The following is a 57,671-nucleotide window of genomic DNA, read 5'->3' on the forward strand; positions in this document are numbered from 1 at the left end:
CGACGTTTTCGGCAACGGTCATATGGGGAAACAGGGCATAGTTCTGGAAAAGCATGCCGACATTGCGGCGGTGAACCGGGGTGCGCGTGGTCGGCTTGCCGCCGACCACGATTTCACCCGAGGTGGGATCGACAAGCCCCGCAATCATGCGAAGGCAGGTCGTTTTCCCGCAGCCGCTCGGGCCGAGAAGCGCCAGGATTTCCCCTGCCTTGACGGTAAGCGAAACATCATCGACGGCAACGACCTGACCGCTGTAATGCTTGGTCAGTCTTTCCAGGCGGACTTCTACGGATTTCATCAGCGTTCCTCAGCCGTTAAAGGTCTGGTTGTATTTTTCGAGCCATTGGGCGCGGCGCGGAATGATGTATTTCCAGTCCGGCGTGAAGAGGTTGAGCGATTCCATCTTCGCTTCCGGGTAGGCAAGGAACTTCGCCGTATCTGCACCGAACTCGATGCCCTTGACGGAGGGGGCGCTCAGCGTCGCTTCCGAGAGCATCTTCTGCACGCCCGGATCGAGGATGCGGTTGATATAGGCAAGCGCGAGATCGCGGTGCGGCCCGCCCTTGACGAGCGCGATGGAATTGATGCCGGTGAATGCGCCTTCCTTCGGGAAGGTCATGTCCAGCGGCACGCCCTTCTTGGTGTGCGGATAAACCGCCTTGGAATATTCGATACCGCCGAAATCCGCCTGACCCTGCGCCACCATCATCGTCTGCGCTTCCGCATCATAGATCGACAGCACGTTCGGCTTCAACTCGGCGAGTTTCGCCCAGCCGGCATCCGTATCATATTGCGCTTCTTTCAGCGGCTTGCCGGTCGCAAGGGCGGCCGCCACCATCAGCATCAGAACGCTCTGGGTGTTCTTCGGTGTGTTGAGAAGCATGCGGCGGGCATATTTCTTGTCGAACATCTGTTCGTAGCTTTCGAACGGCTTGCCCGTCGTCGGATTATAGAAAAGGCCGGCAATCGAAATCGCGAAACCGACGCCGAAATTGTCTTCGAAAAGATAGCGCGAATAGACATTCTTGAGGTTGGGGATTTCATCCGCCGGCAATTGCTCGATCAGGCCTTCCTCCTTGGCCTGCGGAACACCGACATCGTCCATCGACATCACGCTATATTGCGGATTTTCGCGGGTGGCGCGCAGCGTGGCGATATTGGCGAGCGTCGCGCCTTCGGTCGTCAGCACCCGGCACTTATATTCCTTTTCGAAAGCCGGGATCACTTCCTTCTTGATCAGCCCGCCCTGCGCCGAATTATAGACGCCGACATACATGGTGCGGTCCTGTGCGGAAGCCGCGGTGTAGAAATAGGGTGTGGCGAGCGCGCCTGCGGTGACTGTCAGGAAACTGCGCCGTTTCATGATGATGGTCTTGTCTGTCATTTCCGGTACCCCTCTTGTTGTTGATTTACATAGCCATTGCCCGGCGCAGACCCACCAGCCTGTCGAGGACGAGCACGACGGTCACCGCCAGAAGGATGATGATGGTGGACATGGTCGCGACCGAAGGATCAAAAACCGTGCCGATCTGGCGATAGAGAACGATGGGCACGGGCAGGTTCGCAGAATCGGCCAGCCACATCGAAACGGGATAATTGTCGAAAGAAACCATGAAGCAGAAGATCGAGCCGGAGGCGACGCCGGGCGCGATCTGCGGAAAGATCACCCGCGTGAAGGTTTTCCAGCGGGTGGCGCCGAGCGTGCGCGCCGCTTCCTCAAGGCTGACATTAACGAGCTGGAGGCTCGTCAGCACCGTGCGGATCACATAGGGCGACGTCACCACGGTATGGGCGATCAGAAGCTTCAGCTTGGTATCCATCCAGCCATAGCCGGAGAAAAGCTGCAGCAATGCTAGGCCGGTCACCAGCACGGGAAAGATCAGCGGCGAAAGCAGCAGCCCCTTCATCAGCGAGCGGCCGATGAATTTTCCACGGGAGAGAGCGAAGGCGGCGGGAACACCGAGCGCCAGCGAAAGAATGGTGGTCGCGACCGCCAGCGCCGCGCTGAAGGTGAGGCCGGCGGTGAATTCCTCGTTCTGCATCACCGCCGCATACCAGCGGAAGGTGAAACCCTGCGGCGGAAAGGTGACGAAATAACTGTCGGAGAACGAGATGGCGACGACGAGGATGATAGGTGCCAGGATGAAGACCATCATGGCGGCGGTAATCGCGTAGAGGATGATGGCGGACGTGCCGGTCAGCTTGTTGTTCATGACGCGCTTGCCTTGATACGACGCCCGCCGAGCAGCCGCATCGAGACGGCGTTGATCAGAATGACGATGAAAACGAGGATGGTGGCGATGGTGGCGCCGAACGGCCAGTCATAGACCGCGAGAACCTGCTGTTCGACCATGTTGCCGAGCATCTGCGAGCCGGGACCGCCGATCAAAGCGGGAATGACGTAGGATGCCGAGGCCAGAGAGAAGACCAGCGTGAAACCCGCGACCAGACCGGGAAGACTGAGCGGGAAGGTGATCCTCAGGAACACTTTCCAGGCGGGCGCGCCCAAAGTTCTGGCGGCCTGTTGCAAATTCGGATCGATCTTTCCGAGAGCCGAGGACAGCGGCAGCACCATCATCGGGAAGAAAATGTGCAGGGAGCCGATAATGACGGCGGCATCCGAAAACAGCAGCGTCATCGGACTGTCTATGATGCCCAGATTCATCAGCACGTAGTTCAAAAGGCCGGTCGGACCGTTACCGAGAATGAGCTGCCAGCCGTAAGCACGTACCACCACGCTGACGGCAAGCGGCGCAATCACGATTAGTGTAATGATACGGGTCGTGACGATATTGCCGCGCACGAGAACGGTCGCGACCGGATAGGCCAGTATCGCCGCAAGAACCGAGGTGATCAGGCTGATGCGGATCGTCGCCCAGAGCACCTTCTGGTAAAGATCGACCTCGAAAAACCTGACATAATGAGCAAGCGTGAAGGGGGAGCCGATCAGCCCCTGCGAATTCTGGGTCATGACGCTGAAGCTCATCAGCCGAACCGCAGGCCAGAAGAAAAAGATCAGCAGAAAGATCAGCAGCGGCAGGATGAGGATGCCGGGCGAAAACAGCCGACGCTCGAGGGCTTTCCAGCCGGAAACTCCACGGCGTGGCGGGGCATGTGGTTCCATGATCGCAATATCCGACATCTATACTCCCGTCGCGTTGAATACGGCACGAGGCATCGCGTTGACCCGAACGACGTGATCGTCCAAGCCTATGACTAGAATTTGCTGGGTGTGCTCCCTGTCGAGGTATCCGGTCTTTCGCCGGCACCTGTCGCATGTTTCTGCTTGCTCGCGTCGGTTACCTCTTTGGGTAATATTGCCCGACGCGTCGTTCCCTTAGTTGTTGTTGCAAGCTTAGGGGCTAAGCCGACGCCCTGCATAATAGTTTATTGCTCTTAGGTCATCGCATACGAGTATGGACCGAAGCAGCCGTTTGAAGCCGATGCATCAAAATCCCGTATGACCTCACATCGAAGTCGTATTGGGGAAACGGCCGAAAATTCCCGTAACCTCTTTGTCATGCACTGGCGTCGCGACGATGCCTGCCTTCACCGTCACAATCGGAAATAATCCATGCCCACCATCGCCCAACGCCTTAACAACGTCACCGTGTCGGCTTCGCTCGCCATGACCCAGAAAGCCCGCGATCTCGCCGCTCAGGGCATCAAGGTCATCAGCCTGTCTTCCGGCGAACCGGATTTCCCGACGCCTGCCCACGCTGTCGAGGCGGCGCATGCGGCAGCCCTTGCCGGCGACACGAAATATCCGCCAGCCGACGGAACGCCGGCGCTACGGGCCGCGATCCAGCGGAAGTTCAAGCGCGACAATAATCTGGATTACGATCCGAGCCAGATTCTGGTGGCGGGCGGCGGCAAGCAGATCATCTTCAACGCCATCATGGCCACTTGCGATCCGGGCGATGAGGTCGTCATTCCCGCGCCGTCGTGGATCAGCTATGCCGATATCGTGAAGTTCGCGGGCGCCGTGCCGGTGCCGGTGATTTGCCCGGAGAATAACGGTTTCCGCCTGCGGGCCGAAGATCTCGAAGCCGCCATTACCCCGAAGACCAAATGGCTGCTTTTCAACTTCCCCAATAATCCCACGGGCGCCGCCTGCTCGCGCGCGGAAATGAAGGAAATCGCCGAGGTCATGCTGCGGCATCCGCATGTCTGGATCATGACCGACGACATGTATGAGCACCTGATCTATGACGACTTCGAATTCTGCACCATCGCCGAAGTCGAGCCGCGACTCTATGACCGTGTTCTGACCGTCAACGGCGCATCGAAGGCCTATGCCATGACCGGCTGGCGCCTTGGTTTCTGCGGCGGCCCGAAGGATCTCATCAAGGCCATCAGCAACGTCAACACCCAAAACAGCGGCGGCGTCGCGACCATCGTGCAGGCCGCCGCCGTCGCGGTTCTCGACGGCCCGCAGAATCTGCTGAAGGAGCGCGCCGATATCTACAAGACGCGCCGCGATTTCGTACTCGGCAAGCTGGCCGAGATTGACGGCCTTCGCTGCCACAAGCCCGAGGGCGCCTTCTACATCTTCCCGAACATTGCCGCGCTGATCGGCAAGACGACGAAGGGCGGCACGAAGATCGAAAACGATACCGATTTCGTCATGGCGCTGCTCGCCGAACATCACGTTGCCACGGTGCAGGGCGCGGCCTATGGCCTCAGCCCCTTCTTCCGGCTTTCTTATGCCACCAGCATGGAAAACCTTGCCGAAGGCTGCGCCCGCATCGCCGAATTCTGCAATGGAATGAAATAGGGAGAACAGCATGTTGGGAGGAAGTGGCCGTGTCATCATGGTTTCCGGCGCATCGCGGGGCCTTGGCCTTGCGATCGCCAAAAGGCTTCACGAAGCCGGTTTCACCGTCGCGGCGGGAGCGCGAAATCCGGCCGCCGTTACGGTGACGGACCGGCTTTCGGCTGATCGCTACGATGCGGAAGAGGCTGGCTCGGCAGAGGCCTGGGTTGAGGCCGTTGCCGCCAGATATGGCCGGATCGACGGGCTGGTGAATTGCGCCGGCATCAACCCCAAAGTCCGGGTCATGGATGCGGGTGAAGAAAGCCTCGACCAGATGTGGCGCATCAACGTCAAGGGTCCGCTGAGGGTCACCCGCGCCGCCATTCCTCATCTCGTAAAAACCGGACAGGGCAGGGTCATCAATGTCGCCTCGCTGGCGGGTCGCCGCGTCGGCTCGAATGTCGGTTATGCCATGACGAAATTCGCCGTCGTCGCCCTTACCCACGGCATCCGCCAGGAATTATGGGACAGCGGCGTGCGCGCCACCGCCCTCTGCCCCGGCTATATCGCAACCGATATGACATCAGGCGAAACGGAAGTCAGCCGCGAAGACATGACCCAGCCGGACGATCTTGCCGAAATGGTGGAAACCCTGCTTCGCCTGCCGAACAACCTTTCGGTGGCCGAATTGCTGGTGAACTGCCGCAAGGAAGCCATGCTTTGATCTTTTCCACGCGCGGCACCGAGAAACGGTGCTGCGCTTGGCTTTAAAACCGGCCTGACCCTTTTATTTCAAGGTCTCCGCCAGTTGCAGCAATATTTCCTTCACGGCAAGCGCCGGCTCGGAGAGCGGTGTATTGTCCGATACGCAGAAGGACAGCGTTTCCTCGATCATTGGGCTCGCGATCTGCCTGACGACGATTTCCTCATTGGATTCCGCCACGATACGGTCGGCGATGGCTTTGGGCGTTATGGTCGCGCCAAGCCCGGCATCCACGCCGCGCGCGATGGTCCTTACCGATTCCAACTCCGCCATCACGATCAGATCCTTGCGGCTGCGGGTGAAGGCAAGATTGATGGCGCGGCGCACGAAATTATAGGTCGGTGGCAGAAGAAAGGGCAGATATGCCAGATCAGCGACTGTGATCGGCGCATCGCCGGGCTCCACGCCGAAGCTGCGATGCACGACCAGCACGAATTCCTCACGCAATAACGGCGTGAACTTGACACCCCGGATCGGCCCGGTGCCGTGAATCAGGCCCATTTCCAGACGGCCGTTCATGATCATCTGACTATAGGGCTGGCTGACGCTTTCCGTGATATGCAGGAGAATGCCGGGATGAAGCCGCTTGGTTTCCTCCATCAGACGCAGCGCCAATGTGGCTGCGCTGCTGAAGGGCGCCAGCCCGACTGATACCTTGCCGGAGAGTACCGCACCTGCCTCCAGAGCCTCTGCCTGTGCCTGCTCCATCTGTCGCAAAATCACCTGGGCATGCCTGTAGACGACCTTGCCGGCATCGGTCATGACCACGCCCTGCTGGCTTCGGGTCAACAACTTCTGACGGAAATGTTCCTCGATGCTCGCCAGCTGCTGGCTCAGCGCCGGCTGGGCGATATGCAACACATCGGCCGCTCTTGTTATGCTACCCATGTCGACAATCGTGATAAACGATTTCAGGCGCCTGATATCCATCTGCTGCTGCTTATCCCATTACTGCTTGCAGGGATAAGATGCGCAATTTGCCGATAATGTCCATCTTGCATTTCCCCGCCTGGCCCCGTCCGCATTGCGGCGCGGCGGCACTGACCATCCTGTGCGATCTGAGCGGTCTCACCGATAATGTTCGTGATGTGGTCGATGAACCGCCGGGCAATAAACCAGCCGGCCAAGGCCAAAAGCACCGCTGCCGTCATGATCTATGCGGTGCGCATGATTGCGCACCGCTGAATCGGAAAGCCCGGAACCCTTATTCCTGCAGGCGAAGAGCATTCCAGAAGCCCCGCAACTGGCCGGTCAATTGTGTGTAGATACCATAACGCCGCCGGTAATGCCGGACTTGGCCTTCATTCGGTTCGTAGGCACTCGCCACGCGCGTCATCGCCGCAACCGCTTCCTCATAACCGGGATGGAGACCGACCGCCACGGCCGCACCGATCGCCGCACCAAGCGCGCCCGTCTCGCGGGCTTCGGCGACACGCAGGGGAATTTCCAGCACATCCGCCATGATCTGCGGCCAATGCTGGCTGCGGGAACCGCCGCCGGACATCACGGCACTTTCGACCGGCAGGCCGGCTTCACGCAGGACGCCGATATGACGACGATGTTCGAAACAGACGCCTTCGAACAGGGCACGCAACATATGGCCTTCGCCATGCCACCCCGCCAGACCGTAGAAGCCGCCCCGGAATTCCGCGCCCAGCCGTGAACCGAAGATGAAGGGGTGAAAGAACGGATCGTCGGCGCGCGGTGTAACCGAGCCGACCAGTTCGTTGCACCGGTCGAAGGCCTGATCGCCATGGTCGCCGCGAATGCGATGCACGTACCATTCGAGATTGGCGGCGGATGTGGCGCTGGATTCGATATTGACATAGCGGTCCCGGCCGAATGTCGTCACCATGAAGACGTCGGGGCTGATGACCGGTTTGTCGGCGAAAACCTGGTTGATGCTCCAGGTGCCGGCAATGATGGAAGCCTCTCCGGCATTGATGACGCCCGACCCCATGGCGCTGGAGACGACATCGAAATACCCGCCAATGACGGGCGTGCCTTCGGAGAGCCCGGTCGCTCCTGAAGCCTCGCTTGTGACGCGGCCGACGATGTCAGCCGATTCCACGAGGCGCGGGAAAAAGGCAGCGGCATCATCAAGCCCATAAAGCGACAGGAGTTCCCGGTCGAGCTTCGCTTCAGGCAAGGCAAGCAATCCCGCACCGCTGAGGTCGGAAATGTCATTGGCAAGGCAGCCGGTCAGACGGAAATTGACGAAATCCTTGCAGAACAGCACCGTGCCGGTCTGTGCATATATGTCAGGCGCATGCCGTTTTACCCAGGCAAGCAGGCTGGGCGTTTGCGCAGGCCATGGCCGCTGCAGGCAGCGGGCCTGCAATAAATCTCCGCTTTTCCGGTCAAGCTCGGCCGCAATATCGGCGGCACGACTATCAAGCGACTGGATACCGAGCAGCGGCTGTTGCCCCTTGTCCAGCAGGTAAAGACCATTGCCATGACCGGCGCAGCCCACCGCCACAATGCTGCGGGGATCGACCGAAGATTTTACCAGAAGCTGGCGGATCGCCTCGCAACCATTGCGCCATAATTCCTCAAGATCACGCTCGACATAACCGGGCTGCGGAAATGTCGAATGACCGTCGATGGCATGTTGTGCGACCTGCCGGCCCGCCGTGTCGAACAGCACGGCCTTGATGACCGTGTTGCCGACATCCAAACCCAATATATGATTTTTCTCAGCCACGATTATAGATGTCCCATGCTTCCTCACCGCTCGCACCCTCATGGATGATGCCCATCAGGGCCGCAACAACAGCCTTCGGATTGTCATGCTGATAGATGTTGCGACCATAAACCAGTCCATTCGCCCCTTGAGCCATCAAGGCCGCCGATTTTGCCAGCACGTTGCGCAAGTCCTCTCGCCCCCCGCCCCGCACCAGCACCGGGCAGCGCGCCGCTTCGATCACCCGGTGAAAATCCTGTGGGTTGCTGGTGGGATCGGCCTTGATGATATCGGCGCCCATTTCCGAGGCAAGACGCACCAGCGTAACGATCTTTTCGGCGTCGCCATCCACTTGATAACCGCCCCTGATATCATTCGGCAGCATCACCAGCGGCTCGATCATCAGCGGCATGCCGAACCGGTGGCAATCGGCGCGCACACGGCTAATATTTTCGACACATTGGCGAAACAGTTCCGGCTCATCCGGCAGCATGAACAGGTTCACGACAACGCAGGCGGCATCCATTTCCAGCGCGCCGATGATCGGATCGTGATAATTCTGAAGCTGCGACCACATGGTTCTGTGGCGCGTGGAATTATAGGGGTTACCCATATCGATGCGCATGACGAGGGCCGGCTTGTCCCGCTCCGGCCTCTGCTGCAACAGATCTGCCTGCCCGTAGACCATCTGGATTGCGTCGGGACCTGCCTCCACCAGCTTTTCGACGGTCTGCGGCATATCCTCAAGCCCGATGAGAAAACTCGGCTCGTTGCAAACCCCGTGATCGATGGCCACATCAAGGCATCCGCCATTGCGGAACAACCGGTTCATGCGCGCCTTTTTCGAAATCCGCATCATCATGCATTCTCCTTGCATCTGTGTTGAAGCATTGCCGGACTGACCCCATAAAAGGTCTCCAGCTCATGAATAAGCCGCTGCCGCTCGCCCGCCGCATGGCTCGATGACCAGCCCAGTTCGCGTGCCGTGACGCCGAGGACTGCGTCGATCAGATCGGCGTTGATGCGGCCGGTTATGGCAAGCGTGGTTCGCCGCAGAATGAGATCGGTCAGGTGCCGGACATGTTCGGAACGGATCAGCCAGATAACTTCCGCAGCTGTGACGGGCAGTTTTTCGCAAAGTGGCGTGTCATCCGGGCGGCCCCGGCAAAAGCCCATCACTTCAAGCGCGCGTGAACCATAGGCCGACGCCAGATGTTCGGCCCGGTCCCCGCCGATCGAAAACTCCTCCGATAGTAAGGCCGGCAGGCGTCCGGCACCGGTCGGAAAATTCCTGCCACCGCCGATTGGGCGACCTATCGTGCCGGTCAGCCGCTTGCGTCCGAGAAAGGCCAGAACCTCGTCGGTCACCTGTTCGCCAAAAGCCCTGAAGGTTGTCCACTTGCCACCGATCATGCAAAGCTGCGGCGGATCGCCGGCGACGCGGTGAATGAAATGGCTGCGCGATATTCTTCCGGTAAAGGCGGCATCGCTGCGCGGCAGCGGGCGTATGCCGCTGAAACTGAAGACGATGTCGGAATGGTCGATAGCGATATCCGGAAAAACCTGTCGGATCGCATCGAGAATATAGTCGCGCTCCTCCGGCTCGCATCGCACCCTCTCAGGACGATCCACTTTGATATCGGTCGAACCCGCGAGAACACGGCCGAGATAGGGAAAGAGGATACAGACGCGATTATCGGCATTCTCGAAAAAAATCATATGCCCGTTCAGGGCTTTGAGAAGCGCCTCATTCGCCAGGATCAAATGTGATCCCTTGGTGCCGGAAACGGTAGGCTTTGCCTTTTCCGCAGTCGGAGCCTCCGCCAACGCACCGATCGTCTCGTCGATCCAAGCACCCGTCGCATTGACGATGATCCGGGGCCGGACAGGCAGGGTTTCCTCCGTTTCCTCCACCCGAAGACGATAGTCATCCCCGGTGCGAACCAGCTCCACATAGTTGAGCGCAAGGCTTTGCGGTGCATCGGTCGAGGTATCGATGAGGAGTTCCAGCGCAAGCCGTTCAGGCTGGCTTATCCATGCATCGTAATAGGTCGCTGAATATCTGATATCAGGTGTCAGGCCCGGCCAATGCTGCAGCGTCTTGCCGGCGCTGCGAAACTCATGGCGGGGGAGAATGCGGTTTTTACGGGTTACAAAGTCATAAAGCGTGAGACCCGCCTTGATGGCTAGCGCCCCCCGGCTTGCGGGTTTGCTGCCGGAGCCGAAAAATGTCGCCGCTGCATTGAACAGCCCGCTGAAAGTCGAGAATATCGGAATCGTCGTTGGCAGCGGATGAACCATGTGCGGCGCGAGCGTCAGCAGCGCATCGCGCTCCCGCAGCGATTCCGCCACGAGGCCGAATTCGCCGTTTTCGAGATAACGAAGGCCGCCATGGATCATGCGTGAGGGCGCGGCGCTGCAGCCGGAGGAAAAATCATTGCGCTCGACCAGCAGTACCCGCAACCCCTGCAATGCGAGATCGCGATAGGCGGCGATGCCGTTGATGCCGCCGCCGATGACGACGGCATCGAAATCACCATCTTGCCGGATGCGACGCAGAGCGTCCTCGCGAAAACTGGGCATAGAAATACCGTTCGCTGGCTGATGACCAGCGTCCCAATGTTGTTGACCGTTTAAAGCGACAGGAAAGACGGGCGGCGAAAATTATGTGTTATTCGCCGGAAGACCCGTCCCGACTACGTGTTCAGCTATCAAGCCCCACAAGATGTTCGGCGACGCCGGCGCTGATGAGGGCCACTTCACTGTCCGTGAGGCGCAGGCGGGCTGCCGCGGCATTTTCAACCGCCTGAGCCGGGTCACGTGCACCGCACAGCGAAAATGTGATGCCTGGCTGAGCAATCGTCCAGGCAATCACCACCTGTGCCACCGAGGCACCGTGCCCAGCCGCCACCGGTTCCAGCACACCCATCAACTGCGCGATCTTCTGACGGTTCGACTGGCTGAAACGGGGATTGCCATGGCGTTGATCATCCTCTGCAAATACCCGCTCAGGTCCGACCTTGCCCGATAACAGACCGAGCGCCAGCGACGAATAGCTGAGCACGGAAACGGCGTTCTTTCGGCAAAGCGGCAGGAGCGTCGTCTCGATATCCCGCTTCACCATGGAATATTCTTCCTGAATGGCATCGAGCGCACCGTTGGCGATATAGGCCTCCAGATCGTCGGGCGAGACATTGCTTGCTCCGATCGAGCGTATCTTCCCCTCCTCCTTAAGCCGCACCAGGGCATCAACCGTCTCGGCAATTGGGGTCGTCGCGTCCTGCCAATGGGTGACGTAGTGGTCGATATAATCGGTTCCGAGCCGCTTCAGGCTCTCTTCAACCTCATGCCGGATCGACGCCGCGCCGAGATAACGGTGAACAGGCTTGCCATCCTGATGGAAGAAATAAGCGCCCTCATTCACATGCCAGACGAGCCCGCATTTGGTGACAAGCACCACCTTGTCGCGCCGACCGGCAATCGCCTTGCCGACGATGGTTTCCGCAAGCCCCATGCCATAGGCCGGTGCGGTATCGATGAGGGAAATGCCGGCATCGATGGACGCTTGAATGGCGGCGATGGATTGCCGCTCATCAGTACCGCCCCACATCCAGCCGCCGATGGCCCAGGTGCCGAGCCCCACAACTGAAGCGTTGATGCTGCTGCCGCCAATCGTCCGGGTCAATATGGAATTGTCCGTCACGAAATTTCCCCTTCTTCCTGATCCAGTAAATAGCCGGCGATAGCCTCGTCCACGACGAGCGAGGTCAGATATCGGCCGGCAAGCGTGGCTGCCACCGGTCCTGCCTTGATGGCGCCTGCCGCCACACCAATGATGTTCGGGCACCGGGCGAGCTGCCCGGGGTCCAGCGCCACCACGCGCGAGTTAAGATCGATGCGCGCCAGCTGCCCGTCCGCCATGGTGAGGTGGGCGAGGAATTCCCCGGCAATGCCCGCATCCACCAGCGCCTGCCCGCCACGGGCCACATCCGGCAGAAGATCGTAATAACCGGAACCCGGCGCCTCCACCGAACCGATACCGACCAGCGCCACCTGCGCCTGCCGCGCCAGATCAAACACTTCGCGGATTGATGCGACATTCATCAGGAGATCGCGCTGTTCCTCGTCCTCGGCAAACAACGGCGCATGCAGAAGCGACGCGCTGCCGCCAAGCTTTTCCGCCAGCTGCGTGGCAAGATGATTGACATCCGTATAATGCTTGCCCTGCACACCGCCGGTCAGCGGCACTACCCGCACATCGAAACGGCGCTCCGCCTCCAGATTGTCGACAACCGCACTTACCGCCTTGCCACCGGTAATCGCGATCACGTCGCCATCCCGAATCGTCTCCAGCAAGTGATTGGCGGCCACCCGCCCGACCATCTGCAGCGCGGTTTCGGGATTGTCGGAAACGGTCGGCGTCACCACCGATTGCCTGAGACCGAAACGGCGGGTGATCTCGTTTTCAAGGTCCACCAACCGCTGATAGGGGCTGGCGATGGTGATCTTCACCATGCCGGCCTTGCGGCCCGCAGCAATCATGCGGTTTACCTTGGTATGGGAAAGATTGAGCCGCTCGGCGATCTCCGACTGTTTTACACCCTCGATGAAATGCAGCACCAGGACGGAATATACCTGTCTCTGTTGATCGAAGTCGTCCTTGATATCCAGCATGATCGTCTTTCTCCAGTTACCTTCGGGCGTTCAATGCGCGCTCGATGGGCGCTCAGCGGCGACGCCTGACCAGATAGTGGTCGAACAGAACCGCCGTCAGCAATATGCTGCCCCTGATGATGTCCTGCCAGTAGACAGACACATTGAGCAAGGCAAGCGAGCTTGAAACGACCGACAAAAGGATCGCCCCGAGGATTGCGCCAAGAATGGTGCCGGAGCCGCCCGAAAGGCTGGCGCCGCCGATGACCGCCGCGGCAATCACGTTGAGTTCCATGCCGATGCCGAAGCTCGGCTGGGCAGACCCGAAGCGAGCCATGTAGATCACACCTGCAACGCCGGCCAGCATCGAACACAATGTGGTGGTGGCGAATACCACCCGGCCGACGCGGATGCCGGAATAGGCCGCCGCCTTGGGATTGCTGCCCGTATAGAACACCTTGCGGAAGGCGGTCGTGCGTCGCAGCAATAGATCGAACGAGACGACCACCACCGCGAAGATGATCAGCACCAGCGGAATGCCGCCGAGCGCACCCTGGCCGATGAACTTAAACTCCGGCGGCAGGGAAAAGAGGCCGAGCGGACGACCGCCCGTTGCCAGCAGGCAGACGCCGCGAGCAATCACCATGACGCCCAGCGACACGATGAAATGATGCAGGCCGATCACCGTCGTCAGGAAGCCCATGGCCATGCCGACCAATGTCGTCAGACAGATCGCCAGCCCGGCGGCCACCCAGGGATCGACACCGTTGAGGAACAGCCAGCCGGCCGCAACCATGGCAAGTGCCGTGACGGAACCGACCGAGAGATCGATGCCACCGGAGATCAACAGGATCGTCATGCCAACCACGACGATGCTTTCGATGGCGAAAACCATGGCCATGGCCCGCAGATTGTCCACGGTCAAAAAATACGGCGATATGAACGACATCACCGCAAAAAGCGCGAGGATGATGACGATCAGCCCGGTTTCCCGCGCTTTCAGCGCCGGCTCCCACCATGCAGTACGGCGAACCGCCGTCTCGGCAAGGCTTGAAGGTGTTTCTGATGTTGCCATTTTCCCGCTCCCTCAGGCCCCGGCCGGGCTATGCACAATATTGATCGATGCAAGCTGCATGATCTTCTCCTCCGTCATGTCCTCTCCCTCCACCTCACCGGCAATGCGCCCTTCGCGCACGACCAGCACGCGATCACTGACACCGATGAGTTCCGGCAGTTCTGAGGATATGACCACCACTCCGACGCCTTCGCGCGCCAGTTCCCGTATCTGGCGGTGGATTTCAGCCTTTGCGCCCACATCCACCCCCCGCGTCGGTTCATCCAGAAAGATCACCTCGGGTTCCACCGACAGCATCTTCGCCAGAGCCACCTTCTGCTGGTTGCCTCCGCTCAAGGTCGAGACCGCGTCGCCGACGCTGTTCGCCCGCAATTTCAGCCGCTTGCCCAGTTCATCGGCGCGCTTCATTTCCCTGCGCCGCTCGATGAAGCCCATGCCGTTCGATATCCTGCCGACATCGAGCGCCGAGACATTTTCGGCAATGGACATATTGAGGAACAGCCCGTCGCCCTTGCGATCCTCGGAGAGATAGACCAGCCCCTCGCGGATGCTGTCGCGATAATCCTTTAGCCTCAGCGGCCGGCCACGCAGCGTAACTTCGCCTCTGGGTTTCCCTTCCAGCCGGCAGACCGCCCGTGCGATCTCGCTTCGGCCCGCGCCGATCAGACCGGCAAGACCGAGGATTTCACCGCGACGCAGATCGAAATCGACATCGAAAACCCGCTTTCCTTCGTTCAATCCCCGAACAGAAAGAATGACATCATCCGACTTTTCATCTTCCGAAAGTTTCGGCGGATAAAGCTTGTCGAGAACCCGCCCGACCATGCTGTTGACAACCTCTTCCGGGGAAATCTCCGCGATATTCGCCGTCTTGATGTGGCAGCCATCGCGCATCACCGTGATGCGGTCGCAATGTTCAAAAATCTCCGCCATCCGATGCGAGATATAGATGATCGCAATCCCGCGTTCCGCCAGCCGATGCATGATCCGGAAAAGCGTCTGGGCTTCGGTTTCGGTCAAGGCCGCCGTCGGCTCATCCAGGATCAGGATACGGCAATCCAGCGTCAGCGCCTTGGCGATTTCGACTATCTGCTGTTGCGAGATCGACAGATCGCCGGCGCGGCTGGCGGGGTCGATATCGCCAATTTCCCGCAGGATGGCTGCGGCCCGCTTGCCGAGATCGCGATAATTCATGAACAAGGAACGGCTTTGGCCGGTCTCCGACATGAACATATTTTCGGCAACCGAAATTTCCGGGCAAAGGGCAATCTCTTGATGGACAAAACCGATGCCGAGCCGGTTCGCCGCATTGGGCGAAGATATCCGCACCGGTTTGCCGTCCAGCAGGATCTCGCCGCCATCCGGCTGCAGAATGCCATCGATAATATGCATGAGCGTCGACTTGCCGGCACCGTTTTCACCCGCCAGCGCGTGGATTTCACCACGCTGCAATTCGAGTGCGGCACTGCGCAACGCCCGCACGGGGCCGAACGCCTTATGAATATTCGTCATGCTGAGGATGACCTCGCCCATAACGTCCTCCCGAAGCTGCTTCCATTTAACCGGCGAGGCTCAAACCCCGCCGGTTCAAGGGCGACGCGTCAGCGCCCCTTCATATAGTCGTTGAGATCAAAGGAAGCGGCGTTCGCCTTGGTGATCACGGCAAAACCATTGTCCATCGACGGAACCTGCATCGGGTTGAAGCCCGACACCTTATAGTCGTTGAACGGGTCGATCAGATCCGAATGGGCACCCAGAAAGGTGTTCATGAAGCCCATGAAGCCCTGAACGCCCTGATTGGGATTGATGGACATGTAGATATTGCCCTGCTTGATATGCTCGAGCGTCGCAGGCGTGATGTCCGCGTGCAGGATCAGGACCTTCTTCTTTGCCTCCAGAACAGCGGCCGTCGCGCCTTCGGCCGAACCGGCCTCGGGAATCCACAGGGCGCCCAGATTTGGGTTGGCCTGTAACAATGCACCGGTCGCCTGATAGGCGAGGTTCGAATCCTGATTGGTCGCCTGGCGGCCGACCAGTTTCATCTGCGGATAGGTGCGCCCCATATAATCGATGAGGGCGGTGACGCGCAGATCGTGGTTGCTCTGGCCCGGATTTTCCAGAACCGCATATTCGCCTTTTTCGCCGATCTTCTTGACGATTTCGTCAGCCGCAAATTTCGCCTCGGCAACATTGTCCGAGGTAATATAGGCGGTGCGCTTCGACTTCGGAGAATCGGCCGCGAAGGTCGTTACCGACACACCGGAGGCAATGGCCTTGTTGATCGGTTCGATGAAGGGATCGGCCTGCATCGGATGCAGCAAAATGCCTTTCGGCTTTTTCACCAGTTCCTGCTCGAAGGACGCGATCTGCTTGGTGATGTCATATTCGGGCGTGCCGGTGAAAACCGCCTCACAGCCAAGCGCCTTGGCCGCCTGCTTGAACCCTTCAAAGACCGGCACCCAATAGGGGTGACTGGAAACCATGACGTTCATCACATAGGTCTCACCCGGTTCGCAGGCAAATTTGCTCGCGGCGGCGGCCGGTGAAGCTACGCCAGCGGAAATCGCCACGGCAAAAACACCCGCGGCGACGGTCGATTTCAGAAAAGCCAACATATTCCCCTCCCAAGGACAATGAGCTAGTCCGCAATAAATTTTGAACGGTGTAATTTATTGCATGAGCATTGGAATATCCGGAAACCGAGTGGGCGTCAATGCGATTTGAATTTTATTTTGTACTGTGAAATTTATTGCGAACTACATGAATGTCATCGGACGAAGCTGGGGGTAAGGTCCGAACGGGCAATCGGCCGCTTGGGAATTTTAACGCTTTGAGACGTCATGAAAGCCTCTCGCGGATCAGGTGGGGGGAGATTGCCCTGAAGCGGGCCAGAAACAAAAAAAGGGTTTCTGATCACTCAGAAACCCTTTTTTATGAATTCGGATGGTGGGCGTGACAGGGATTGAACCTGTGACCCCTACGATGTCAACGTAGTGCTCTCCCGCTGAGCTACACGCCCTCCGTTGGCGGCGGATAGACCACAAAACCTGTTCGTGCGTCAACTGCTTTTTTTCGGTTTTGTGAAGGTTTTTTATGAGGCCTTACGCCACAAGGAGTTTGTTGACCTCATCCACCAGATCACGCAAGTGGAATGGCTTGGAAAGCACCTTGGCGTCCTTCGGGGCCTTCGAATCGGCGTTCAGCGCGACCGCGGCAAAGCCGGTGATGAACATGACTTTCAGGTCCGGGTCGAGTTCGGTCGCGCGTCGCGCAAGTTCTATGCCGTCCATCTCTGGCATGACGATATCGGTCAGCAGCAGCGAAAAAGGCTCTTCGCGAAGCCGGTCGTAAGCGCTTGCGCCATTGTCGAAGGAAGAAACCTTGTAACCGGCTTTTTCCAGCGCCTTGACGAGGAAGCGGCGCATATCGTTGTCGTCTTCAGCAAGAAGAATTTTTTGATTCATGGTTAAGTGACCGTAACTGCTCAATGTTTGGAATACCCTAGCCCGATTATAGGATTTTCACGGTAAATATCCTGTGAACACGTGAATCGGTATAGCGCTGCTTTGGCGATAGTATGGACTTGCCGCACGGTAACTGGCAACATGAACATCCTGATAGTTTGTGACATGGTAAATGGGTCTGAATGGACTGGGTAACGGGCGAATATGAGTTGTTTGAAGTAACGGAGCCTGCCGTTCAAACCCTGCCATTCGTCTATAATTCACCCCATAGCGGCCGCTGTTATCCCATTTCCTTCCTCGAATCGGCGCGGCTGGATTCGCATGAGATTCGCCGCTCGGAAGATCATTTCGTCGATGAGCTTTTCGCCGCCGCCCCTGAGATCGGCGCGCCGCTTCTGAAAGCGAATTTTCCCCGCGCCTATCTCGACGTCAATCGCGAGCCCTACGAGCTCGATCCACGCATGTTCGAAGGCATCCTGCCGCCCTATGCCAATATCGGCTCCATGCGGGTTGCCGGCGGCCTGGGCACGGTGCCGCGCATCGTCGCCGAAAATATGGATATCTATGCTCACCGCCTGCCGGTCGATGAGGCACTATCGCGGATCGAGACAATCTACAAACCCTATCACGCCTGCCTGCGCCGGCTGCTTTCACGCACCCATGCCAATTTCGGCATGGCAGTGCTGATTGATTGCCATTCCATGCCCGGCAATATCCGCGTCGCCGGCTCAAACCTCCGACCGGATGTGATCATCGGTGATCGCTACGGCACCAGCGCATCCCAGGAAGTTTCCCGCGCCGCCCTGCATTTCCTTGAGGAGCTGGGCTTCATCGCGGTCTGCAACAAGCCGTATGCCGGCGGCTTCATCACCGAACATTATGGGCGGCCCATTCGCTCCCTCCACGCGCTGCAGATCGAGGTCAACCGGTCGCTTTACGTCGATGAAAAGACTCTTTCGAAGAAAGCCGATTTTCCGGCCATTCAGGCATCGCTGGAAATCTTCATGCGCCAGCTCGGCGCTTTCGTTTCAGAATACGCGATCGAAACCTCGCTCGCCGCCGAATAACGCATCAAATCCCTGACATTTCAAATCTTTAGACCAGACCGCCTGGCCGTGTGCCGGGCAAAAAAAACCGCGCTTTTGGCGCGGTCAAGTCTAGGGAGGAAACACCCAAGGAGGGTATTTACAGTCAAAGACTGCAGGGTCACGCTACGCAGTATATGCACAATTGTCAATCATTTTATTTTATGCCTATTTTTTAGACTTTTGCCGAAAATATGGAAACACCGGCTCCCGCACCCATACGAGTGGACGACGGATGTGATTCCGGTCTATGCATTTCGCCACGCAATTCACGCCACGTCATTCAGGCTCCACCATCCAGGCAATGAGGTTTCGCATGCTGCCCGACCGGGATTTCTTCTTCAAACTTGCCGATGCAGCCAGCGCTGAAACGCTTCCCCGCTTTCGCACGGGCATTGCCGTCACCAACAAGCAGGATGGTGGCTATGATCCGGTGACGGAAGGCGATCAGGCAGCAGAGACTGCCATTCGCGCCCTCATAGAAGCGCGCTTCCCGCAGCACGGTATTCTTGGCGAAGAACATGGCAATGTCGGCCTTGATCGCGACCATATCTGGGTTATCGATCCGATCGACGGCACCCGTGCCTTCATTTCCGGCGTGCCGGTCTGGGGTACGTTGATCGGCTTCCAGTCGACCGGCCGCGCCACGATGGGCATCATGGACCAGCCCTTCACGAAAGAGCGTTATTTCGCTGATGGTGAGAGCGCCTGGTATTTCGGCCCCGATGGCGAGCGGAAAATCCGTACGCGTGACTGCGCTTCGCTGTCGGATGCAGTGCTGTTCACGACTACCCCCCATATTTTCACCGCAGAAGAAAAGCCCTTCTATGAAAAGGTGGAGGAGCAGGTCCGCCTATTCCGCTACGGCGTGGATTGTTACGCCTATTGTCTGCTCGCGGCCGGTCACGTCGATCTGGTGATCGAATCCGGTCTGAAGCCCTATGATGTCGGGGCATTGATCCCGGTGGTCGAACAGGCCGGTGGCATCATGACCACCTGGGATGGTGGGCGCCCGGAAAATGGCGGACGCATTCTGGCAGCCGGCTCCAGGGCCGTGCACGAACAGGCGCTCGCCATTCTCTCGAAACTATAGTTTTTTCCGCTTTTGCGGCCGCATCACTCCGGCGCGAAAAAAGCGTCGATGGCCGCCAGCGCCTGTTTGCGGAAAACGTCACGCTCATGCAGCAGTTCATGGCGCGCGCCGGTGATGGGAAGAAGCTGCGCCGCACGGAAATTGCGTGAGAGCTCTTCCTGCGCCTTATAGGGCGTAATCGTATCCAGCATCGGCGCCAGGATGAGGGTCGGAATGGTGATGTTAGTCAGATGATCCTGACGGGTCACCCGCGCCATGGCCTTCAAGGCTTCATAGACCCAGCGCGCCGTCGGCGCACCGATGAACAGTTCCGGAAATTGCCGGTGCAGCGACAGATTTCGCGCAAACCGCTTCGCATCCGAGGTCAGCGGATTGCCATCGAAATCCCGCTCACGCTGATCCTTGCCGAGCTGAACTCTTCCCAGGCCGATGAGACTTAAGACCGTCGAAACAATCCGGATGACGGGCGCGGGAATGGATTGCTGGCTGTCCAGTTCGATGAATGGCGAGCAAAGCGCGAGGCGGTCTATCCGGTTAGACAGGTCGGGTGCCGCCGCAAGCGCTGCAAGCGCGCCGGTGGAATGCGCTATCATGAAGAATGGCAGCCGCGTATCCGGCAACACCACCTGCTCGAGAAACAGGCTGATATCGCGCTGATAGTCGGAAAAGCGCCGAACATGCCCGGCGCCCGGCCTTTTCAACAGCCGTTCAGAACCGCCCTGCCCGCGTGTGTCAAAGGTCGCGACCCAGAAACCCATGGCCGTCAGATCGGCAACCGTTTCGAAATATTTCTCGATACATTCGTTGCGGCCATGCAGCAGAACCACCGTTCCGCGGGCAATATGGCGGCTGGCGCGAAAGATCGCATATCGAAGCTGTTTGCCGCCATGGCCGGCAAAATATCCAACGGTATGGTTGCCGGGAACCGGGTTGTCTTCGCTGGCGCGCAATGTGGCTTCGATCATCGGTCTTTTCCGGCTTTTCAACTCTTTTCGGATAGGTCGGCGGCGACAGAAGGTCAAAGAAAAAATTGCCGGAACCGTCGGTTAAAGCAGTCGCGGTTCCGGCGAGTAAGACAGAAGAAGAAGGGACGTTATTGCTTCTGTCCACGGAGAATGTCTCCGATGACCGAAGTTTTATGGCGCTCAAACTGAATGATGCCGGAACCGGATGTTCAGCCATGGTTCATGTTGTGACCACCCCTTGACGCAGGCTCAAGCCATTCCCATCTCCTTCATGCGGTCGCCAGAACGGGGCCGCGCCCTATGTCCGGTCGTCGCCAGAACGGGACGCCGGATTTAACCGCAAACAGTCGCTTCTTAAGGAGGACACCATGCGTCACGTCGATTTTTCCCCCCTTTATCGCTCCACCGTCGGCTTCGACCGTCTTTTTTCGATGCTTGACGGCCTCGGCCAGCCCGAACAGGCCCAGTCCTATCCGCCCTACAATATCGAGCGGACGGGCGAAAACACCTATCGTATCACCATGGCTGTCGCCGGTTTCGATGAGACCGAACTCAGCATTGAATCCCGCGCCAATGCGCTGACGGTGAAGGCTGAGAAGTCCGGGGACGAGAAGTCATCCGAAGGCGAGTTCCTGTATCGCGGCATCGCCACGCGCGCTTTCGAACGCCGCTTCCAGCTTGCCGACCATGTCGAAGTCCAGACCGCTTCCTTAAAGAACGGCCTGCTCCACATCGATCTCGTCCGCAATATTCCGGAAGCCATGAAGCCGCGCCGCATCGCGATCTCGTCCGACAGCGCCGATGCGCCGAAGACGATCGAAGCCCAGATCACGCCGGCTCAGGTCAACTAAACTATCCTGACATGCAACAGGAACGGCCCCTTTACGGGGCCGTTTTTGTTTGCAGAAATTTTCGTGTCAGCGGGTGGGTGCCACCACGCCTTCTGCGGCAGCCGTTTCTGTAATCGCTGCCTTTTCGTGGGCCTTGCGGGCATAACGCTGGGCCAGCACAGCGCAGACCATCAGCTGAATCTGATGGAAAAGCATGATTGGCAGAACGATTGCACCAATGCTCTGGCCGGCAAAGATCGCACCCGCCATGGGCACGCCACTGGCAAGGCTCTTCTTGGACCCGCAGAAGGTGATGGTGATTTCATCCGCCTTGTTGAAACCAAGCGCCCGGCTGCCGAACATCGTCACGCAGAGGACAAGCGCCAGAAGCAGAATGTTGATGACGATGACCACCCCGATGTCCCTGAGCGAAAACGTCTGCCATATGCCCTCGATGACCGCATCGGAGAAGGCGAGATAGACAACCATCAGAATGGAGCCGCGATCGACAGGAGACAGCAGTTTCTTGCGCGCCCGGATCCAGTCGCCAATCCACGGCTGCAACACCTGACCGACGATGAAAGGCAACAACAGCTGCAGGAAGATTTGCAGGAACGCGTCCAGCGAAAACCCGTTGCCATGGCCGCCGACCGTAAACAGCAGCCCAACCAGCAATGGCGTCAGGAACATGCCGAAAATATTCGATGCCGAAGCCGAACAGATCGCCGCCGGTACATTTCCGCCCGCCATCGAGGTGAAAGCGATGGAAGACTGCACGGTGGATGGCAGGACACAGAGAAACAACACGCCCATATAAAGCGGCGCCGGCAGAATGCTTTCGGGAATGAAACCGATCGCCACGCCCAGCAACGGGAAAAGGCCGAAAGTGACGAGCAGGATCGCCAAGTGCAGACGCCAGTGCAGGATGCCGGCAATCACCACATCCCGCGACAGCCGCGCACCATGCAGGAAGAACAGAAGCGCAATCGCCAGCTTCGTCGCCAGCCCGAAATATTCCGCCGGCTCACCGCTGATGGGCAAAAAGGAAGCCAAAATCACGGTGGCAACCAGCATCATGGTGAAGCGGTCAGGCAGGAAGCGGGTCATGGGAAAATCTTTCCGGCATCGGTTTTGCTTGAAATGTCAGCCACTATCGCTAATCATGAATTCGAATGCAAAGACTAACAGTTATCATGATTTGAGATAATGCTGAACCTTCAACATCTTGCCAGCTTCGTCATGCTTCAGCAAACCGGCAGCTTCACGCTGGCCGCCGAGCGACTGGGCGTTGGCCAATCCACCGTCAGCCAGCATATTCAACGGCTGGAGGCCTCACTTGGTCGTCGGCTGATTGCGCGCAGCACCCATCAGGTAAAACTGACCGGCGAGGGCGAAGCGCTGCTGGGTTATGCCCGCAATATGCTTGACATCGACAGCAAGGTCTCCTCGCTCTTCAGCGAAAGCCGCCTGCGCGGACGGCTCAGACTCGGCGTATCCGAAGATTTCGTCGCCAGTCGGTTGACGGCTATTCTGGAAGAATTCATCCGTCTTTATCCTCTGGTGGATTTGGAACTGACGGTTTCGCTGAGCGGCGTGCTTTACCAGATGCAAGACAATGGCGAACTGGATGTGGTGCTGGCGAAACGCCGTCTTGGCGACAAGCTTGGACACTTCCTCTATCGCGAACCGCTGGTGTGGCTGGCGCGCGACCCGGAGCGGATGCTGAACCAGCCGGACGCCCTGCCGCTGATCGCCTTTCCACCGCCGAGCATTACCAGAAAGGCGGCGCAGGAAGCGTTGGACCGTGCCGGTCTCGCCTGGCGCATCGTCTGCACCTGCGGCAGCCTTAGTGGACTGACTGCTGCTGCAAGAGCGGGCATGGGCATTCTGGTGCAACCGCGCAGCATGGCGCCCGCCGGTCTCAAGGAGATTGCGGCGGATGTGCTGCCGGCGCTTGAAGACGTTGAATTCGTGCTTCAGCCCAGCAAGGGCACCGACACGAAACTGGTGCGCGCCCTTTCCGATCTCGTTTCCAGCAAGAGCATCGCACCGGGCAGTTTCGTTTAAATTCTGTCAGCCTTCCCGCCGCGACAGGCAGCGACCGACACTATCCCGCCAGCCGGCGATGGCATTTTTCCGTTCTGTCTCGTCCATATCGGGATTGAAACGACGGTCGCGTTTCCAATGAGCTGCAAAGGCTTCACGATCCGGCCAGATACCGGCACGGGAAGCCGCAAGCCATGCCGCACCCAGAATAGTCGTTTCCAGAAAGACCGGCCGGTCCACCGGCGCGGCAAGAACATCGGCCAGCCGCTGCATCGTCCAATCGGAGGCAACCATACCGCCATCGACCCTCAGCACCGTCTTGCCATTGTCACCCGCCCAGTCCTTGCGCATGGCGTCCAGCAGATCGAAGGTCTGATAGGCAACGCTTTCCAGCGCCGCGCGCGCGAATTCCGCAGGTCCGGTGCCACGCGTCAGGCCGAAAATCGCGCCCCGCGCCTCCGCATCCCAATAGGGGGCACCGAGGCCGGTGAAAGCCGGCACCAGATAGACCCGCTGCTTGGGATCGGCTTTTTCGGCAAGCGCGCTAACTTCCGAGGCGACCGAAATGAAGCCCAGCTCGTCACGCAGCCATTGCACCGCCGCACCCGCAATGAAGATCGAGCCTTCAAGCGCATAGGTCGTCACACCGTCGAGACGATAGGCAATTGTCGTCAGCAGCCGATTTGTCGAAGTCACCCGGTCGGTGCCGGTGTTAAGAAGCGCAAAACAGCCGGTGCCGTAAGTCGATTTCATCATCCCCGGTTCGAAGCAGGCATTACCGATCACGGCCGCCTGCTGGTCGCCTGCCACGCCGAGGATCGGGATTTCCGCACCCAGAAGCGACTTGTCGGTCACGCCGAAATCGGCGGCGCAATCCAGCACCTCCGGCAACATGGCGCGGGGAATATCGAGGATCGACAGCAATTCGTCATCCCAGGCGTTGTCTTCAATATTATAGATCAGCGTTCGCGAGGCATTGGTCGCGTCGGTCACATGGCGGCGACCGCCGGTAAGGCGATAGATCAGGAAACTATCGACCGTGCCGAAGCAGATGTCTCCCTTCACCGCCTTTTCGCGAAGGCCGCTGACGCTATCCAGAAGCCATTTGAGTTTGGTGCCGGAAAAATACGGGTCGAGCAGCAGGCCGGTCTTTTTCGAAAAAAGCGGCTCCAATCCCCGCCGCTTCAGATCCTCGCAGACCGGCGCGGCGCGGCGATCCTGCCAGACCACGGCCCGGTGCACGGCCTCACCCGTGTTGCGGTCCCAAAGCACTGTCGTTTCCCGCTGGTTGGTGATGCCGATCGCCTCGATATCGGAAGCGGCGATACCGGCATCGGCAAGCGCCAGCCGAATGGTTTCGAGCACGCTTTTCCAGATATCCTCGGCATCATGTTCCACCCAGCCCGAGGCCGGGAAATGTTGCGGAAATTCTCGCTGTCCGACACCGATCACCCGCATGTCGCGATCAAAGACCATCGACCGTGTCGATGTCGTTCCCTGATCGATCGCCAGAATATAACCGCCCATTATGTCACTCCCTTTCAGACGCAATGACGGGGCGGCAAAGCCGCCCCGGTTTAAGATTTCATGCAGAAATTACTTCTGCCAGCTTTTGACCAGTTCGTCGTAATTGACGGTGACCGGCTTTTCCTTTTCGTTGGCAATCTTCAGCTGCGGCGCCAGATTGCCCTTCGAAACGGCGTCCTTGTTCCAGTAGTCGATATCGTGCTCTTCCGCCAGTTTCGGGCCGATATCACCCTGCACACCGGCGCGCTCGATACGGGCCATGACCTTTTCCTGCTCGGCGCAAAGAGAGTCCATTGCCGCCTGAGCGGTCTTAGCACCCGACGACGCATCGCCGATTGCCTGCCACCACAGCTGCGCCAGCTTCGGATAGTCAGGAACGTTGGTGCCGGTCGGCGACCATTGCACGCGGGCCGGCGAGCGATAGAACTCGATAAGGCCCCCGAGCTTGGACGCCCGGTCCGTGAAGCTCTGGTGATGGATCGTGCTGTCACGAATGAAGGTGAGACCCACATGGCTCTTCTTCACATCCACCGTCTTCGAGGTCACGAACTGCGCATAAAGCCAAGCGGCCTTGGCGCGGTCGTCGGGGGTGGATTTCATCAATGTCCACGAACCCACATCCTGATAACCGAGCTTCATGCCGTCCTTCCAGTAGACGCCATGCGGCGAGGGTGCGACGCGCCATTTCGGCGAACCGTCCTCGTTGACGACCGGCAGGCCGGGCTTGGCCATATCGGCGGTGAAGGCCGTGTACCAGAAGATCTGCTGGGCAATGTTGCCCTGCGCCGGCACCGGACCGGATTCGGAGAAGGTCATACCCTGGGCTTCCGGTGGCGCATATTTCTTCAGCCATTCGAGATATTTCTCGATGGAATAGACCGAAGCCGGACCGTTGGTATCACCACCGCGCGCCACGCAGGAACCGACCGGCTGCGACTTGTCGTTGACCTTGATGCCCCATTCATCGACCGGCAGGCCGTTCGGCAGGCCCTTGTCGCCGTTGCCGGCCATGGAAAGCCAGGCATCGGTGAAGCGCCAGCCGAGTGACGGGTCCTTCTTGCCGTAGTCCATATGGCCGAAGACCTTCTTGCCGCCGACATCGCGACCGGTGAAGAATTCGGCGATATCCTCATAGGCCGACCAGTTGACCGGAACGCCGAGGTCGTAACCGTATTTGGCCTTGAAATCGGCTTTGTTCTTGTCGTCGTTGAACCAGTCGTAACGGAACCAGTAGAGGTTCGCGAACTGCTGGTCGGGAAGCTGGTAGAGCTTCTTGTCCGGTGCCGTTGTAAAGGCGCTGCCGATAAAGTCCTTGAGATCAAGGCCGGGATTGGTGACGTCCTTGCCCTCATTGGCCATGAAGTCGGTCAGGTTGCGCACCTGCTGGTAGCGCCAATGCGTGCCGATAAGGTCACTGTCATTGACCCAGCCATCATAAAGGTTCTGGCCGGTCTGCATCTGGGTCTGAATCTTTTCGACGACGTCACCTTCCTGGATGATGTCATGCGTGACCTTGATGCCGGTGATGGCGGTAAAGGCCGGTGCCAGAACCTTGGATTCATATTCATGCGTGGTCAGGGATTCGGAAACGACCTTGATGTCCATGCCTGCGAAAGGTTTCGCGGCATCGATAAACCATTGCAGTTCCTTTTCCTGATCGCCACGGGAAAGCGACGACATATCGCCGATTTCCTTGTCCAGAAACTGCTTTGCTTCCTCCATTCCGGCGAAAGCGGAACCCGTCATTGCCAGCAGCATGGCTGCTGTCGTCGTCATCAGATGCCGTCGCATATCAGTCCTCCCAGGGGTTGCGATTGCATGAAGTCCTCCAGTGCGGTTTTCCTCCGCCGCACCGTTCTTTCTGCTCTAGACGAAACGGAAAACGCCGATGGCGTAGACCACGGACAGAGCGAGAGCCCACCACAGGTTCGGGCCGACCAGCCCGAGCCATGCGAGATGAATGAAGGCGCTGCCAAGCAGCGAGATGAACAGCCGGTCGCCGCGCGTCGTCTCAAAGCGCAAGAGGCCGAAGCGGGGATTGCCGCCGGGCGAAAAATATTCCCAGAACCACATGCCGACCAGCAGCACGGCGATGGCGCAGAAAAACGCGGCCGTCGCCCAGGTCCATGCCATCCAGGAAAAATCGGGTATCTTCATCATGGTCAAACCCTCCCCAGCGCAAAGCCCTTGGCGATGTAATTGCGCACGAACCAGATCACCAGCGCGCCCGGAATGAGCGTCAGCACACCGGCAGCGGCCAGCAGGCCCCAGTCCATGCCGGCGGCCGAAACAGTGCGCGTCATCGTCGCGGCAATCGGCTTGGCGTCCGTGGTCGTCAGCGTGCGGGCGATCAGAAGTTCAACCCACGAGAACATGAAGCTGAAGAAGCAGGCGACACCGATGCCGGACGCGATGAGCGGCATGAAAATCTTCACGAAGAATTTCGGGAAGGAGTAGCCGTCAATATAGGCGGTCTCGTCGATCTCCTTCGGCACGCCCGACATGAAGCCTTCGAGGATCCACACCGCCAGCGGCACGTTGAACAGGCAATGCGCCAGCGCCACAGCGATATGCGTGTCGATCAGCCCGAATGCCGAATAAAGCTGGAAGAAGGGCAACGCGAAGACGGCGGGCGGCGCCATTCGGTTGGTCAACAGCCAGAAGAACAGGTGCTTGTCGCCCAGAAACCGATACCGCGAGAAGGCATAGGCCGCCGGAAGTGCTGCCGCAACCGAGATCACCATGTTCATGACGACGTAGATGATCGAGTTGATATAACCCGAATACCAGGAGGAATCCGTGAAGATCGTCCGGTAGTTCTGCAGCGTTGGCTGGTGCGGATAAAGCGTCATGGACGACACAATTTCCGCATTCGTCTTGAAGCTCATATTGACGAGCCAATAGATCGGCACGAGCAGAAGAATGATGTAGATCGTCGGCACGAGCCAGGAAAAACGCGATGGCCCATGGCGACGGCGCGACCGTGCGGCAAGGCCGGACAATCCCGCCGAGGCGGCTTTGACAGGCGAATTTCCCATCCGTTCCACGCTTGTGGTGACATCAGAGGCGCTCATGTCTCAAGTCTCCGCGTCGTGGCTGGTCATCACGGTGTAGAACACCCAGGACAACAGCAGGATGATGAGGAAGTAGATCAGCGACATGGCTGCTGCAGGGCCAAGGTCAAACTGGCCGAGCGCCATCTTCACGAGATCGATGGACAGGAAGGTGGTGGAGTTACCCGGACCGCCGCCGGTCACGACGAAAGGCTCGGTATAGATCATGAAGCTGTCCATGAAGCGCAGCAGGAAAGCGATCAGCAGCACGCGCTTCATCTTTGGCAGCTGGATGAACCGGAACACGGCGAAACGCGATGCGCCATCGATCCTTGCCGCCTGATAATAGGCATCCGGAATGGAAACGAGGCTGGCGTAGCACAGCAGCACGACAAGGCTCGTCCAGTGCCAGACATCCATGATAACGACCGTAATCCACGCATCGAGCGGATCATTGACGTAGTTGTAATCAAGCCCGAGCTGATTGGCATAATAACCGAGCAGCCCGATATCGCTGCGCCCGAACACCTGCCAGATCGTGCCGACGACATTCCACGGCACCAGAAGCGGCAGCGCCATCGTCACGAGGCAGACCGGCACGCCGATGCCGGATTTCGGCATTTTGAGCGCAATGAAAATGCCAAGCGGAATTTCAATCGCCAGAATGATGCCGGAGAACAGCAGGTTGCGCCCCAGCGCATCCCAGAACCGGGCCGATGCCAGGATTTCCTCGAACCATTGCGTTCCGGCCCAGAAGAACTGGTTGTTGCCGAACGTATCCTGCACCGAATAATTCACAACGGTCATCAGCGGAATGACGGCGGAAAAGGCGACCAGCACCAGAACCGGCAGCACCATGAACCATGCTTTGTTGTTCCAGCTCTTTTCCATGCTCAGGCCCCCATCTTCACACGCCAGGAATCGGCGAAGACGCCGATGGCGGCCGGGTCGAAGCGAACACCCGCTTCCGCCGGAATTTCCTCGTCTTCTGCAACAACGATCGCCAGCTTCTGGCCGGCAAACCGGGCGCGCACGATCTTTTGCCGGCCGATATCCTCGACCTTGTCGACCGTAATGGGCATGCCGCCCCGTTCCAGCCGGATGAATTCCGGGCGGACGCCGATCTCGATACGCTGGGCTCCATCGACCCTTGGCACTCCGGCAAGTGGCACACCAAGGCCGCCGACCATCGCGGTCGAGCCATCTATCTTGGCGGGCAACACATTCATGCCGGGCGAGCCGATGAAGTAACCGACGAATGTATGTCCCGGCCGCTCGAAAAGCTCGGCTGGCGTGCCGATCTGCACGATCTGCCCATCATACATCACCACCACCTTGTCGGCGAAGGTCAGCGCTTCGGTCTGGTCGTGGGTAACATAGACCATGGTAAAACCGGATTGCCGGTGCAGGCGCTTCAATTGCGACCGCAGCACCCATTTCATATGCGGATCGATCACCGTCAGCGGCTCGTCGAACAGGATCGCATTGACGTCGGAACGCACGAGGCCGCGTGCCAGAGAAATTTTCTGCTTCTGGTCTGCCGTCAGCCCCCGCGCATGGCGCTTGGCCATGCCGGAAAGATCGGTCATCTCAAGGATGTCCCGCACCCGACGATCCACCTCGGCCTCCGGCACATGCCGGTTGCGCAGCGGAAAAGCCAGATTGTCGTAGACCGTCATCGTGTCGTAGACGACCGGAAACTGGAACACCTGGGCGATATTACGGTCTTCGGTGGCAAGATCGGTCACGTCAGTTCCGTCGAAAGCGATACGTCCTTCGGAAGGACGCAGCAGCCCGGAAATGATGTTGAGCAGCGTGGTCTTGCCGCAGCCGGAAGGGCCAAGCAGCGCATAAGCCCCGCCATCCTCCCATTCGTGATGCACTTCTTTCAGGGCATAATCGCCGGCTGCCTGCGCCTTGGCGTTATAGGCGTGGCGGATGTGATCGAGCGTGATGCGTGCCATGATCGATCTCCCTCAAGCCGCTTTGCCGATGGCGCGGCCATTCGCGTCAAAGGCCATCAAATGCCGCGTATCTAGAAACAGCTCGATGTCCCTGTCCGGCTCGATGTCGTGAATGCCATGCGCCAGCATGACCCAGCGCCGGCCCGAAAATTCCACATGCACGAAGCTTTCCGATCCGGCGATTTCCGAAATCAGCGTCCGCGCGCGGATGGACTGCCGCGCTTCTCCCTTCGCATAAGGGAAGAGGTGGTGCGGCTGGAAGGCAATGGTGACGGGGCCATCTGGCATGCTGGCAAGATGTGCAGGGACTGCCACGACGGCATGGTCCGCACGGGTGAAAGCATTACCGGCCTTGATGACCTCAATGGTGTTAAGCGGCGGATCGGCGAAGATTTCCGCGGTCACGATGTCCACCGGATGCCGGTAAACTTCGATCGTACGGCTGAACTGCGTCACCCTTCCCTCATTGAGCGTCGCGGTATTGCCACCCAGAAGCAGCGCCTCGGAAGGTTCGGTGGTGGCATAAACGAAGATCGCGCCGGATTCAGCGAAGATGCGCGGCAGTTCCTCGCGCAGTTCCTCGCGCAGCTTGTAGTCGAGATTGGCCAGCGGCTCATCAAGCAGCACCAGATTGGCGTTCTTGACGATGGCGCGGGCAAGCGCCGTGCGCTGCTGCTGGCCACCGGAAAGGTTGAGAGGCGTCCGATCGAGATAGGGCGTCAGCTTCAGAAGCTCGGCGGCCTTCCTCACTTCCCTGTCGATGGTGGGCTGGTCCTTGCCGGCAACCCGCATGGGTGAAGCGATGTTTTCGTAAACGCTCAGCGCCGGATAATTGATGAACTGCTGATAAACCATGGCAACGTTGCGCTTCTGCACCGGCCAGCCCGTCACGTCCTCGCCATTGAAGAAGATCGCACCGCCGCTCGGCTTGTCCAGCCCGGCCATCAGCCGCATCAACGTCGTCTTGCCCGAAAGTGTCGGTCCAAGCAGGACGTTCAGGCTTCCGCGCTGCAACGTCAGATCGGTCGGGTGAATATGATATTCACCGCCGGCCATCTTCGAGACGTTTCGCAATTCAAGCATGGTGATCCAAAGCCTCCTCCGCTTTTCGATCGGATCGTCAGATTGCCTTCAAGCGTTCCCCTGCAATGTCCTCGATATAGTCCTCGAGCCCGCGCACCTCTTCAGGGGTGAAAAAAAGCCCCTGTTTGGTGCGGCGCCAGAGAATATCCTCCGCCGTCAGCGCCCATTCCTGCGCCATCAGCCAGCGGACCTCAGCCTCATAAAGCGTGCCGCCGAAATGACGGCCCAGTGCCGCCTTCTCTGCCGCTTTGCCGATTATCGCCGCCGCGTCCGTCCCGTAACAGCGGACTAGCCGCTTGGCGTGACGCTCATCGAGGAAGGGATAACGTGACTGAAGGGTCGTAACCTCGCCGGCATAGGCCTCAGCCCCGAAATTTCCACCCGGCAAATGCGAGCCTGCCGTCCATGGCGCGCCCTTTTCCCCCAGCGCATCGCCTATTTTTTCAAGAGCATGTTCGGCAAGCCGCCGATAGGTGGTGAGCTTGCCTCCGAAAATATTGAGAAGCGGCGCTTCGCCTTCCGCCCCTTCGGTTTTCAGCACATAGTCGCGCGTCGCCTCCTGCGCTTTCGACGCACCGTCGTCGAACAGCGGCCGCACGCCGGAATAGGTCCAGACGATATCGTCCTGCGTCACCGGCTCGGCAAAATATTCGCTGGCCGCGCTGCAAAGATAGCTGATTTCCTCCGCGGTGATCTTAACAGCGCGGGGGTCAGCGGTATAGTCGCGATCCGTCGTGCCGATCAGCGTAAAATCCTGTTCGTAAGGGATGGCGAAGATGATGCGCCCGTCCGGATTCTGAAAAAAATAGGCGCGGGGATCGGCAAACTTCTTGCGCACGATGATATGGCTGCCCTGCACGAGGCGGACATTGTGGACATTATTTTTGCCGAATGTCGAAGACAGGACCTTGTCCACCCAGGGGCCGGCGGCATTCACCAGCATGCGGGCCCGATAGGTCGCGTTTTCCCCGGCAGCACTTCTCGTTTCAACCCGCCAGAAGGCGCCTTCGCGTCGCGCTGAAACCACCTGCGTACGATTGAGGATCAGAGCACCGCGCTCGGCGGCATCGCGGGCGTTCAGCACCACAAGCCGGGCATCGTCCACCCAGCCATCGGAATATTCGAAAGCGCGGGCAAAAATCGGCTTCAACGGTTTTCCCGCGGGATCCCGGCGCAGATCGAGTGAACGGGTCGCGGGCAGAAGCTTGCGGCCGCCGAGGTGATCATAAAGAAAAAGTCCGAGACGCACGAGCCATGCCGGACGCACGCCACCCTTCTGGAACGGCAGAACGAAACGCATGGGCCAGATGATGTGCGGCGCCATGGCCCACAGCACCTCGCGTTCCATCAGCGCTTCGCGCACCAGACGAAACTCGTAATGTTCAAGATAACGCAAACCGCCATGGATGAGCTTGGTCGCGGCGGACGAGGTGCCGGAGGCAAAATCGTTCATTTCCGCGAGTGCAACGGAGTAACCCCTGCCAACGGCGTCACGCGCAATGCCGCAGCCATTGATCCCGCCGCCGATCACGAAAATATCGTGGATTGCCTCGTCAGACATGAATTCTCCCGCGCTTTCATCGACGCTCTCCTCATCGATATATTGAAAGCACGATCATCTAATTCGAAGACAAAACGAATGTCAAACGAAATTCCAATGGTGCAGGATTAGGTCTCCCGCGCCTCGGTTTCAATCAGCCGAACGTCGTGATCGGCACAGATGGAGCGGATCGAATCGACCGGACAATGATCGGTAATAAAGGTATGCACCTGCGAAAGATGGCCAATGCGCACCGGGGCCGTGCGCTCGAATTTAAGCGAATCCGACACCAGAATGACATGGCGGGCATTGGAAATAATCGCCTGCGCGACTTTGACCTCGCGAAAATCGAAATCCAGCAGCGCGCCGTCCTCATCGATGGCCGAAACGCCGATGACGGCGAAATCGACCTTGAACTGGCGGATGAAATCGACGGCTGCCTCACCGACGATACCACCATCGGAACCGCGAACGACGCCGCCGGCAATCACCACTTCAATGCCGGGAAAAACTCGCAACCTGTTGGCAACATTGATATTGTTGGTGATGACCATTAATTCGTGGTGGTCCGCCAGCGCTTCACCCACCGACTCGGTCGTCGTGCCGATATTGATGAAGAGCGACGAATTGTTGGGGATGAGGGCAGCAGCGGCGGCACCGATCGCCTGTTTTTCGACAGAAGCAATCGCCCGGCGCGCCTCGTATTTGACGTTTTCATTGCCGCTTGGAAAAAGTGCGCCGCCATGGATGCGTGTCAGCACCCTGGTATCGCAGAGATCGTTCAGGTCCTTGCGGATAGTCTGGGGGGTCACCGAAAAGCGCGCCGCCAGCTCGTCGACCAGCACCCGCCCGTTCGCTTTCGCCAGTGCAACGATTTCATCCTGACGCGGTGTGAGAAGCATTTCACCCTCCCTCCTCTTTCAATTTTTTCGTTTTATTGAAGAGCGAACGAAAAACCAATGTCAAGGGAAGGTTTGTAGCGGTGAGTTCTACCTGTCTGCGAATATGCCTGAAACATGCACCGGCGTCGCACGCAAACTTATTAGCCGGCTTTCTTAGCCATCATCGAGGCGACCCCCTGCATATCGATACCGGCGAATCCAGAAGACGCGGCACCGAACGCATCGCCGATACCGATCAGGACAGGTTCGTTCACGCCTAGCCTCTCGACCGCCGCAGCCAATTGCGCGAGTGAACCGCACCAGCGCTGTTCATTCGCCCGGCTGACGGAAATCATCACCGCAACGGGCGTCGAAGCGGGCATGCCGTTAGCGAGCAGGGAGGACTGGATATCTGCTGCGGTTCGGCCGCCCATATAAAAAACAGTGGTCACGGCGGGATTGGAGAGCGATGCCCAGTCAATGTTCTCCGGTAACTTTCCTTGCCGCGAATGACCGGTGACGAAGCGGACAGACTGGGCATGGTCGCGATGCGTCAGGGAGATGCCGAGGCGCGAGGCCATGGCGCTCGCGGCGGTGATCCCCGGCACAACATCGACCGGGATGTTTTCGGCTTCCAGCGCCGCGATCTCCTCGCCGGCGCGCCCGAAAATCATGGGGTCGCCGGATTTCAGCCGCACCACCCGTTTGCCAGCCTTGGCAAGGCGGATCATCATGTCGTTAATGTCTTCCTGCTTGCAGCTTTCCCGGCCGCCGCGCTTGCCGACAAGCATGCGCTTCGCCTCCCGCCGCGCCAGTTCCAGCACCTCCGCTGACACGAGATCGTCGAATAAGATGACATCGGCGGCCTGCAGGGCGCGAACCGCTTTCAGCGTCAAAAGCTCGGCGTCGCCCGGCCCGGCACCCACGAGCGTTACAAGTCCGTGCCCTGAGCCCGTGCGCGCGGCCTGCGCTCCGATATCCGTCAGCAGCCTTTCTTCGCTGCTCTCATCCAGCCTTTCGGTAAACGCCCGGTCGACGAATTTTTCCCAGAAAGAGCGCCGCGCCGGGCCGGGAGCGAGCCGCAGATTGACGCGCTCACGGATTGTCTGGGCAAGCGCGCCCCAATCCTTGAGGGCCAATGGCAGCAATGTTTCGATGCGCCGACGGATGGCCTGTGCCAGAATGGGTGCCGCACCATCGGTGGAAATCGACACCACCACCGGCGAGCGATTGACGATGGAGCCGAACTGGAACTGGCAGAATTCCGGCTTGTCGATGACATTAACGGGTACGCCCGCCGTGCGGGCGGTATTGTAAAATTTCTCGGCCTCCTCGTCGGTTTCGCAATCCGCCAGCGCCAGCTCGGCGCCTTCGAAAATATCCGGACCCCACGGACGATCATGCCATGTGAGCATCGGGCTTCTTGAGACGAGCGCGGCAAAGCTTTCCGAAAGCTCGTTCTCCTCGCAATAGAGACGAAGTTCCGCCCCGCAAGCCAGCAGCAGCTCCGCCTTCCAGGCGGCCCCTTCCGATCCGCCCACCAGCACCACGCATTTGCCCTCAAGCCCCCAGAAGATTGGCAGCTTGGCTAATCTTTCCATACGGGCCGGTTCATTCCGCTGCGGTTTTAAGGCATCCATCGATGATCCCCCTGATTTCGGCGCGGCAGGAGCCGCAATTGGTTCCGGCGTTCAGCGCCTTGCCTATGGCTTCGACGCTGTGGCATCCTTCACGGATGGCGGCCGTGATCTGGTTCACCCCGACATTGAAGCAGGAGCAGACAGTCGCACCCGGATCGGCCCGCCCTGCACCGGGGCGACCGGCAACCAGCGCAAAGCGCATGCGCAAATCCTCATGGCGCTCAGTCAACTGCGATATCGCCCAGTTGCGGGCGACGGCCACCGGCTGATTGGCAATGAACAGCGCTGCCAAGAGGGTCTCACCATCGAAAAAGGCAAGCCGCAGATCACCCGTCTGCCGGTCGCTGTAACCGAGCGGCTCGACCCTGACATCGATGCCGAAAACCTGCCGCGCCCAGAGCGTCCAGTCCTGCGGTTCTTCCTCGAAGGCCAACTCCATACGATAGCCGCCATCCGCCTTGGCGATGGCCCAATAGGCACAATCCGGTGCATTGGGTCGGGTGCGGGAAATGGCGAAGCCATAGGCCTTTGCCTCGAAAAGCCTTGCCTTCACCGCCACATTTTTCGAAGCAGGTTGGCCGGAGTGCGGATCCGTGACCGGCGCAACAACCACATCTATGCGCGCCCGCGAGGCGAACTGGTCGTTCCAGTGCATCGGCGCAAAGACCGATCCACGCGCCTGCCTTTCGCTCACCAGTGCGCGCAGCAGAACCTTGCCATAGGGGCTTTCCAGTTCCACCAGATCGGCACTTTCTATCCCCAACATCTGCGCATCACGCGGGTGAAGTTCGGCGAAAGGCTCGGCGATATGGGCGGTCAGCCGCGCACTTTTGCCGGTGCGCGTCATGGTGTGCCATTGGTCGCGAATGCGGCCGGTATTGAGCGTCAGCGGATATTCAGAAGAGGTCCTGGAGGTTTCCGGCAAGACGGTGGCGATGAACCGCGCCTTGCCGTCAGCATGGTAAAAACGACCATTCGCAAAAAAGCGGGTAACGACGGCCTCTCCGGGCCCGGCTTTGGGCCATTGAAAGGGCGCCATCGCATCGTAGGAATCGTGCTCGATTCCACTGATATCGAAATCCCTGCTACCCGCATTCTCGAAACCGGAAAGGGCCGCATGTTCGGCGAAAATCTCCAGTGGCTGGCCATAAGCGAAAGCAGCGTCGAAACCCATGCGCCGGCCCACTTCCGCCATCTGCCACCAGTCGGCCTTGGCTTCGCCGGGTACAGGGAGAAAACCGCGCTGGCGGGAAATGCGCCGTTCGGAATTGGTCACCGTGCCGTTCTTTTCGCCCCAGCCGAGCGAGGGCAGGAGGACATGGGCATGGCGGGCAGTATCGGTATTGGCCGTAACATCGGACACCACGACGAAAGGACAGGCCTTGATCGCCGCTTCGACGGCGCCAGCATCCGGCATCGAGACGACGGGGTTGGTGGCCATGATCCACAGCGCCTTGATGTGGCCATCGGCCACGGCCCGGAACATGTCCACGGCCTTCAGGCCCGGCTTTCGCGCAATCGCAGGCGACGCCCAGAAGCGCTGCACGCGGTCGCGATCTTCAGCGTTTTCGATGGCCATATGGGCGGCCAGCATGTTGGCGAGCCCGCCAACTTCGCGCCCACCCATGGCGTTCGGCTGGCCAGTCAGCGAAAACGGCCCCATGCCCGGCCGGCCGATGCGGCCGGTGGCGAGGTGGCAATTGATGATGGCATTGACCTTGTCGGTGCCGCTCTCCGACTGGTTGACGCCCTGGCTGTAGCAGGTGACTGTCTTTTCGGTGCGTTCGAACAATTCGTAAAAGGAAATCAGTTCGGCAATCGTCAGGCCGGTGGCTTCGGCGATCTCCGGCAAGCTGCGCTCACCTGCGGCCTGCACAGCGGCCTCGAAGCCGGCCGTGTGGTTTTGAACGTAAGCATTATCGATGGCGGAACTGCCGGAGAGATGCGCAAGCAGACCGGTAAACAGCGCCACATCCCCATCCGGGCGGATGGCGAGGTGCATATCGGCAATATCGGCACTCATCGTCCGGCGCGGATCGATGACGACGACCTTCATCTCCGGCCGCGCCGTCTTCGCCGCCGCCAGCCTCTGGTAGAGAACGGGGTGACACCAGGCGAGATTGGAACCGGTGAGGATCACCAGATCGGCAAGTTCCATATCCTCGTAGGTGCCCGGCACCGTATCGGCTCCGAAGGCACGACGATGGCCCGCGACCGAAGACGACATGCAGAGCCTTGAATTCGTATCGATATTGGCCGAACCGATGAAACCCTTCATCAGCTTGTTGGCAAGGTAATAATCCTCCGTCAGCAATTGGCCGGAGACGTAGAAGGCGACCGAATCAGGGCCATGCTCAGCAATAGCCTGAGAGAAACGGGAAGCGACGAGATCGAGCGCTTCGTCCCATGCCGCCCGCCTGCCAGCGATTTCGGGATGGAGCAGGCGTCCTTCGAGATCGATTGTCTCGGCAAGAGCCGATCCTTTGGAACATAGTCTTCCAAAATTGGCGGGGTGATCCTGATCGCCCCTGACGGAGACCGCGCCATCGTCGTTGACGGTGGCGATGACGCCGCAGCCGACGCCGCAATAGGGACAGGTGGTTTTGGTTTCAACGGGCATGGGTTTGCCCTCTCAGTGCGTGACGCTTACCCCCCTCTGTCCTGCCGGACATCTCCCCCTCAAGGGGGGAGATCGACAAGCGGAAGGCTCCTCGTTCCCTCTCCACCGGCAACAACACCGGTTGTGAATGGAAGTTTGTGCCGCGATCAATCTCCCCCCTTGAGGGGGAGATGCCCGGCAGGGCAGAGGGGGGTATCATCGCCGCCATCGCAATTCACTCCGCCGCAATCATCAGGGTTTCAAGTGCAATGGAGAGCCTCCCATCCAGATTACGAACGGGAATGGTCTTAACCTCCCCCTCATCCGCCCCCAAGGCCTTGCCGGTTTCCAGCGAAATGACCCAATTGTGCAACGGACACGTCACCGAAGCGCCATGCACGATGCCCTGGCTCAGCGGGCCGCCCTTGTGCGGGCAATGGTCTTCAATCGCGAAGACCTGGTTTTCCGCCGTGCGGAATACAGCGATCTTGCCCATTGGCGTTTTTACGCACCGCGCGCCGCGCAGGGGAATATCGGAGATATCGCCAATATCGATCCAGGTGCTGTCCATCGTTCTCACTCCGCTGCCTGATTGAAACCGATTGCCGCCATGGGCCTGAATTCGTGTTTGTCATGGCCGGATACGCGTTCCGACCAGGGATCGACCTGCGCGAATTTCTGGCTGAAAACGAAGCGGTCGAAATAGGCACGGCGTTTTCCGGCATCGTCCATGATCTGGCGGCGAACCTCGTCGTAGCCGATGCGCTTGGCCCATTTGTAGATGCGCTCGAGATAGCGCGCCTGTTCACGGTACATCTGGGTCAAAGCCACGATATGCTCCAGTGCTTCGTCCTCGGTCTGGACGAGACCCAGGACTTCCGTGCCCTTGATATCCAGACCGGCGGCGCCGGCGAAATGGATCTCGAAACCGGAATCGACGCAGATGACGCCGATATCCTTGCAGGTGGCCTCCGCGCAGTTGCGCGGACAGCCGGAAACGGCAAGCTTCAGCTTGGCGGGCGTCCATGAGCCCCACATGAATTTTTCGATGCGGATGCCGAGGCCGGTGGAATCCTGCGTGCCGAAGCGGCACCATTGCTGGCCGACGCAGGTTTTGACCGTGCGCAAACCTTTGGCGTAGGCCTGGCCGGAAATGAAACCGGCCTTGCCGAGATCGGCCCAGACCGCCGGAAGATCCTCCTTCTCGATGCCGAGAAGATCGATGCGCTGGCCGCCCGTCACCTTCACCATGGGGATTTCGAACTTGTCGACCACATCCGCAATCGCCCTCAACTCCGAGGAAGAGGTGACGCCGCCCCACATGCGCGGCACGACGGAATAGGTGCCGTCCTTCTGGATATTGGCGTGGACGCGCTCATTGATATAACGCGACTGATAATCGTCGGCATATTCGTCCGGGAAATCGCAGACGAGATAATAATTGAGCGCCGGTCGGCATTTGGCGCAGCCGCAGGAGGTTTTCCATTCCAGCTCCTGCATGACGGCGGGAATGGTCTTCAGACCCTTGGCCTTGATCAGACGACGCACATCGTCGTGGCCAAGATCGGTGCATTTGCACATGGGCTGCACGGCGGCAGGGTTGTAGCTGTCGCCCAGTGTCAGCGTCATCAGCTGCTCGACAAGGCCGGTGCAATTGCCGCAGGAGGCGGACGCCTTGGTGTGAGCGCGAACGTCGTCCAGCGAGGTCAGCCCCTTGGAGGTGATGGTCGAGGTAATCTTACCCTTGCAAACGCCGTTGCAGCCGCAGATTTCCGCATCATCCGGCAAGGCTGCAACGGCCGCCATAGGGTCCAGCGGCGACCCTCCCTGATAGGCCTGGCCGAAGATCAGGGTTTCACGCATGGCGGAAATATCGGTCGATTTCTTCATCAGATCGAAGAACCACGACCCATCCGCCGTCTCACCGTAGAGAACCGCGCCGATGATGCGGTTTTCCTTGAGGATCAGGCGCTTGTAGACGCCGGCGGTGGCATCGCGCAGCACGATTTCCTCGCGGTCGTCGCCTTCTGCGAAATCACCGGCGGAAAACAGGTTGATACCTGTCACCTTCAGTTTGGTATTGGTGACGGAGCCGTGATATTCCGCCGAACCGCCGCAAAGCCGGTCGGCGAGCACCCGCGCCGATTCATAAAGCGGCGCAACGAGGCCGTAACACATGCCGCGATGTTCGGCGCATTCGCCAAGCGCGTAAATCGAGGCGTCCGACGTCATCATGCCGTCATCCACCACGATGCCGCGATTGACGGCGATGCCGGCTTCCTTGGCAAGACCCGAGGCGGGACGGATACCGACCGCCATCACCACCATGTCGCCCTTGATGACACGACCGTCTTCGAGTTCAATGCCCTCGACCTTCTCCTCACCGAGGATGCATTTGGTGTTGGCCTTGGTGATGATGTCGATGCCGCGTTCGTTCAGCGCCTTTTCCAGGAGATAGGCCGCTGCCGGATCGAGCTGGCGTTCCATGATTGTCGGCATCAGATGGATGACGGTGACATCCATGCCCTGGCGCTTGAGTCCATAGGCCGCCTCCAGCCCGAGAAGACCTGCGCCGATGACGATGGCGCGACCCTTACCCTCGGCGATCGCAAGCATCTTCGTCACATCGTCGAGATCGCGATAGGCGAGTACACCGGGCAACTGGTGGCCGGGAACGGGAATGATGAAGGGCAAAGAGCCGGTGGCGATCACCAGCCTGTCATAGGAGACCGTGATGCCGTTTTCGCTGGTCACGGTCTTCCTGTCACGGTCGATGCCTGTGACCTTCGCGCCCTTGTGCAGCGTGACATTATTGGCGGCGTACCATTCGTCATTGTGGATGACGATGTCTTCATAGCTCTTTTCGCCTGAGAGCACCGGCGAGAGCATGATGCGGTCGTAATTGACGCGCGGCTCGGCGTTGAAAATGGTGACGTCATAAAGGCCGGGGGCGGTTTCGAACAGGTTTTCCAGCATGCGCCCCGGCGCCATGCCATTGCCGATGATGACGAGTTTTTGCGTCATGGGCGTTACTCCGCAGCTTCGACGAAGCGGTGACGTTCGTAGAGGAACTTCAGCACGGCTTCGCGGCATTTGAGATAGGTCTTGTCGGATGCGAGCTCGATGCGGTGGCGCGGGCGTGCCAGCGGCACCTCGAGCACTTCGCCGATATGGGCGGCCGGACCGTTGGTCATCATCACGATACGATCCGACAGTAGCACCGCTTCGTCGACATCATGGGTGATCATGACCATGGTGTTGCCCAACCGGGCGTGGATTTCCATCACCGCATCCTGAAGATGCGCGCGTGTCAGCGCGTCGAGCGCACCGAAGGGCTCGTCCAGCAGCAGGATTTTCGGCTCCATGGCGAGCGCGCGGGCAATACCGACACGCTGTTTCATGCCACCGGAAATTTCCGCAGGCTTCTTGTCCCTGGCATGCGCCATCTGCACGAGATCGAGATTGCGCATGACCCAGTCATGCCGCTCGGCCCGGGTTTTTGTTCTGCTGAACACCTTCTCCACAGCGAGATTGACGTTTTCATAGACCGAAAGCCAGGGCAGCAGGCTGTGGTTCTGGAACACGACGGCGCGCTCCGGACCCGGCTCGTTCACCTCGCGGTTTTCGAGCAGAACGGCACCGGCAGACACTTTCGTCAGTCCGGCAATGAGATTGAGCATAGTGGACTTGCCGCAGCCGGAATGACCGATGACGGAGACGAATTCGCCTTTTTCGATGGTGAGGTTGATGCCTTTCAGCACCTCTGCACGCGAACCGCCCTTGTCGAAATATTTGTCGATATGATCGAGCTTTAGATAAGCGTTCATGATTGATTTCTCCTTTGGCGCAATTCCGGACGGAAAACCGGTTCCCACTTTTCCTGGAATTGCTTGCCTCTCAGTTCGCCGCAGCGCCGCGGGTGATGACCTTGCCGAGCGCCGCCACCAGCTTGTCGAGCACGAAGCCGACCACGCCGATGTAGACAAGCGCCACGATGATGTCGGGCAGGCGCGACGAGTTCCACGCATCCCAGATGAAGAAGCCGATGCCGACGCCGCCGGTCAGCATTTCCGCTGCGACGATCGCGAGCCAGGAAAGGCCGACACCGATGCGCAGGCCGGTGAAGATGTAGGGTGCTGCCGATGGCAGCATGATCTTGAAGAAAAATTCGAGCTGGTTGAGCCGCAGAACCTGCGCGACATTACGGTAATCCTGCGGAATATTGCGCACGCCGACCGCCGTGTTGATGATGACCGGCCAGATGGAGGTGATGAAGATCACGAAGATGGCCGAGGGGTTGCTGTCCTGAAAGGCGGCCAGCGAAAGCGGCAGCCAGGCAAGCGGCGGCACCGTGCGCAGCACCTGAAAGATCGGGTCAAGGCCGCGCATCGCCCAGACCGACTGGCCGATGACAGCGCCAAGGATGATGCCGGCAATGGCGGCAAGGCCGAAACCGTAAGCCACACGCTCCAGCGAGACCAGAACACGCAGCCCGAGGCCGATATCCTGCGAGCCATTCTGGAAAAACGGCGATACGATGAGATCGTAACTCTCCTCGAAGACCTGGCTCGGCGGCGGCAAAGATGAACCAGGGGCAGAACAGAGCAGCTGCCAGACGCCGAGCAACACAGCGAGGACGACAAGCGGCGGTATGGTGTTACGGGCCGCTGCAGCACCCCATTTGCGCAAATCGATCCGCGACGGATGTTTGGGCGAAAGTGCCACGACGTTTGCCTTTTGCGCTGCCGGCTGCTGCGGCTCTTCCTTGAATTTTCGGGCCAATGCGGACATGGGCGTTTCCTCTTGATTTCGGTTGCGGTCTGGGTCTCGCCCCTCACCCGGTCTTCAGTCTCAGCCGGTGGACGGCGGCAACTGGCGGATGAAGGGCGACACCCGGTCTCCTCCTCAGGAGGCCGCCTTGATGGACAGGCTTTCGAGATAGGCCGACGGATTTTCCGGGTCGAAGACCTTGCCGTCGAAGAAGGTTTCCTTGCCGCGCGAGGTCGAGGCGGGAAGATCGGCAACGCCGAGATCCTTGGCCGCCGCACGCCAGATATCCTCGCGGTTGACCTTCTCCACCAGCGCCTTCACATCGGTATCGGGCGCAAATTTGCCCCAGCGGATGTTTTCCGCGATGAACCAGCTGTCATGGCTGTGGAAGGGATAGGAGGCGTGGTCCTGCCAGAACTTCATCTGCAGGCCGGTATTTTCCAGCACGCGGCCGTTGCCGTAATTGATATTGCCCTTGAGACGACCGAGAACATCCTTGGGCGGCACATTGAACCATTGGCGTTTGCCGAGGATGGTGGACATTTCTTCCTTGTTCGCCATGTCATCGCACCATTGCTGCGCTTCCATAACGGCCATCAACAGCGCCTTGGTGGCATTGGGGTTCTTTTCCACCCAGTCGGCGCGCATGCCGAGCGCCTTTTCCGGATGACCCTTCCAGAGTTCGCCGGTGGTACAGGCGGTGAAACCGATACCCTGATTGACGAGCTGCTCGTTCCACGGCTCGCCCACACAGAAGACGTCCATATTGCCAACCTTCATGTTGGCAACCATCTGCGGCGGCGGGACAACGATGGTGGAAACGTCCTTGTCCGGATCGATACCGCCGGCGGCGAGCCAATAGCGGATCCACAGATCATGCGTGCCGCCGGGGAAGGTCATGGCGGCCTTGATTTCCTTGCCTTCCGCCTTCTTTTTCTCGAAAGCCGCCTTCAGCTTGGAGGCATCCAGCTGAACGCCGGTTTCGGCATATTCCTTGGCGACGGAAATGCCCTGGCTGTCGAGGTTGAGGCGGGCGAGGATGGTCATCGGCACCGGCACATTGTTCTGGGTCACCTTGCCGGTATGCATGAGATAGGGCATGGGCGTCAGGATATGCGCGCCATCGATGCCGTTCGAGGCGCCGCCCAGCACGAGATTATCGCGTGTTGCGCCCCACGAGGCCTGCTTCAGAACCTCGACATCAGGCATGCCGTGTTTGGCGAACAGGCCCTTTTCGGCTGCGATGATTAGCGGCGCGGCATCGGTGAGCGCGATAAAGCCGATTTTTGCGCCTTTCACCTCAGGCTCAGCGGTGGCTGCGAAAGCACCGGATGGAAAGGCCACGCGCACGGCGCTGACAAGGGCGGCGGTGGCTGTCGTCTTCAGTATCGTGCGGCGGCTGACATCGCCGGAGAATATCTTTTTCATTCGCATGTTCCCCTTATTGGGCCACCTCTGCGGGTGACGTTTTCGCTTGCGAAAAAACCTGAAAATAAAAAAACGCCGCTCGGTGTTTGCGCCTGCGGAACGGGAGGTGTTCCGGGCAGCAAAACCTTGCGACGTCTGTGTCTTTGAAAGCGCCTATGCCGCGCCCTGCTTGCCCCGATCGCCGTTGACCGGTGCAAACAGGAAGAAGCAAGAGGCGTGCCAGTTTTTAGAAACTAGCCTATCACATTGAAATTAAGAGGTGATTTTTACATTTACAAGATGTGATTAAATTTTAATCAGCGAATTTTTTGTCTTCTGTTTGTGCAAAGCAAAAAAATCCGCGCTTGAAATTTGCGCAGCTGCAAGGCCGCGCGTCAGTCACACTTCTCCGGAGGACGGGGAAAACGGCGCGGATGTGCGCACGGTAAAGCGGTTCACATAGCCTACGATATCACCGGGATCGAACATGAAACCGTCCACGAAACGGTCATCCTCTTCCTGCCCTTCGATGCGGATGTCGGCATCATCAGGCGCATTCCCATCGCCCAGCGCCGCCCGATAAATATCCGGCCTGTAGGCGGAAAGTGCGGCTTCCACACCCGCTTGCGAAAATTCCGCCTGACCCCAGCGGATCATCTGGCTGTAAATCCACAATGCCTGGCTCTGGCGGGGATAATTGGCATGGCCGCTGTGGAAAAGGAAATATTTGTCGATCACCCGGCGGTTGCCGTGGCTGTCGATGCTGAATTCACCGGCAAGCACCCGGCGGATGATGCCTTCAGGCGCGTCAATGTAGCGAGGGTCAGCAAGAGCCTTGCTCAGATCGTCGTGATTTTCCGCAAGGTCGCACCAGCGTGCGGCTGCATCGAGCGCCGTCAGCAGCCGGCCGACCGTTTCCTGCTGGCTTTCCGCCCATTCAGGCCGCATGCCGATCACCTTTTCCGGCGCCGACGGCCACAAATCCTGCTTGGCGGCGACGATGCGGCCGACACCGCGCTCGGCGGCAACGATGTTCCACGGCGCGCCGACGCAGAACCCGTCTATGGCGCCCGCCGCCAGCGCATCCGACGTCAAGGGTGGCGGCACGACCACCAGCTTGACATCGTGATCGGGATGAATGCCGCCGGCAGCGAGCCAATAGCGAAATTCGTAATTATGCGATGAGAACGGATAGGTCATGCCAAGCGTCGGCGGCGCTTCGCCGCGCGTCCGCATATCATCGAGTACCCGCTTCAAAGCCTTGGCGTTTTCGAGCGCTCCCGCCGTTTCAGACAGCCCTGTCAATGCCTTCATCCGCCCAAACAGCCGGGTCGAAAGCGTAATCGCATTGCCGCCACGTCCAAGTGAAAAGGGCGTGATCGTCGGTGAGGGGTTGGAGCCAAGCCCCAGCATGGAGGCGACGGGCATGGGCGACAGCATATGGGCAATGTCGAATTGCCGGAATGCCAGCCGGTCGCGCACATTCGCCCAGGACACATCCTTGACGAGATCGAGCGACAGGCCTTCGCGCTCGGCAAAACCGAATTCAGCCGCCGCAATCAGAACAGAGGCATCGACAAGCGGAATAAAACCGGCGCGCAGAATTTTCTGCCGGTCACTGCCCACAAGTGCTGGTGCGCCAGTCCCTACGCTATGTGATCCGGCTGATTTTCCCGGTGCCGCCATATCATACACTCCACACTGTCCGAGCGGCCTTTGTCACATCAACAGACCGGCCGCGGTGACCACGCTTTGCGCGATCTCGGAAATTTTCTTTTTCTCGTTCATCGCCGTTTGCCGCAAAAGCGCAAAGGCCTCCTCTTCGGAAAGGCCACGCATCTTCATCAGGATGCCCTTGGCGCGCTCGATGACCTTGCGTTCCTCCAGCGCCGATCTGGCGTCGGCAAGTTCCCGTTGCAGACGGCTGAAAGCATTAAAGCGGCTGACCGCCATATCGAGAATGGGTTTGACCCGTTCTTTCTTCAGCCCATCGACCACATAGGCGGAAACCCCCGCCTCGACGGCCGCTTCGATGGAGGCGGTGTCGGAACGATCGACGAACATGGCGATCGGCCGGCCGACCGTGCGGGTGAGCTGGAACAGATGCTCCATCATGTCGCGGTTGGGATTTTCAAGATCGATGAAGATGACATCGGGCTGCAGCGTCTCGATGGTACGCGCCACCCCGTTCACCTCATGGATGACCGTGACGCGATGATAGCCGGCCTCGCGCAGCCCCTCCTCGATGATGGAGGCGCGGATCGCGTTTTCGTCTAAGACAAGAATGGTGAGGTCGCGAAGCGTCATGCAGCATTGATGACGCAGCGCAACAAACTTGGCAATCGGCTGCCGATGCAAAAATGAAGGGAGCGACAAGGGGCTTTCTCTCCCCTGCCGCCTGCCCCATCAGGATGCGTGTTCGACGGCGCGTTCGAGCGCCTTCAAAACCGTACGCTCGGAAAGATTGAGATAGATTTCCATCTCGTTGCCGGCGTCGGCCGCTTTGCCCTCTTCCATCAACGATAGAATCTTGCTGTTCATATCCACGAAGGGCGAATGAAGCTGTTCTGGATCTTTCAGCAAGCCGAAGCAAAGCCTGAGTTCAGCGGCGATGCGCTCATAAAAATCGCTGAGACGGACGCTGTCGAGGAGATCGACGACAGCGGCATGGAACTTCATGTTGGCGCTGCCCACACCCAGCCAGTCGGCCTGATCGCGCTTGACCTTGGCATCCTCGACCGCCGCCCGCATGACCCTGATGGCAGGGTGCTTGTGCCAGGCCTGGCGCAGCGCACCGCACTCAACCATGCGCCGCACCCTATAAATATCGATCACGGAAGCCATGGTCGGAACGGCGACAAACACACCGCGATTGGCCTCGTGGCGCAACAGGCCGTCCTTCGTCAGAAGACGGAAGGCTTCGCGTAGCGAATTACGGGAGACGTCGAAACGTTCGCTGAAGGCTGCCTCTGAAAGGCGCTGTCCCGGCATCAACTCGCCGGAGATCAACAGGGTGCGGATACCCTTCGCCAATCGATCCGCAAGCGGCAGACCCTCTATCGTTTCCGTCATGGCGCTTCTTTCCTTAAGGCAATGCAGCATCGGAATTCCGTGACAGGCATGTTCGGACACGGCATGATTGCCCATAGCACAAAGCATTAGCAAAGCACGAAAAAAACGTGATTAAATCATGGCCATAACGTCCAACAAATAGACAAAATGAAAGAACGATAGTTTTATATTGTTCAACAATATTGACAATTGCGCAGAACACGACAAGATCGACCGCATAAAGCATCCGCGAGGGGCGGATTGCGACAGGAGCGGAGAAAATCCATGGAGCAGAAAAAGCTCACCCCGACTGCCGATCTCAAAATGTCAAAACGCGCATCTCTTCTGGGAGCAATCTTCCTGATGGCGACATCCGCCATCGGTCCGGGATTCATCACCCAGACGGCGACATTCACCACCCAGCTTGGCGCAGCCTTTGCCTTCGGCATTCTCGCCTCCATCCTCATCGACTTCGTCGTGCAGTTGAATATCTGGCGCATCGTGACGTTAACGCGCATGCGCGCTTCCGACATTGCAAATGCTGCCATTCCGGGCGCAGGTTACCTGCTCGCCATTCTCGTCATCATCGGGGGTCTGTTCTTCAATATCGGCAATATCGGCGGCACCGGTCTCGGCCTGAACGCCATTTTCGGGCTGGACCCGAAAATCGGCGGTGCGATCAGCGCGATATTCTCCATCGCCATCTTCGTTTCCAAGCGCGCGGGTCTTGCCGTTGACCGGTTCATCATTTTCGCCGGCATCCTGATGATCGTGCTGACGCTTTATGTGGCATTCGTCTCCGCGCCGCCGGTGGGCGACGCCTTCCGCCAGACCTTCCTGCCGGATACCATCAATTTCGCGACCATCACAACCATCGTCGGCGGCACCGTTGGCGGCTACATCACCTATTCCGGCGCGCACCGCCTGCTGGACCGGGGCATGGTCGGCATTGAAAACCTGCCCGCTGTCAACCGCGCCGCGCTCACCGGCATCGCCGTCACCGGCATCATGCGTTACGTGCTGTTTCTTGCCATTCTCGGCGTCGTCGCCAGCGGCGTCGTCATCGATACGTCGGGCCAGGCCGCCAATCCCGCCGCACAGGCCTTCCGTTCGGCCGCGGGCGATCTCGGCTTCCGGCTCTTCGGCATCATCTTCTGGGCAGCGGCCATCACCAGCGTCATCGGCGCAGCCTATACGTCCGTCTCGTTCCTGCCCGTCTTCAAGCAGGATATGAGCGAGCGCGCCCGCAATATGGCGACGGTCGTTTTCATCGCCGTCTCGCTCGTCTGCTACCTGCTGATCACGACGCCGCCCGCGGCCATGCTGGTCTTCGTCGGCGGCCTCAACGGCCTCATCCTGCCCATCGGCCTCAGCATTTTCCTGTTCGCCGCATGGAAACGCGAAGACCTGATGGGCGGCCATCGCTACTCGCGCATTCTGCTCGGGCTTGGCGTTCTGACTTGCGCATTGACATGGTACATGGGCTACAAGTCCGCCGGCACCATCTTCGGCCTGCTCGGCCTGTAAAAACCAAAGGGAGGCGAACATGGCCGCTATCGATCTCAACAGCGATCTTGGCGAAAGTTACGGTGCGTGGAGCATGGGAGACGATGAGGCGATGCTCGCCATCGTTTCCAGCGCCAACATCGCCTGCGGATTTCACGCAGGCGACCCGGCCGGCATTTACCGCACCGTCAAGGCCGCCGCCGAAAAAGGTGTGGTCGTTGGCGCCCATGTCTCCTATCCGGACCGCGTCGGCTTTGGCCGCCGCGATCTGGACGCGACCTCGGAAGAGCTGATCGCCGATGTTATCTACCAGATCGGCGCGCTGAAAGGCGTCGCCGCCGCTGCCGGAACGACCGTGCGCTACGTCAAGCCGCACGGCGCGCTTTACAACCGCATCGCCAATGACGCGAAACAGGGGCAGGCGGTAATCGACGGCATCAAGGCTATCGACCCGTCGCTGGTGCTAATGGGCCTTGCCAATGCGCCTATCCTCGATCTCGCCCGCAAGGCGGACCTTTCTGTTGTCGCCGAAGCTTTCGCAGATCGTGCATATACACCCCAGGGTCAGCTCGTTTCGCGCCGGGAAGCCGGTGCCGTTTTGCATGACGCGGCAAAGATTGCCGACCGTATGGTGCGGCTTGCCCGCGAAGGCACGCTGGAGGCGATCGATGGCAGCATCATAAAAATCGAGGCACAATCGATCTGCGTGCATGGCGACAGCCACGGCGCGGTCGCCATCGCCCAGGAAATCCGTCGTCGGTTTGAAGCCGAAGGCATCGACATCCGCTCTTTTGCATCCAATCACTGAAAGGATAGCCGATGACGATACCGACATCCTATCTCAACCACACGGACGCAGACGCCGCGCGCAAGGCCCGCGCCACCTATCGCGATGGCCTTGTCGCCCCAACTTCCGGCATTGCACCCGGCTTCACGCAGGCGAACATGATCGTGCTGCCGCGCGACTGGGCCTTCGATTTCCTGCTTTATGCGCAGCGCAATCCCAAACCCTGCCCCGTGCTTGATGTCTCCGATCCAGGCTCGCCCACCACGCTTCTGGCACCCGGCGCTGACCTGAGGACCGACCTGCCGCTCTACCGCATCTGGCGGGATGGCAAGCTTGCCGAGGAAACAGCCGACGCCACCGCCGCCTGGGCGGAGCGCGACGATCTCGTCGCATTTCTGATCGGTTGCAGCTTCACGTTCGAAACGCCGATGGTGGAAGCTGGCATCGAAATTCGCCACATGACCGACAAGAGCAATGTGCCAATGTATCTTACCAACCGGACCTGCCGCCCGGCCGGACGGCTGAAGGGCAATATGGTCGTTTCCATGCGGCCAATCCCGGCATCGCGCGTGGCCGATGCGGCCACCATTTCCGGACGTTTTCCGGCGGTGCATGGCGCACCCGTGCATGTCGGCGCGCCGGAAGAGATCGGCATCACTGATTTGGCCAAGCCTGATTTCGGCGATGCGGTTCGGATCGAGCCGGGCGAAGTTCCGGTATTCTGGGCCTGCGGCGTGACCCCACAGGCCGCCGTGATGGCATCTGGTGTTCCCTTCGCCATCACCCATGCGCCGGGCCACATGTTCATCACCGATATTCCCGACACCGCCTATCACGCGTGAGGATATGATGCGTTTTCTCCCCGTCAGCCTCACCACCATTCTTGTTGAACTCGCCGATCTCGATGAAACACTGGCACTCTTCGCCTCGCTTCAGAACGATCCGGTCGAAGGCATTGAAGAGACGGTGCCGGCTGCCCGCACCCTGATGATCCGTTTCCGCCCTGAGAAGATCGATGCCGAAGCGCTGGCCGCGCGGCTGGCAAGCCGTGATCTCTCGGCAAAAATCGCGCCTTCAGACAATCTCGTGGAAATCCCCGTCCATTATAACGGTGAGGATCTGGCCGATGTTGCCGAGCTGACCGGCATGAGCATCGAAGAGGTCATTCGCCGTCATACCGAGAGTGAATTTACCGTGGCCTTTTGCGGCTTTGCTCCCGGTTTCGGTTATCTGGTCGGCGGCGATCCGGCGCTGCACGTGCCGCGCCGGCAGAGCCCGCGCACCCGAATTCCAGCCGGTTCGGTGGCGCTGGCCGGCGCCTTCAGCGGCGTCTACCCGCAAAACAGCCCCGGCGGCTGGCAGATCATCGGCACCACGCCGGTGAAGATGTGGGACATTGACCGCGACCCCGGCGCGCTTTTCCAGCCGGGTTATCGGGTGCGCTTCGTCGACATGGACAAGGCCGGAAGAACGGTCGATATCCCTGTCTCGGCTCCGCGCGGTCCCAGAAAAGAACCGTCAAAAGAAGGCCCGCATTTCGAGGTGCTTGCCGCACCCATGCCTGCCATCTTTCAGGATCTCGGCCGCTTCGGCCAGACCGGACAGGGTGTTTCGGCCTCCGGCGCGCTGGATCGCGGCGCATTCAATGCCGCAAACCGAATCGTCGGCAACCCTGCCAACACGCCCTGTCTTGAACTGACGCTCGGCGGTTTTTCCTTCAGGAGCACAAATCGCACCGTCATCGGCATAACCGGCGCACCCTGCCCCGTCACCATCACCACGACGGATCGCAGCTTTGCGGCCAACACCCATGTTCCGGTCTCCCTTGAACCCGGTGATGTAGTCAGTTTCGGCCAACCACCGAAGGGCATGCGCTGTTATCTTGCGGTACGCGGCGGTTTTGATGTCAAGCCGGTGCTGGGCAGCTTCGCCACCGACACACTCGCTGTCGTCGGTCCCGAGCCAGTGGGCGCGGGCGCCGTCCTTTCGCTCAAGGATGAGAAGACTGGCCTTTCCAGCGTGTCGATCGATGAGGTTCCGGCCTTCGACCCGCCGGCAACCGGCGAGGTCGTGACGCTGGACGTCGTTCTCGGGCCCCGCACGGACTGGTTCACGCAAAAGGGCATCGAGACCCTGACCGGCCAGCTCTGGCAGGTCACCCCGCAATCAAACCGCGTCGGCATCCGCCTTGCAGGCGAAGTTCCGGTGGAACGCAAGGACAGCGCCGAATTGCCAAGCGAAGGCACGGCGACCGGGGCGATCCAGATTCCCCATAGCGGCCAGCCGGTACTGTTCCTTGCCGATCACCCGTTGACCGGCGGTTATCCCGTCATCGGCGCGGTAGCGGAATATCATCTCGATCTTGCGGGACAAATCCCCGTCAACGCCAAAATCAAGTTCCGCCCGATCGGCCCCTTTGCCGAAATCGCGGCCAAAAACACATAATTCCGAGGAGAAGAGCGATGAAAAAAGTGCTGATTGCCAATCGCGGCGAGATCGCGGTGCGCATCATCCGCGCATGTCGCGATTACGGCCTGCAATCGGTCGCCGTTTATGCCGACCCCGATCAGGACGCGCTTTTCGTCCGGCTGGCGGATGAGGCCTATGCGCTGGAGGGCGTGCGCCCGGCCGAGACCTATCTCGATATCACCAAGCTGATCGCGATTGCCAAACGCGCCGGCGCGGATGCCGTACATCCCGGTTACGGTTTCCTGTCCGAGCGCGCCGAGTTTGCGCGTGCCGTTCTCGATGCCAGCCTCATCTGGATCGGCCCCGACCCGCACGTCATAGAAGCCCTAGGTGACAAAGTAGAGGCACGGCGCATTGCCACCGGCGTGGGCGCACCGCTGGTCGCCGGCAGTGACGGCCCCGTCGCTTCCGCTGCCGAAGTCACCGCCTTTGCCGAAGAACACGGCCTGCCCGTCGCCATCAAGGCGGCTCATGGCGGCGGCGGACGCGGCCTGAAAGTGGCGTGGAAGATGGAAGAGATCGCCGATCTCTACGAATCCGCCGTGCGCGAGGCAACCGCCGCATTCGGTCGCGGCGAATGTTTTCTGGAACGTTTTCTCGACCGGCCGCGCCACATCGAGGCGCAGGTTATCGCTGACAAGCACGGCAATGTGCTTGTCCTCGGCACCCGGGACTGCTCGCTGCAGCGCCGGAACCAGAAGCTGATCGAAGAGGCTCCAGCCCCCTTCCTATCCGCCGAACAGCGACAGAAGATCCACGCCGCCGCCAAGGCGATCTGCGCTGCTGCTGGCTATTCCGGCGCCGGCACCGTCGAATTCCTGCTCGGCGTCGATGGCACGATTTCCTTCCTCGAGGTCAATACGCGCCTGCAGGTGGAACATCCCGTTACCGAGGAAACCACCGGCATCGATCTCGTCATCGAACAGTTCCGTATTGCCGAAGGCCACAAGCTTCGTGTGCTTGAAACGCCGGAGCCACGTGGCCATTCGATGGAATTCCGCATCAATGCCGAAGATCCCGGCCGAGGCTTCCTACCGACGCCCGGCTCGATTTCGGTTTTCGACGCACCCTCCGGTCCCGGCATTCGCGTGGATAGCGGTGTCGTCAGCGGCTCCAGCGTGCCCGGCGTATTCGACTCGTTGATGGCGAAGCTGATCGTCACGGGTGCCGACCGCGACCAAGTCCTGCGCCGCGCCCGCCGCGCGCTGAAGGAATTCCGCATCGAAGGCATCGCCACCGTTCTGCCGTTCCATCGCGCCGCGATCGAAACCGAAGATTTCATCGGCACCGATGGCTTCAAGGTTCACACCCGCTGGATCGAGACCGATTTCACCGCTATGCCGAATGCCATGGAACGCCCGGCACCGGCCGACGACCCTTCCGTCACCCGTACCTTTCTGGAAATTGACGGCAAGCGTGTATCGGTTGGTCTACCCAGCCTGCTGCTCTCCAGCCTCGGTGCGGTTAGCGGCGGCAGCGCGGCTGCTCCCGGCACCGCCGCCGCCAAGGAAAAAGAAGGCGAAATCACCGCCCCGGTTTCCGGCACCCTGCAATCTTTCAAGGTAAAAGACGGTGATGTGGTTTCCGAAGGCGATCTGCTGGCCGTCATGGAAGCCATGAAGATGGAGACGCAAATTGTCGCCACCAAGGCCGGCAAAGTCCGCCTGATCGTCAAGGAAGGCGACTATCTGCAGGCGGGCGCAGCCCTCCTCGACATAGCCGGCTAATATACGTCGGACCTGCCGGCCTCACAATTGCAGATCGCGCATCTCCGGCGGCGGAACCCTTTCGCCGCCGGGCCGTTTATGGCGCGACCTGCTAACCATCGTGAGGGAAATATGGCCGGACGCACCTTGCTTCAGTTCTTCCATTGGTATTATCCGGACGGAGGGAAATTATGGAGCGAGGTGGCCGAAAAGGCCGAAAGCCTTGCGAAAATGGGCATCACCGATGTCTGGCTGCCGCCCGCTTATAAGGGTGCTGCCGGTGGCTATTCGGTCGGTTACGATACCTACGACCTCTTCGACCTCGGCGAATTCGATCAGAAGGGCACAGTCGCCACCAAATATGGCGATCGCGCCGCCCTCGAACACGCCGGCCGGACGCTGAAGGAAAACGGCATCCGCGTCATTCATGACGTGGTTCTAAACCACAAGATGGGTGCGGATGAGAAGGAGAACGTGCGGGTTCGCCGCGTCAATCCCGAAGACCGCACCGAGATAGATGACGAAGATTTTCAGGCGCTTGCCTATACACGCTTCACCTTTCCGGGCCGCAATGGCAAACATTCCAAATTCATCTGGGACCTGAAGTGCTTCAGCGGTGTCGACCACATCGAGGAGCCGACTGAAGACGGCATTTTCCGCCTCGTCAATGAGTATGGCGATGGGGAATGGAATGAGGAGGTCGATCAGGAAAACGGCAATTTCGACTATCTGATGGGTGCCGATGTCGAGTTCAGGAACCGGGCGGTTTACGAGGAACTCAAATATTGGGGCCGGTGGCTCTCCGAGCAGGTTCAGGTAGATGGCTTCCGTCTGGACGCCGCCAAACATATTCCGGCGTGGTTCTTCCGCGACTGGGTTGGCCATATGCGCGAAACGGTCGATCCCGATCTTTTTGTCGTGGCGGAATATTGGCATCCCGATATAGACGCGCTGAAAAGCTATCTCGAACTGGTCGACAAGCAGTTGATGCTTTTCGACGTCGCCCTTCACCATCGCTTTCACGACGCCGCAAAACAGGGTGGCGATTTCGACATGCGCAGCATCTTCGACGGCTCGCTGGTAGCGGCCGTTCCCGACCATGCCGTCACGCTCGTCGACAATCATGACACGCAGCCGCTGCAATCGCTGGAAGCACCGGTTGAACCCTGGTTCAAACCGTTGGCCTATGCCACCATTCTGCTACGCGAAGAGGGCGTTCCCTGCGTCTTTTATCCTGATCTGTTCGGCACGAGCTACACTGATACCGGTAATGACGGCAACGAGCACAAAATCGACATTCCTGCGATAGAATGCCTGCCGAAGCTCATTGAAGCGCGCAGCCGTTTTGCCAATGGTGCGCAGACGGATATTTTCGATGATCCAAGCTGCATCGCCTTTATCCGCCACGGCACTGCCGATGCCCCGGGCTGCGTGGTGGTGATGTCGAATGGCGAACCGGCGGAAAAGCAGATTGATCTCGGACCAGACCATGCAGGCGCGGTCTGGCGGGACTTTCTGGCGCACCGAGACGAAAAAATCACCCTCGACGATAGCGGCAGGGGCGTCTTCCCCACCAATGGTGGCAGCGTCAGTGTGTGGGTTTCAGCCGAAGCCGAGTGAGGGCAACCGCCAGGAAATATTCCTTTATTCGCCGGATACGAGACGGCGCGGACCTGCGCCGTCATCGGCCAGAACATCGTTCGGATTGCGTAGCGGACAATCGTCCAAAGAAAGGCAACCGCAACCGATGCACCCGGTGAGCTGGTCGCGCAGCATCACCAGGCTGTTGATGCGAAGCTGAAGCATCTCCCGCCAGGATTGTGAGAACCGTCGCCAGTCCGCCGCCGTCGCCACCCGATCCTGTGGCAAATCCGCCATTGCATCCCTGATAATGCTGAGCTGAATACCGGCCCGCTGGGCGATGCGGATGATAGCGATACGCCGCAAGACGGCGCGATGATAACGGCGCTGATTACCGGCAGTACGCCAGCCCTCGATCAAGCCCTTTGCTTCGTAAAAATGGATGGTGGAAACAGCGACCCCGCTACGATGGGCAACCTCCCCCACCGTCAGGCTGTGCTTAAACACGGTACTTTCCATTCTGGCTCCTGTTTCCGGAACGATTTCCGCTCGGAAACGCGGAAACTCGTTGAAGAGCAGCCGGTATAATTCCTCAACTATAGTTGAGGTCAATAGGCGAATGGTCAAAAAAAGAGGGGCGCCCGGTGGGCGCCCCCTCAGATCTTGCAAACACGGCGGATCAGAATTTCGCCGTCATGCTGATCCAGAAACGGCGACCTTCCATGACAGTGTTGAAATCGTCGGTGCCGACATCCTTGTCGAAGACGTTATAGACGGCAGCGTTAAGATCGACATTTTCGGCAACTGCATATTTCGCACCGATATCGAGGGTAGTGTAGGCCTCATATTTGCGCCCGGCCTTACCATTGATCGTCACAGGCGTCCCATTGGTGCCGATGCGCGGTCCGGCATTGATTTCCGATCCGTGATAATTGACCGAAGCCCAGGCTTCGAGACCATCTATCGGTGTCACCCAGTCGCCCCGCAGATTGGCCATATGCTCCGGTGTCCGCGCCAGCGGGAAACCTTCATAATCGCCGGTTTTCTGCTCGGAATGTGTGTAGGTGTAGTTACCACGCAGCGTCAGTTCCGGCGTGGCGTACCAGGTTGCCGTCAGCTCCACACCCTGAATCACCGCATCGTCGATATTGTAGTTATACCAGAGGCGATAATTGCGGTCCTCGCTCCAGCGGGCAGGCGTTCCATCGGGGTTGAGCACCAGCGCGTTGGAAATCTTGTCCTTGAAATCGGTGTAGAAATAGGTAGCGCCAAGCGCGACATCGCCATTGTCCCAGAGTGCGGCCACTTCGTAGCTCGTGCTCTTTTCCGCTTCCAGGCTCGGATCGCCGATAATCACGCCGCAAGTGCCGCTCGGACCATAGGTGCAACCACCGCCGCCGGTCGTATAGGCATAACCCGGCGCGACCTGGCGGATTTCAGGCGCGCGGAAACCGGTTGAAATGCCGCCCTTGATGGTCAGCTCTTCCGTCGCACTCCAGACGCCGTAAAGACGCGGACTGAAATGATTGCCGTATTTTTCATGGTTATCGAGACGCAGACCGCCGGTCAGCGCGAAATTATCGACAATGCGCCATTCATCCTCGACAAAAAGCGCCCATTGGGTTGCCGAGAAGGTTTCGTCGAGATTGGTGCGACGTCCCGGGTTCTGGTCCGTGAGACGCGCTTCGAAATATTGGCCGCCCGTCACCAGCGTGTGGTTTCCGTACAATTCGAAGGGCGTGGTGAACTTGCCGTCGAGAACAGTGTTGCGCACTTCAGGCGAGCGCGGATTTTCGGTCACACGTCCCGTGCGGATATTTCGGGTGAAATTGGTGCGCTCGGCCCATTCCTGCTGGAAGGAGAATTCAGATGTGGTCGGTCCCCACCGGCCGGTATGAGACAGGGACCAATGATCGCGCGTATTGGTGTTGTAGGTGCCGTTGGCGTCAGTCGCCGCCAGCGTGTCGCCGGGCTCGGCGCTGCGGCGAAGCCGCGTCTTGCCGCCCTCGAGATAGATGTCGTGGTCCTCATTCGGCGTAAACGTCAGACGGCCGTTGAAATCGTATTCCTTGGCGCCCGTGGTGCCGTTCAGGACGCTATCTTCGCCGCGTGTGAAGCCCCTGCCCCAGACCTGCAGGCCCAACTGGTCCTTCAGGATCGGCCCATTGGCATACCAGGAGACCTGACCACTATTGCCGAATTTGGAATGCTGCTGAACCGTGCCCTCGGTGGTGACGGAGCCTGACCAGACATCACCAACCTTGCGTGTGATGATGTTGATGACGCCGCCCATCGCATCCGAACCATAAAGCGAGGACATCGGGCCACGCACGACCTCGATGCGCTCAATCGCCGAAACCGGCGGAACGAAGCTCTGTTCGAAACCGGAGTTGCCGTTAGTGCGGGCATCGCGGGTGCTCTGCCGCTTGCCGTCAACGAGGACCAGCGTGTAAGCGCCGGGCAATCCGCGAATGAAAATATCCTTTTCATTGGCGATACCGGTGACAGATACACCCTGCACTTCACGCAGAGCATCTGTCAGATCGCGATAGGACCCCTTTTCCAGATCCTCGCGCGTGACAACCGTGATGCTGGCAGGCGCGTCCTTCACATTCTGCTCGAAGCCGGATGCGGTGACGACGATCTGCTGGAGAACCGTGGTTCCTTCCTGCGCCTGCTGCGAAAAAGCGGGCA

Annotated in this window: 49 protein-coding genes and 1 tRNA gene (2 of these 50 cut by a window edge); 12 read left to right on the plus strand and 38 right to left on the minus strand. The window is 59.3% G+C overall.

From position 1 onward, the window contains the following. The 4 genes in view from ACQZ5F_RS18015 to ACQZ5F_RS18030 are tightly spaced (at most 25 nt apart) and all read right to left on the minus strand, a layout consistent with a single transcriptional unit that may run on beyond the window. A protein-coding gene (locus ACQZ5F_RS18015) for an ABC transporter ATP-binding protein (RefSeq protein ID WP_225338879.1) crosses the window boundary here: on the minus strand, window positions 1-298 show its 5' portion. Its footprint begins 806 nt before the window's first position; the window shows 298 of its 1,104 coding nt (coding positions 1-298); its start codon is at window positions 296-298; the stop codon falls past the left edge of the window. A gap of 9 nt (window positions 299-307) precedes the next feature. Next, window positions 308-1,384 (minus strand): ABC transporter substrate-binding protein, encoded by a 1,077-nt coding sequence (locus ACQZ5F_RS18020; protein ID WP_059757965.1) that lies wholly within the window; start codon window positions 1,382-1,384, stop codon window positions 308-310. Window positions 1,385-1,409: 25 nt separating this feature from the next. After that, window positions 1,410-2,213, minus strand: a complete 804-nt coding sequence (locus ACQZ5F_RS18025; protein WP_225338880.1) for an ABC transporter permease — start codon at window positions 2,211-2,213, stop codon at window positions 1,410-1,412. Continuing rightward, a complete protein-coding gene (locus ACQZ5F_RS18030) occupies window positions 2,210-3,142 on the minus strand; it encodes an ABC transporter permease (protein ID WP_174022889.1) in 933 nt (310 codons plus the stop codon). Before ACQZ5F_RS18030 ends, ACQZ5F_RS18025 begins: the two co-directional genes overlap by 4 nt. A gap of 432 nt (window positions 3,143-3,574) precedes the next feature. Between ACQZ5F_RS18030 and ACQZ5F_RS18035 the strand changes: the two genes are divergently transcribed. Further along, a complete protein-coding gene (locus ACQZ5F_RS18035) occupies window positions 3,575-4,777 on the plus strand; it encodes a pyridoxal phosphate-dependent aminotransferase (RefSeq protein WP_225338881.1) in 1,203 nt (400 codons plus the stop codon). A gap of 10 nt (window positions 4,778-4,787) precedes the next feature. Then, window positions 4,788-5,480 (plus strand): SDR family NAD(P)-dependent oxidoreductase, encoded by a 693-nt coding sequence (locus ACQZ5F_RS18040; protein WP_225338882.1) that lies wholly within the window; start codon window positions 4,788-4,790, stop codon window positions 5,478-5,480. 63 nt (window positions 5,481-5,543) lie between these two features. Here ACQZ5F_RS18040 and ACQZ5F_RS18045 read toward each other — a convergent pair whose 3' ends face one another. The 11 genes from ACQZ5F_RS18045 to cpdR all read right to left on the minus strand — a co-directional run bounded on the left by ACQZ5F_RS18045 (window position 5,544) and on the right by cpdR (window position 17,394). Further along, complete coding sequence (locus ACQZ5F_RS18045; protein ID WP_046799038.1) at window positions 5,544-6,449, minus strand: LysR substrate-binding domain-containing protein; 906 nt, start codon at window positions 6,447-6,449, stop codon at window positions 5,544-5,546. A 274-nt stretch (window positions 6,450-6,723) separates the two neighbouring features. After that, a complete protein-coding gene (locus tag ACQZ5F_RS18050; RefSeq protein WP_448730582.1) occupies window positions 6,724-8,223 on the minus strand; it encodes an FGGY-family carbohydrate kinase in 1,500 nt (499 codons plus the stop codon). Continuing rightward, a complete protein-coding gene (locus ACQZ5F_RS18055) occupies window positions 8,216-9,058 on the minus strand; it encodes a class I fructose-bisphosphate aldolase (protein WP_225338928.1) in 843 nt (280 codons plus the stop codon). The genes ACQZ5F_RS18050 and ACQZ5F_RS18055 overlap by 8 nt, the downstream gene beginning before the upstream one ends. A 2-nt stretch (window positions 9,059-9,060) precedes the next feature. Next, complete coding sequence (locus ACQZ5F_RS18060) at window positions 9,061-10,785, minus strand: glycerol-3-phosphate dehydrogenase/oxidase (RefSeq protein ID WP_225338884.1); 1,725 nt, start codon at window positions 10,783-10,785, stop codon at window positions 9,061-9,063. A gap of 121 nt (window positions 10,786-10,906) precedes the next feature. Then, a complete protein-coding gene (locus ACQZ5F_RS18065; RefSeq protein WP_448730581.1) occupies window positions 10,907-11,905 on the minus strand; it encodes an aldo/keto reductase in 999 nt (332 codons plus the stop codon). Continuing rightward, entirely contained in the window at window positions 11,902-12,876 is a 975-nt protein-coding gene (locus ACQZ5F_RS18070) for a sugar-binding transcriptional regulator (RefSeq protein WP_046799042.1), read from the minus strand. Before ACQZ5F_RS18070 ends, ACQZ5F_RS18065 begins: the two co-directional genes overlap by 4 nt. A gap of 52 nt (window positions 12,877-12,928) precedes the next feature. Then, on the minus strand, window positions 12,929-13,930 hold the full coding sequence (locus tag ACQZ5F_RS18075; RefSeq protein WP_142841687.1) for an ABC transporter permease: 1,002 nt from the start codon (window positions 13,928-13,930) through the stop codon (window positions 12,929-12,931). Between the two features lie 12 nt (window positions 13,931-13,942). After that, a complete protein-coding gene (locus ACQZ5F_RS18080; RefSeq protein ID WP_225338885.1) occupies window positions 13,943-15,463 on the minus strand; it encodes a sugar ABC transporter ATP-binding protein in 1,521 nt (506 codons plus the stop codon). A gap of 68 nt (window positions 15,464-15,531) precedes the next feature. Next, entirely contained in the window at window positions 15,532-16,545 is a 1,014-nt protein-coding gene (locus ACQZ5F_RS18085) for a substrate-binding domain-containing protein (protein ID WP_046799045.1), read from the minus strand. A 329-nt stretch (window positions 16,546-16,874) separates the two neighbouring features. Further along, window positions 16,875-16,949: transfer RNA gene (locus tag ACQZ5F_RS18090), tRNA-Val, on the minus strand. 82 nt (window positions 16,950-17,031) lie between these two features. Further along, window positions 17,032-17,394, minus strand: a complete 363-nt coding sequence (cpdR, locus tag ACQZ5F_RS18095) for a cell cycle two-component system response regulator CpdR (protein WP_003497910.1) — start codon at window positions 17,392-17,394, stop codon at window positions 17,032-17,034. A gap of 182 nt (window positions 17,395-17,576) precedes the next feature. On the opposite strand from cpdR, the gene ACQZ5F_RS18100 reads away from it, so the two are divergent. Beyond that, on the plus strand, window positions 17,577-18,461 hold the full coding sequence (locus tag ACQZ5F_RS18100) for an N-formylglutamate amidohydrolase (RefSeq protein ID WP_225338886.1): 885 nt from the start codon (window positions 17,577-17,579) through the stop codon (window positions 18,459-18,461). Between the two features lie 334 nt (window positions 18,462-18,795). Beyond that, the gene (gene hisN, locus ACQZ5F_RS18105) at window positions 18,796-19,572 is read left to right on the plus strand and encodes a histidinol-phosphatase (protein ID WP_046799412.1); all 777 of its coding nucleotides are present in this window, start codon (window positions 18,796-18,798) and stop codon (window positions 19,570-19,572) included. Window positions 19,573-19,595: 23 nt separating this feature from the next. Here the strand turns inward: hisN and ACQZ5F_RS18110 are convergent, their stop codons facing one another. Next, window positions 19,596-20,537, minus strand: coding sequence for an alpha/beta fold hydrolase (locus ACQZ5F_RS18110; protein WP_448730580.1), 942 nt, complete (start codon window positions 20,535-20,537; stop codon window positions 19,596-19,598). Window positions 20,538-20,905: 368 nt separating this feature from the next. Between ACQZ5F_RS18110 and hspL the strand changes: the two genes are divergently transcribed. Then, the gene (gene hspL / locus ACQZ5F_RS18115; protein WP_046799048.1) at window positions 20,906-21,388 is read left to right on the plus strand and encodes a heat shock protein HspL; all 483 of its coding nucleotides are present in this window, start codon (window positions 20,906-20,908) and stop codon (window positions 21,386-21,388) included. A gap of 66 nt (window positions 21,389-21,454) precedes the next feature. On the opposite strand, the gene ACQZ5F_RS18120 is transcribed toward hspL, so the two are convergent. Next, window positions 21,455-22,474: a bile acid:sodium symporter family protein gene (locus ACQZ5F_RS18120; RefSeq protein ID WP_225338888.1), complete on the minus strand. Its 1,020-nt coding sequence runs from the start codon at window positions 22,472-22,474 to the stop codon at window positions 21,455-21,457. Between the two features lie 99 nt (window positions 22,475-22,573). Here ACQZ5F_RS18120 and ACQZ5F_RS18125 point away from each other — a divergent pair, with 99 nt between their 5' ends. Next, window positions 22,574-23,434: a LysR family transcriptional regulator gene (locus tag ACQZ5F_RS18125; protein WP_052819331.1), complete on the plus strand. Its 861-nt coding sequence runs from the start codon at window positions 22,574-22,576 to the stop codon at window positions 23,432-23,434. Between the two features lie 6 nt (window positions 23,435-23,440). On the opposite strand, the gene glpK is transcribed toward ACQZ5F_RS18125, so the two are convergent. The 19 genes from glpK to ACQZ5F_RS18220 form a co-directional block, all read right to left on the minus strand. Continuing rightward, window positions 23,441-24,940, minus strand: a complete 1,500-nt coding sequence (gene glpK / locus ACQZ5F_RS18130; protein WP_137087124.1) for a glycerol kinase GlpK — start codon at window positions 24,938-24,940, stop codon at window positions 23,441-23,443. 69 nt (window positions 24,941-25,009) lie between these two features. Further along, on the minus strand, window positions 25,010-26,731 hold the full coding sequence (locus tag ACQZ5F_RS18135) for an ABC transporter substrate-binding protein (protein WP_003497935.1): 1,722 nt from the start codon (window positions 26,729-26,731) through the stop codon (window positions 25,010-25,012). A gap of 75 nt (window positions 26,732-26,806) precedes the next feature. Continuing rightward, a complete protein-coding gene (locus ACQZ5F_RS18140; RefSeq protein WP_046799051.1) occupies window positions 26,807-27,100 on the minus strand; it encodes a DUF2160 domain-containing protein in 294 nt (97 codons plus the stop codon). Window positions 27,101-27,102: 2 nt separating this feature from the next. Further along, the gene (locus ACQZ5F_RS18145) at window positions 27,103-27,978 is read right to left on the minus strand and encodes a carbohydrate ABC transporter permease (RefSeq protein ID WP_371338318.1); all 876 of its coding nucleotides are present in this window, start codon (window positions 27,976-27,978) and stop codon (window positions 27,103-27,105) included. 39 nt (window positions 27,979-28,017) lie between these two features. Next, window positions 28,018-28,884 (minus strand): carbohydrate ABC transporter permease, encoded by an 867-nt coding sequence (locus tag ACQZ5F_RS18150; RefSeq protein ID WP_046799053.1) that lies wholly within the window; start codon window positions 28,882-28,884, stop codon window positions 28,018-28,020. 2 nt (window positions 28,885-28,886) lie between these two features. Further along, a complete protein-coding gene (locus ACQZ5F_RS18155) occupies window positions 28,887-29,957 on the minus strand; it encodes an ABC transporter ATP-binding protein (RefSeq protein ID WP_052819328.1) in 1,071 nt (356 codons plus the stop codon). Between the two features lie 12 nt (window positions 29,958-29,969). After that, window positions 29,970-31,040 carry an ABC transporter ATP-binding protein gene (locus tag ACQZ5F_RS18160; RefSeq protein WP_046799055.1) on the minus strand — a complete coding sequence of 357 codons (1,071 nt, stop codon included), beginning with the start codon at window positions 31,038-31,040 and terminating at the stop codon, window positions 29,970-29,972. A 37-nt stretch (window positions 31,041-31,077) separates the two neighbouring features. Beyond that, window positions 31,078-32,601, minus strand: coding sequence for a glycerol-3-phosphate dehydrogenase (gene glpD / locus ACQZ5F_RS18165; RefSeq protein WP_225338889.1), 1,524 nt, complete (start codon window positions 32,599-32,601; stop codon window positions 31,078-31,080). 107 nt (window positions 32,602-32,708) lie between these two features. Next, the gene (locus ACQZ5F_RS18170) at window positions 32,709-33,482 is read right to left on the minus strand and encodes a DeoR/GlpR family DNA-binding transcription regulator (RefSeq protein ID WP_046799057.1); all 774 of its coding nucleotides are present in this window, start codon (window positions 33,480-33,482) and stop codon (window positions 32,709-32,711) included. 140 nt (window positions 33,483-33,622) lie between these two features. Next, window positions 33,623-35,101 carry a siroheme synthase CysG gene (gene cysG / locus ACQZ5F_RS18175; protein ID WP_225338890.1) on the minus strand — a complete coding sequence of 493 codons (1,479 nt, stop codon included), beginning with the start codon at window positions 35,099-35,101 and terminating at the stop codon, window positions 33,623-33,625. After that, the gene (locus ACQZ5F_RS18180; protein WP_225338891.1) at window positions 35,073-37,721 is read right to left on the minus strand and encodes a nitrate reductase; all 2,649 of its coding nucleotides are present in this window, start codon (window positions 37,719-37,721) and stop codon (window positions 35,073-35,075) included. The genes cysG and ACQZ5F_RS18180 overlap by 29 nt, the downstream gene beginning before the upstream one ends. A 214-nt stretch (window positions 37,722-37,935) precedes the next feature. Further along, window positions 37,936-38,271, minus strand: a complete 336-nt coding sequence (nirD, locus tag ACQZ5F_RS18185) for a nitrite reductase small subunit NirD (RefSeq protein ID WP_225338892.1) — start codon at window positions 38,269-38,271, stop codon at window positions 37,936-37,938. A 5-nt stretch (window positions 38,272-38,276) separates the two neighbouring features. Then, window positions 38,277-40,724 carry a nitrite reductase large subunit NirB gene (nirB, locus tag ACQZ5F_RS18190; RefSeq protein ID WP_046799061.1) on the minus strand — a complete coding sequence of 816 codons (2,448 nt, stop codon included), beginning with the start codon at window positions 40,722-40,724 and terminating at the stop codon, window positions 38,277-38,279. 5 nt (window positions 40,725-40,729) lie between these two features. Continuing rightward, window positions 40,730-41,527: an ABC transporter ATP-binding protein gene (locus ACQZ5F_RS18195; RefSeq protein WP_046799062.1), complete on the minus strand. Its 798-nt coding sequence runs from the start codon at window positions 41,525-41,527 to the stop codon at window positions 40,730-40,732. Window positions 41,528-41,597: 70 nt separating this feature from the next. After that, a complete protein-coding gene (gene ntrB, locus ACQZ5F_RS18200) occupies window positions 41,598-42,491 on the minus strand; it encodes a nitrate ABC transporter permease (RefSeq protein ID WP_046799063.1) in 894 nt (297 codons plus the stop codon). Window positions 42,492-42,605: 114 nt separating this feature from the next. Further along, the gene (locus ACQZ5F_RS18205; protein WP_046799064.1) at window positions 42,606-43,898 is read right to left on the minus strand and encodes a CmpA/NrtA family ABC transporter substrate-binding protein; all 1,293 of its coding nucleotides are present in this window, start codon (window positions 43,896-43,898) and stop codon (window positions 42,606-42,608) included. Between the two features lie 378 nt (window positions 43,899-44,276). Next, window positions 44,277-45,563: a CmpA/NrtA family ABC transporter substrate-binding protein gene (locus tag ACQZ5F_RS18210; RefSeq protein ID WP_225338893.1), complete on the minus strand. Its 1,287-nt coding sequence runs from the start codon at window positions 45,561-45,563 to the stop codon at window positions 44,277-44,279. Window positions 45,564-45,596: 33 nt separating this feature from the next. Further along, window positions 45,597-46,184, minus strand: coding sequence for an ANTAR domain-containing response regulator (locus tag ACQZ5F_RS18215; protein WP_052819344.1), 588 nt, complete (start codon window positions 46,182-46,184; stop codon window positions 45,597-45,599). Between the two features lie 99 nt (window positions 46,185-46,283). Further along, entirely contained in the window at window positions 46,284-46,949 is a 666-nt protein-coding gene (locus ACQZ5F_RS18220; protein ID WP_046799414.1) for a GntR family transcriptional regulator, read from the minus strand. Between the two features lie 264 nt (window positions 46,950-47,213). On the opposite strand from ACQZ5F_RS18220, the gene ACQZ5F_RS18225 reads away from it, so the two are divergent. The 6 genes from ACQZ5F_RS18225 to amyA all read left to right on the plus strand — a co-directional run bounded on the left by ACQZ5F_RS18225 (window position 47,214) and on the right by amyA (window position 55,016). Then, window positions 47,214-48,455 (plus strand): NRAMP family divalent metal transporter, encoded by a 1,242-nt coding sequence (locus tag ACQZ5F_RS18225; RefSeq protein WP_046799066.1) that lies wholly within the window; start codon window positions 47,214-47,216, stop codon window positions 48,453-48,455. A 19-nt stretch (window positions 48,456-48,474) separates the two neighbouring features. After that, window positions 48,475-49,242: a LamB/YcsF family protein gene (locus ACQZ5F_RS18230; RefSeq protein WP_225338894.1), complete on the plus strand. Its 768-nt coding sequence runs from the start codon at window positions 48,475-48,477 to the stop codon at window positions 49,240-49,242. An 11-nt stretch (window positions 49,243-49,253) separates the two neighbouring features. After that, the gene (locus ACQZ5F_RS18235) at window positions 49,254-50,063 is read left to right on the plus strand and encodes a putative hydro-lyase (protein WP_225338895.1); all 810 of its coding nucleotides are present in this window, start codon (window positions 49,254-49,256) and stop codon (window positions 50,061-50,063) included. 7 nt (window positions 50,064-50,070) lie between these two features. Then, window positions 50,071-51,666 (plus strand): 5-oxoprolinase subunit B/C family protein, encoded by a 1,596-nt coding sequence (locus tag ACQZ5F_RS18240; RefSeq protein WP_225338896.1) that lies wholly within the window; start codon window positions 50,071-50,073, stop codon window positions 51,664-51,666. A gap of 17 nt (window positions 51,667-51,683) precedes the next feature. After that, entirely contained in the window at window positions 51,684-53,417 is a 1,734-nt protein-coding gene (locus ACQZ5F_RS18245; protein WP_225338897.1) for an acetyl/propionyl/methylcrotonyl-CoA carboxylase subunit alpha, read from the plus strand. A gap of 111 nt (window positions 53,418-53,528) precedes the next feature. Further along, window positions 53,529-55,016: an alpha-amylase gene (gene amyA, locus ACQZ5F_RS18250; protein WP_225338898.1), complete on the plus strand. Its 1,488-nt coding sequence runs from the start codon at window positions 53,529-53,531 to the stop codon at window positions 55,014-55,016. Between the two features lie 24 nt (window positions 55,017-55,040). Here the strand turns inward: amyA and soxR are convergent, their stop codons facing one another. Further along, entirely contained in the window at window positions 55,041-55,496 is a 456-nt protein-coding gene (gene soxR, locus ACQZ5F_RS18255) for a redox-sensitive transcriptional activator SoxR (RefSeq protein WP_046799071.1), read from the minus strand. A gap of 160 nt (window positions 55,497-55,656) precedes the next feature. Further along, window positions 55,657-57,671, minus strand: partial view of a TonB-dependent receptor plug domain-containing protein gene (locus ACQZ5F_RS18260; RefSeq protein ID WP_052819315.1) — the 3' portion only. 85 nt of this gene lie beyond the right edge of the window; 2,015 of the gene's 2,100 nt are visible here — the last part of the coding sequence; the start codon falls outside the window, past its right edge — the gene reads right to left on this strand; the stop codon is at window positions 55,657-55,659.

It is taken from the genome of Agrobacterium sp. 22-210-1 (assembly GCF_053522525.1).

Bases quoted from the DNA above. Each gene is read 5' to 3' on its own strand.
- ACQZ5F_RS18230 (WP_225338894.1), top strand. From the start codon at position 48,475: ATGGCCGCTATCGATCTCAACAGCGATCTTGGCGAAAGTTACGGTGCG.
- ACQZ5F_RS18035 (WP_225338881.1), top strand. From the start codon at position 3,575: ATGCCCACCATCGCCCAACGCCTTAACAACGTCACCGTGTCGGCTTCG.
- ACQZ5F_RS18150 (WP_046799053.1), bottom strand. From the start codon at position 28,884: ATGGAAAAGAGCTGGAACAACAAAGCATGGTTCATGGTGCTGCCGGTT.
- ACQZ5F_RS18205 (WP_046799064.1), bottom strand. From the start codon at position 43,898: ATGAAAAAGATATTCTCCGGCGATGTCAGCCGCCGCACGATACTGAAG.
- ACQZ5F_RS18170 (WP_046799057.1), bottom strand. From the start codon at position 33,482: ATGCTTCTCACACCGCGTCAGGATGAAATCGTTGCACTGGCGAAAGCG.
- ACQZ5F_RS18070 (WP_046799042.1), bottom strand. From the start codon at position 12,876: ATGCTGGATATCAAGGACGACTTCGATCAACAGAGACAGGTATATTCC.
- ACQZ5F_RS18140 (WP_046799051.1), bottom strand. From the start codon at position 27,100: ATGATGAAGATACCCGATTTTTCCTGGATGGCATGGACCTGGGCGACG.
- ACQZ5F_RS18045 (WP_046799038.1), bottom strand. From the start codon at position 6,449: ATGGATATCAGGCGCCTGAAATCGTTTATCACGATTGTCGACATGGGT.
- ACQZ5F_RS18085 (WP_046799045.1), bottom strand. From the start codon at position 16,545: ATGTTGGCTTTTCTGAAATCGACCGTCGCCGCGGGTGTTTTTGCCGTG.
- ACQZ5F_RS18240 (WP_225338896.1), top strand. From the start codon at position 50,071: ATGCGTTTTCTCCCCGTCAGCCTCACCACCATTCTTGTTGAACTCGCC.
- ACQZ5F_RS18100 (WP_225338886.1), top strand. From the start codon at position 17,577: ATGGACTGGGTAACGGGCGAATATGAGTTGTTTGAAGTAACGGAGCCT.
- cpdR (WP_003497910.1), bottom strand. From the start codon at position 17,394: ATGAATCAAAAAATTCTTCTTGCTGAAGACGACAACGATATGCGCCGC.
- ACQZ5F_RS18160 (WP_046799055.1), bottom strand. From the start codon at position 31,040: ATGCTTGAATTGCGAAACGTCTCGAAGATGGCCGGCGGTGAATATCAT.
- cysG (WP_225338890.1), bottom strand. From the start codon at position 35,101: ATGGATGCCTTAAAACCGCAGCGGAATGAACCGGCCCGTATGGAAAGA.
- nirB (WP_046799061.1), bottom strand. From the start codon at position 40,724: ATGACGCAAAAACTCGTCATCATCGGCAATGGCATGGCGCCGGGGCGC.
- ACQZ5F_RS18125 (WP_052819331.1), top strand. From the start codon at position 22,574: ATGCTGAACCTTCAACATCTTGCCAGCTTCGTCATGCTTCAGCAAACC.
- ACQZ5F_RS18210 (WP_225338893.1), bottom strand. From the start codon at position 45,563: ATGGCGGCACCGGGAAAATCAGCCGGATCACATAGCGTAGGGACTGGC.
- ACQZ5F_RS18245 (WP_225338897.1), top strand. From the start codon at position 51,684: ATGAAAAAAGTGCTGATTGCCAATCGCGGCGAGATCGCGGTGCGCATC.
- hspL (WP_046799048.1), top strand. From the start codon at position 20,906: ATGCGTCACGTCGATTTTTCCCCCCTTTATCGCTCCACCGTCGGCTTC.
- ACQZ5F_RS18155 (WP_052819328.1), bottom strand. From the start codon at position 29,957: ATGGCACGCATCACGCTCGATCACATCCGCCACGCCTATAACGCCAAG.
- ACQZ5F_RS18215 (WP_052819344.1), bottom strand. From the start codon at position 46,184: ATGACGCTTCGCGACCTCACCATTCTTGTCTTAGACGAAAACGCGATC.
- nirD (WP_225338892.1), bottom strand. From the start codon at position 38,271: ATGGACAGCACCTGGATCGATATTGGCGATATCTCCGATATTCCCCTG.
- ACQZ5F_RS18145 (WP_371338318.1), bottom strand. From the start codon at position 27,978: ATGGGAAATTCGCCTGTCAAAGCCGCCTCGGCGGGATTGTCCGGCCTT.
- ntrB (WP_046799063.1), bottom strand. From the start codon at position 42,491: ATGTCCGCATTGGCCCGAAAATTCAAGGAAGAGCCGCAGCAGCCGGCA.
- ACQZ5F_RS18220 (WP_046799414.1), bottom strand. From the start codon at position 46,949: ATGACGGAAACGATAGAGGGTCTGCCGCTTGCGGATCGATTGGCGAAG.
- ACQZ5F_RS18075 (WP_142841687.1), bottom strand. From the start codon at position 13,930: ATGGCAACATCAGAAACACCTTCAAGCCTTGCCGAGACGGCGGTTCGC.
- amyA (WP_225338898.1), top strand. From the start codon at position 53,529: ATGGCCGGACGCACCTTGCTTCAGTTCTTCCATTGGTATTATCCGGAC.
- ACQZ5F_RS18195 (WP_046799062.1), bottom strand. From the start codon at position 41,527: ATGAACGCTTATCTAAAGCTCGATCATATCGACAAATATTTCGACAAG.
- ACQZ5F_RS18055 (WP_225338928.1), bottom strand. From the start codon at position 9,058: ATGCGGATTTCGAAAAAGGCGCGCATGAACCGGTTGTTCCGCAATGGC.
- ACQZ5F_RS18060 (WP_225338884.1), bottom strand. From the start codon at position 10,785: ATGCCCAGTTTTCGCGAGGACGCTCTGCGTCGCATCCGGCAAGATGGT.
- hisN (WP_046799412.1), top strand. From the start codon at position 18,796: ATGCTGCCCGACCGGGATTTCTTCTTCAAACTTGCCGATGCAGCCAGC.
- ACQZ5F_RS18040 (WP_225338882.1), top strand. From the start codon at position 4,788: ATGTTGGGAGGAAGTGGCCGTGTCATCATGGTTTCCGGCGCATCGCGG.
- ACQZ5F_RS18030 (WP_174022889.1), bottom strand. From the start codon at position 3,142: ATGTCGGATATTGCGATCATGGAACCACATGCCCCGCCACGCCGTGGA.
- ACQZ5F_RS18135 (WP_003497935.1), bottom strand. From the start codon at position 26,731: ATGCGACGGCATCTGATGACGACGACAGCAGCCATGCTGCTGGCAATG.
- soxR (WP_046799071.1), bottom strand. From the start codon at position 55,496: ATGGAAAGTACCGTGTTTAAGCACAGCCTGACGGTGGGGGAGGTTGCC.
- ACQZ5F_RS18235 (WP_225338895.1), top strand. From the start codon at position 49,254: ATGACGATACCGACATCCTATCTCAACCACACGGACGCAGACGCCGCG.
- ACQZ5F_RS18020 (WP_059757965.1), bottom strand. From the start codon at position 1,384: ATGACAGACAAGACCATCATCATGAAACGGCGCAGTTTCCTGACAGTC.
- ACQZ5F_RS18110 (WP_448730580.1), bottom strand. From the start codon at position 20,537: ATGATCGAAGCCACATTGCGCGCCAGCGAAGACAACCCGGTTCCCGGC.
- ACQZ5F_RS18180 (WP_225338891.1), bottom strand. From the start codon at position 37,721: ATGCCCGTTGAAACCAAAACCACCTGTCCCTATTGCGGCGTCGGCTGC.
- ACQZ5F_RS18225 (WP_046799066.1), top strand. From the start codon at position 47,214: ATGGAGCAGAAAAAGCTCACCCCGACTGCCGATCTCAAAATGTCAAAA.
- ACQZ5F_RS18120 (WP_225338888.1), bottom strand. From the start codon at position 22,474: ATGACCCGCTTCCTGCCTGACCGCTTCACCATGATGCTGGTTGCCACC.
- ACQZ5F_RS18080 (WP_225338885.1), bottom strand. From the start codon at position 15,463: ATGGGCGAGGTCATCCTCAGCATGACGAATATTCATAAGGCGTTCGGC.
- glpK (WP_137087124.1), bottom strand. From the start codon at position 24,940: ATGGGCGGTTATATTCTGGCGATCGATCAGGGAACGACATCGACACGG.
- glpD (WP_225338889.1), bottom strand. From the start codon at position 32,601: ATGTCTGACGAGGCAATCCACGATATTTTCGTGATCGGCGGCGGGATC.
- ACQZ5F_RS18025 (WP_225338880.1), bottom strand. From the start codon at position 2,213: ATGAACAACAAGCTGACCGGCACGTCCGCCATCATCCTCTACGCGATT.